50 protein-coding genes (2 of these 50 cut by a window edge) are annotated in these 57,671 nt (G+C 69.5%); 20 read left to right on the forward strand and 30 right to left on the reverse strand.

Annotated features, from left to right (window positions below; genetic code table 11):
- Positions 1–35, reverse strand: partial view of a non-hydrolyzing UDP-N-acetylglucosamine 2-epimerase gene (gene wecB / locus COA17_RS09475; protein WP_096611957.1) — the start only. The gene continues 1,123 nt to the left of window position 1, outside the view; the window shows 35 of its 1,158 coding nt (coding positions 1–35); it begins with the start codon at positions 33–35; its stop codon lies beyond the left edge, outside the window.
- A 224-nt stretch (positions 36–259) separates the two neighbouring features.
- Between wecB and COA17_RS09480 the strand changes: the two genes are divergently transcribed.
- Together COA17_RS09480 and COA17_RS09485 are read left to right on the forward strand one after the other, a co-directional pair.
- Positions 260–2,185, forward strand: coding sequence for a polysaccharide biosynthesis protein (locus COA17_RS09480; RefSeq protein ID WP_096611959.1), 1,926 nt, complete (start codon positions 260–262; stop codon positions 2,183–2,185).
- Positions 2,182–3,357, forward strand: a complete 1,176-nt coding sequence (locus tag COA17_RS09485; RefSeq protein WP_096611961.1) for a DegT/DnrJ/EryC1/StrS family aminotransferase — start codon at positions 2,182–2,184, stop codon at positions 3,355–3,357. The genes COA17_RS09480 and COA17_RS09485 overlap by 4 nt, the downstream gene beginning before the upstream one ends.
- Before the next feature lie 19 nt (positions 3,358–3,376).
- Here COA17_RS09485 and COA17_RS09490 read toward each other — a convergent pair whose 3' ends face one another.
- Both COA17_RS09490 and COA17_RS09495 read right to left on the reverse strand, forming a co-directional pair.
- Positions 3,377–4,012, reverse strand: coding sequence for an acetyltransferase (locus tag COA17_RS09490; RefSeq protein WP_096611963.1), 636 nt, complete (start codon positions 4,010–4,012; stop codon positions 3,377–3,379).
- A 10-nt stretch (positions 4,013–4,022) separates the two neighbouring features.
- On the reverse strand, positions 4,023–4,619 hold the full coding sequence (locus tag COA17_RS09495; protein WP_096611965.1) for a sugar transferase: 597 nt from the start codon (positions 4,617–4,619) through the stop codon (positions 4,023–4,025).
- A 280-nt stretch (positions 4,620–4,899) separates the two neighbouring features.
- Here COA17_RS09495 and COA17_RS09500 point away from each other — a divergent pair, with 280 nt between their 5' ends.
- Positions 4,900–8,154: a TonB-dependent receptor domain-containing protein gene (locus COA17_RS09500; RefSeq protein ID WP_096611967.1), complete on the forward strand. Its 3,255-nt coding sequence runs from the start codon at positions 4,900–4,902 to the stop codon at positions 8,152–8,154.
- Positions 8,155–8,259: 105 nt separating this feature from the next.
- Positions 8,260–9,243: a 2OG-Fe(II) oxygenase gene (locus tag COA17_RS09505; RefSeq protein ID WP_245857607.1), complete on the forward strand. Its 984-nt coding sequence runs from the start codon at positions 8,260–8,262 to the stop codon at positions 9,241–9,243.
- Positions 9,244–9,387: 144 nt separating this feature from the next.
- On the opposite strand, the gene COA17_RS09510 is transcribed toward COA17_RS09505, so the two are convergent.
- The 12 genes from COA17_RS09510 to COA17_RS09560 form a co-directional block, all read right to left on the reverse strand.
- Entirely contained in the window at positions 9,388–11,010 is a 1,623-nt protein-coding gene (locus COA17_RS09510; protein ID WP_096611969.1) for a hypothetical protein, read from the reverse strand.
- Between the two features lie 209 nt (positions 11,011–11,219).
- Positions 11,220–12,692: a glycosyltransferase family 39 protein gene (locus tag COA17_RS09515; RefSeq protein ID WP_096611971.1), complete on the reverse strand. Its 1,473-nt coding sequence runs from the start codon at positions 12,690–12,692 to the stop codon at positions 11,220–11,222.
- Positions 12,693–12,695: 3 nt separating this feature from the next.
- Positions 12,696–14,255: a GMC oxidoreductase gene (locus tag COA17_RS09520; protein ID WP_096611973.1), complete on the reverse strand. Its 1,560-nt coding sequence runs from the start codon at positions 14,253–14,255 to the stop codon at positions 12,696–12,698.
- Positions 14,252–15,424 carry an NAD-dependent epimerase/dehydratase family protein gene (locus COA17_RS09525; RefSeq protein WP_096611975.1) on the reverse strand — a complete coding sequence of 391 codons (1,173 nt, stop codon included), beginning with the start codon at positions 15,422–15,424 and terminating at the stop codon, positions 14,252–14,254. The genes COA17_RS09520 and COA17_RS09525 overlap by 4 nt, the downstream gene beginning before the upstream one ends.
- 4 nt (positions 15,425–15,428) lie before the next feature.
- Entirely contained in the window at positions 15,429–16,682 is a 1,254-nt protein-coding gene (locus tag COA17_RS09530; protein WP_096611977.1) for a glycosyltransferase family 2 protein, read from the reverse strand.
- A 56-nt stretch (positions 16,683–16,738) separates the two neighbouring features.
- Positions 16,739–17,416 (reverse strand): ligase-associated DNA damage response endonuclease PdeM, encoded by a 678-nt coding sequence (gene pdeM, locus COA17_RS09535; RefSeq protein ID WP_096612252.1) that lies wholly within the window; start codon positions 17,414–17,416, stop codon positions 16,739–16,741.
- Between the two features lie 46 nt (positions 17,417–17,462).
- Positions 17,463–20,786: a trifunctional glycoside hydrolase family 18/polysaccharide deacetylase/glycosyltransferase family 2 protein gene (locus tag COA17_RS09540; RefSeq protein WP_096611979.1), complete on the reverse strand. Its 3,324-nt coding sequence runs from the start codon at positions 20,784–20,786 to the stop codon at positions 17,463–17,465.
- 168 nt (positions 20,787–20,954) lie between these two features.
- On the reverse strand, positions 20,955–21,155 hold the full coding sequence (locus tag COA17_RS18775) for a hypothetical protein (protein ID WP_070321820.1): 201 nt from the start codon (positions 21,153–21,155) through the stop codon (positions 20,955–20,957).
- The gene (gene mprF / locus COA17_RS09545; RefSeq protein ID WP_096611981.1) at positions 21,152–23,830 is read right to left on the reverse strand and encodes a bifunctional lysylphosphatidylglycerol flippase/synthetase MprF; all 2,679 of its coding nucleotides are present in this window, start codon (positions 23,828–23,830) and stop codon (positions 21,152–21,154) included. The genes COA17_RS18775 and mprF overlap by 4 nt, the downstream gene beginning before the upstream one ends.
- The gene (locus COA17_RS09550; protein WP_096611983.1) at positions 23,823–24,269 is read right to left on the reverse strand and encodes a DUF2147 domain-containing protein; all 447 of its coding nucleotides are present in this window, start codon (positions 24,267–24,269) and stop codon (positions 23,823–23,825) included. The genes mprF and COA17_RS09550 overlap by 8 nt, the downstream gene beginning before the upstream one ends.
- Positions 24,270–24,355: 86 nt before the next feature.
- A complete protein-coding gene (locus COA17_RS09555; protein ID WP_096611985.1) occupies positions 24,356–25,102 on the reverse strand; it encodes an AcvB/VirJ family lysyl-phosphatidylglycerol hydrolase in 747 nt (248 codons plus the stop codon).
- 2 nt (positions 25,103–25,104) lie between these two features.
- Complete coding sequence (locus tag COA17_RS09560) at positions 25,105–25,473, reverse strand: hypothetical protein (RefSeq protein ID WP_066484620.1); 369 nt, start codon at positions 25,471–25,473, stop codon at positions 25,105–25,107.
- 122 nt (positions 25,474–25,595) lie between these two features.
- Between COA17_RS09560 and COA17_RS09565 the strand changes: the two genes are divergently transcribed.
- From COA17_RS09565 to COA17_RS09580, 4 genes are read left to right on the forward strand one after another with little or no spacing between them, the layout of a single operon-like run.
- Complete coding sequence (locus tag COA17_RS09565) at positions 25,596–26,156, forward strand: DUF1003 domain-containing protein (RefSeq protein ID WP_066484617.1); 561 nt, start codon at positions 25,596–25,598, stop codon at positions 26,154–26,156.
- Positions 26,153–26,566, forward strand: a complete 414-nt coding sequence (locus COA17_RS09570; protein ID WP_096611987.1) for a PDZ domain-containing protein — start codon at positions 26,153–26,155, stop codon at positions 26,564–26,566. Before COA17_RS09565 ends, COA17_RS09570 begins: the two co-directional genes overlap by 4 nt.
- Entirely contained in the window at positions 26,520–27,206 is a 687-nt protein-coding gene (locus COA17_RS09575) for a winged helix-turn-helix domain-containing protein (protein ID WP_066484612.1), read from the forward strand. The genes COA17_RS09570 and COA17_RS09575 overlap by 47 nt, the downstream gene beginning before the upstream one ends.
- An 8-nt stretch (positions 27,207–27,214) precedes the next feature.
- Positions 27,215–28,558 (forward strand): sensor histidine kinase, encoded by a 1,344-nt coding sequence (locus COA17_RS09580; RefSeq protein ID WP_096611989.1) that lies wholly within the window; start codon positions 27,215–27,217, stop codon positions 28,556–28,558.
- 90 nt (positions 28,559–28,648) lie between these two features.
- On the opposite strand, the gene COA17_RS09585 is transcribed toward COA17_RS09580, so the two are convergent.
- The 3 genes from COA17_RS09585 to COA17_RS09595 all read right to left on the reverse strand — a co-directional run bounded on the left by COA17_RS09585 (position 28,649) and on the right by COA17_RS09595 (position 33,543).
- Positions 28,649–30,058 carry a M20/M25/M40 family metallo-hydrolase gene (locus tag COA17_RS09585; protein ID WP_096611991.1) on the reverse strand — a complete coding sequence of 470 codons (1,410 nt, stop codon included), beginning with the start codon at positions 30,056–30,058 and terminating at the stop codon, positions 28,649–28,651.
- 59 nt (positions 30,059–30,117) lie between these two features.
- Positions 30,118–30,999, reverse strand: coding sequence for an aspartyl protease family protein (locus tag COA17_RS09590; protein WP_176484852.1), 882 nt, complete (start codon positions 30,997–30,999; stop codon positions 30,118–30,120).
- Between the two features lie 132 nt (positions 31,000–31,131).
- Positions 31,132–33,543, reverse strand: coding sequence for a ligase-associated DNA damage response DEXH box helicase (locus tag COA17_RS09595; RefSeq protein WP_096611995.1), 2,412 nt, complete (start codon positions 33,541–33,543; stop codon positions 31,132–31,134).
- Positions 33,544–33,754: 211 nt separating this feature from the next.
- Between COA17_RS09595 and COA17_RS09600 the strand changes: the two genes are divergently transcribed.
- Together COA17_RS09600 and COA17_RS09605 are read left to right on the forward strand one after the other, a co-directional pair.
- Positions 33,755–34,753 (forward strand): ligase-associated DNA damage response exonuclease, encoded by a 999-nt coding sequence (locus COA17_RS09600; RefSeq protein WP_096611997.1) that lies wholly within the window; start codon positions 33,755–33,757, stop codon positions 34,751–34,753.
- Between the two features lie 143 nt (positions 34,754–34,896).
- On the forward strand, positions 34,897–36,537 hold the full coding sequence (locus COA17_RS09605; RefSeq protein WP_096611999.1) for a S10 family peptidase: 1,641 nt from the start codon (positions 34,897–34,899) through the stop codon (positions 36,535–36,537).
- Positions 36,538–36,655: 118 nt separating this feature from the next.
- Here COA17_RS09605 and rpoN read toward each other — a convergent pair whose 3' ends face one another.
- The 5 genes from rpoN to COA17_RS09630 all read right to left on the reverse strand — a co-directional run bounded on the left by rpoN (position 36,656) and on the right by COA17_RS09630 (position 40,869).
- Positions 36,656–38,134 carry an RNA polymerase factor sigma-54 gene (gene rpoN / locus COA17_RS09610; RefSeq protein WP_096612001.1) on the reverse strand — a complete coding sequence of 493 codons (1,479 nt, stop codon included), beginning with the start codon at positions 38,132–38,134 and terminating at the stop codon, positions 36,656–36,658.
- Positions 38,135–38,176: 42 nt separating this feature from the next.
- Positions 38,177–38,947: an LPS export ABC transporter ATP-binding protein gene (gene lptB, locus COA17_RS09615; protein ID WP_096612256.1), complete on the reverse strand. Its 771-nt coding sequence runs from the start codon at positions 38,945–38,947 to the stop codon at positions 38,177–38,179.
- Positions 38,948–39,077: 130 nt separating this feature from the next.
- A complete protein-coding gene (locus COA17_RS09620) occupies positions 39,078–39,611 on the reverse strand; it encodes an LptA/OstA family protein (protein WP_066489201.1) in 534 nt (177 codons plus the stop codon).
- 6 nt (positions 39,612–39,617) lie between these two features.
- A complete protein-coding gene (lptC, locus tag COA17_RS09625; protein ID WP_066489198.1) occupies positions 39,618–40,256 on the reverse strand; it encodes an LPS export ABC transporter periplasmic protein LptC in 639 nt (212 codons plus the stop codon).
- On the reverse strand, positions 40,249–40,869 hold the full coding sequence (locus tag COA17_RS09630; RefSeq protein WP_096612003.1) for a ribonuclease D: 621 nt from the start codon (positions 40,867–40,869) through the stop codon (positions 40,249–40,251). The genes lptC and COA17_RS09630 overlap by 8 nt, the downstream gene beginning before the upstream one ends.
- A 301-nt stretch (positions 40,870–41,170) precedes the next feature.
- Here COA17_RS09630 and COA17_RS20065 point away from each other — a divergent pair, with 301 nt between their 5' ends.
- Positions 41,171–42,007: a cold-shock protein gene (locus tag COA17_RS20065; RefSeq protein ID WP_096612005.1), complete on the forward strand. Its 837-nt coding sequence runs from the start codon at positions 41,171–41,173 to the stop codon at positions 42,005–42,007.
- A gap of 576 nt (positions 42,008–42,583) precedes the next feature.
- The gene (locus COA17_RS09645) at positions 42,584–43,408 is read left to right on the forward strand and encodes a glutaminyl-peptide cyclotransferase (RefSeq protein WP_245857609.1); all 825 of its coding nucleotides are present in this window, start codon (positions 42,584–42,586) and stop codon (positions 43,406–43,408) included.
- A gap of 124 nt (positions 43,409–43,532) precedes the next feature.
- On the opposite strand, the gene COA17_RS09650 is transcribed toward COA17_RS09645, so the two are convergent.
- The 4 genes from COA17_RS09650 to COA17_RS09665 form a co-directional block, all read right to left on the reverse strand.
- Positions 43,533–44,864: an ammonium transporter gene (locus COA17_RS09650; protein ID WP_096612009.1), complete on the reverse strand. Its 1,332-nt coding sequence runs from the start codon at positions 44,862–44,864 to the stop codon at positions 43,533–43,535.
- 11 nt (positions 44,865–44,875) lie between these two features.
- A complete protein-coding gene (locus COA17_RS09655) occupies positions 44,876–45,214 on the reverse strand; it encodes a P-II family nitrogen regulator (protein ID WP_066485802.1) in 339 nt (112 codons plus the stop codon).
- A 142-nt stretch (positions 45,215–45,356) separates the two neighbouring features.
- Positions 45,357–45,557, reverse strand: coding sequence for a putative signal transducing protein (locus COA17_RS09660; protein ID WP_066485800.1), 201 nt, complete (start codon positions 45,555–45,557; stop codon positions 45,357–45,359).
- A 13-nt stretch (positions 45,558–45,570) separates the two neighbouring features.
- Positions 45,571–46,122, reverse strand: coding sequence for a pyridoxamine 5'-phosphate oxidase family protein (locus COA17_RS09665; RefSeq protein ID WP_096612011.1), 552 nt, complete (start codon positions 46,120–46,122; stop codon positions 45,571–45,573).
- 46 nt (positions 46,123–46,168) lie between these two features.
- On the opposite strand from COA17_RS09665, the gene COA17_RS09670 reads away from it, so the two are divergent.
- Both COA17_RS09670 and COA17_RS09675 read left to right on the forward strand, forming a co-directional pair.
- Entirely contained in the window at positions 46,169–46,420 is a 252-nt protein-coding gene (locus tag COA17_RS09670; protein ID WP_066485797.1) for a type II toxin-antitoxin system CcdA family antitoxin, read from the forward strand.
- Positions 46,417–46,716 (forward strand): CcdB family protein, encoded by a 300-nt coding sequence (locus tag COA17_RS09675; protein WP_066485796.1) that lies wholly within the window; start codon positions 46,417–46,419, stop codon positions 46,714–46,716. Before COA17_RS09670 ends, COA17_RS09675 begins: the two co-directional genes overlap by 4 nt.
- A gap of 4 nt (positions 46,717–46,720) precedes the next feature.
- Here COA17_RS09675 and tldD read toward each other — a convergent pair whose 3' ends face one another.
- Positions 46,721–48,142 carry a metalloprotease TldD gene (tldD, locus tag COA17_RS09680; protein WP_070321761.1) on the reverse strand — a complete coding sequence of 474 codons (1,422 nt, stop codon included), beginning with the start codon at positions 48,140–48,142 and terminating at the stop codon, positions 46,721–46,723.
- A 32-nt stretch (positions 48,143–48,174) separates the two neighbouring features.
- Positions 48,175–48,411, reverse strand: coding sequence for a zinc-finger domain-containing protein (locus COA17_RS09685; RefSeq protein ID WP_066491923.1), 237 nt, complete (start codon positions 48,409–48,411; stop codon positions 48,175–48,177).
- An 89-nt stretch (positions 48,412–48,500) separates the two neighbouring features.
- Here COA17_RS09685 and COA17_RS09690 point away from each other — a divergent pair, with 89 nt between their 5' ends.
- The 6 genes from COA17_RS09690 to COA17_RS09710 all read left to right on the forward strand — a co-directional run bounded on the left by COA17_RS09690 (position 48,501) and on the right by COA17_RS09710 (position 57,160).
- Positions 48,501–49,427 (forward strand): ABC transporter ATP-binding protein, encoded by a 927-nt coding sequence (locus tag COA17_RS09690; RefSeq protein WP_066491922.1) that lies wholly within the window; start codon positions 48,501–48,503, stop codon positions 49,425–49,427.
- Between the two features lie 245 nt (positions 49,428–49,672).
- On the forward strand, positions 49,673–51,250 hold the full coding sequence (gene nadB, locus COA17_RS09695) for an L-aspartate oxidase (RefSeq protein ID WP_096612013.1): 1,578 nt from the start codon (positions 49,673–49,675) through the stop codon (positions 51,248–51,250).
- 169 nt (positions 51,251–51,419) lie between these two features.
- The gene (locus COA17_RS09700) at positions 51,420–52,541 is read left to right on the forward strand and encodes a serine hydrolase (RefSeq protein WP_245857612.1); all 1,122 of its coding nucleotides are present in this window, start codon (positions 51,420–51,422) and stop codon (positions 52,539–52,541) included.
- 43 nt (positions 52,542–52,584) lie between these two features.
- A complete protein-coding gene (gene polA / locus COA17_RS09705; RefSeq protein ID WP_096612017.1) occupies positions 52,585–55,356 on the forward strand; it encodes a DNA polymerase I in 2,772 nt (923 codons plus the stop codon).
- Entirely contained in the window at positions 55,353–55,640 is a 288-nt protein-coding gene (locus COA17_RS18780) for a hypothetical protein (protein ID WP_141397068.1), read from the forward strand. The genes polA and COA17_RS18780 overlap by 4 nt, the downstream gene beginning before the upstream one ends.
- The gene (locus COA17_RS09710; RefSeq protein WP_096612019.1) at positions 55,637–57,160 is read left to right on the forward strand and encodes a lipopolysaccharide biosynthesis protein; all 1,524 of its coding nucleotides are present in this window, start codon (positions 55,637–55,639) and stop codon (positions 57,158–57,160) included. Before COA17_RS18780 ends, COA17_RS09710 begins: the two co-directional genes overlap by 4 nt.
- Positions 57,161–57,206: 46 nt before the next feature.
- Here COA17_RS09710 and purH read toward each other — a convergent pair whose 3' ends face one another.
- Positions 57,207–57,671, reverse strand: the end of a protein-coding gene (purH, locus tag COA17_RS09715; protein ID WP_066484823.1) for a bifunctional phosphoribosylaminoimidazolecarboxamide formyltransferase/IMP cyclohydrolase. Its footprint extends 1,113 nt past the window's final position; only the last 465 of its 1,578 coding nucleotides appear in the window; its start codon lies off the right edge, out of view; the stop codon is at positions 57,207–57,209.

The following is a 57,671-nucleotide window of genomic DNA, read 5'->3' on the forward strand; positions in this document are numbered from 1 at the left end:
CGTGTCCCGAAGACCAGCATTGCCTTGATCGTCATTGAAATTGTCGCCTGAATCCGGGAAACGGCGGCGCCCTGCCACAAATCGTTTCCGGGGGCTACCCCCGCGCCGCGATGGCGACCGAACCGCGATCCGGCGGAACGTCCGGGACAGGTCGCTTGTATCAGGTACCTGCGGGGGCTATTCGCGTCCCCTGCATCGTTTCGCCCGGTGAACCAGAAACGACGCGAGTAGCGTAGCGTATTCAGGGAAGCACGTCGACATGCACGATATGGTCGTCGGACAATTGCTCGCGTTGCCGCGCGTTTTCAAGCGGCTCATCTCGATCTTGGTCGATATGGCGTTGTGCACGCTCGCGGTATGGCTCGCTTATTACCTGCGTCTGGGCGTGTTCATCCCGCTGGACGGTCGGCCGACGATCGCCGTGGCCGCGTCGATCGCACTAGCAGTGCCGATGTTCGTGGTGTCGGGGCTGTACCGGGCCGTGCTGCGCTATGCCGGACAGGAGGTGGTGTGGGCGACGATGCGCGCCTGTGCGGGCTATGGCGCAATCTACGCCGCGATCTTCGCAGGTTATGGTATAGACGACGTGCCGCGCACCGTCGGCATCATCCAGCCGCTGATCCTGTTCGCGCTGGTGTTCCTGTCGCGCTCCGGCGCGGGCTATTTCCTTGGCGGTGCGTATCGCAAGCTCAGCCGCCCGGCGCCGCGCGACCGCACGATGATCTATGGCGCCGGCATGTCTGGCCAGCAGCTTGCAGCGGCGATCGCCGATGCGGGAACGATGAAGGTGGTCGGCTTTCTCGACGACGACCGCTCGCTTCACGGGCGCAGCATCGGCGGCGTGTGCGTCTATGATCCCAAGACGCTGCGCGGGTTGCTGCTGCGGCATGAAGTCCATCACGTGTTGCTGGCGATCCCCTCGGCCTCGCGCCAGCGCCGGAACGAGATCATCGAGCAGCTGCGCGATGCCCAGGTCGAGGTCCGCACCCTTCCGGGTGTCCTCGACCTTGCGCATGGCGAGGTGCGCATCGACGACCTGCGCCCGCTGTCGATCGAGGATTTGTTGAGCCGCCCACCCGTCCCGCCCGAGGTTGAGCGGCTGTCGGCGCGCATCTCCGACCGGGTGGTGATGGTGACGGGCGCGGGCGGCTCGATCGGCAGTGAGCTGACGCGGCAGGTGCTCGCGCTCGGGCCGCGCCGGCTTCTTCTCGTCGAATCGAGCGAATACGCGCTGTACTCGATCCATCGCGAGCTCGAGTCGCTGGGTGTCGAGGGATGCGAGCTGGTGCCGCTGCTCGCCTCGGTCGTCGACCGCGAGCGGATGGCGCGGATCTTCGAAACCTGGTCGCCGCATCAGGTTTATCATGCTGCCGCGTACAAGCATGTGCCGCTGGTCGAGCACAACGTCCTGGAGGGCATTCGCAACAACGCGTTGGGCACGCTGGTGATCGCCGAACTGGCGATGGAGCAGGGCGTCGAGAATTTCGTGCTGGTCAGCACGGATAAGGCGGTGCGACCCTCGAACACGATGGGCGCGTCGAAGCGGCTGGCCGAATTGATCTTGCAAGGGCTGGCGACGCGCGAATCGCGGACCTGTTTTTCGATGGTGCGGTTCGGCAACGTGCTGGGATCGAGCGGCTCGGTCGTGCCGCTGTTCCGCGAACAGATCCGCCACGGCGGCCCGGTGACGATCACGCACATGGAAATGACCCGGTACTTCATGACCATCCCCGAGGCGGCGCAGCTGGTGATGCAGGCCGGCGCGATGGCGCGGGGCGGCGAAGTGTTCGTGCTGGACATGGGTCAGCCGGTTCGCATCCTCGATCTGGCACGCAACATGATCGAGCTGTCGGGGCTCACCGTCCGCGATGAGGACGGCAACGGCGAGATAGAGATTCGTGCGGTCGGCCTGCGTCCCGGCGAGAAGCTCTACGAGGAACTGCTTATCGGCAACAATCCCGAGCCGACCGACCATCCGCGAATCATGATGGCGCAGGAGAAATCGCTGCCTTGGCCCGAGCTGCGCAAGCGGCTGGACCTGATGGCCTGGCATATCCAGCGGCAGGACACGGTCGCCAGCCGGCATCTGCTCCAGTCGCTCGTCGAGGAATTCGCGCCGACCGACGGGCTGGTCGACTGGACCCACCTGGCCGCCGACCTGCGCCTTGACGAGAAAGTAGCATGAGCATCGCACGTAGCACATGGCCGGCCTTCACCGCCGAGGAGGCCGACGCGGTCGCATCGGTCGTGCGGTCCAACCGCGTCAATTACTGGACGGGAGAGATCGGGCGCGACTTTGAGCGTGAATTCGGGGCGTGGGCCGGGGCGGCCCATGCCGTCGCGCTGGCGAACGGCACGCTGGCGCTGGACCTTGCGCTGAAGGCGCTGGGCGTCGGCCCGGGCAACGAAGTGATTGTCACCCCGCGCACCTTCATCGCCTCGATCTCATGCGTGGTGAATGCGGGCGCGATCCCGGTCTTCGCCGATGTCGACCGCGACAGCGGGAATATCAGCGCGGCAACGATCGCGCCGTGCATCACCGACCGCACCCGCGCGATCATTCCCGTCCACTTGGCCGGCTGGCCATGCGACATGGATGCGATCATGTCGCTCGCCGCCCGGCACGGGCTGTCGGTGATCGAGGATTGCGCACAGGCGCATGGTGCACGCATCGGAACCCGCAGCGTTGGCACCATCGCACATGTAGGCGCTTGGTCGTTCTGTCAGGACAAGATCATGACGACCGGTGGCGAAGGCGGGATGGTGACCACCGATGACCCGGCGCTATGGTCCGCGATGTGGTCGTTCAAGGATCACGGCAAAAGCTGGGAGGCGGTGTACGAGCGCCAGCATCCGCCCGGTTTCCGCTGGGTCCATGAAAGCTTTGGTACGAACTGGCGGATGCTGGAGATGCAGGCGGCGATCGGGCGTATCCAGCTTGGACGCATGGCGGACTGGACCGCGCGGCGGACCGCGATCGCGGTCCGCCTCGCCGGGGCACTGGCGCCGTTTGCGGGTGCGGTGCGGGTGCCGCTGCCCGACGCCGGCGTAACCCATGCCTTCTATCGCCTGTACGCTTATGTTCGGCCCGGCGGGCTGGCCGATGGTTGGTCGCGCGACCGGATCGTCGCCGAACTTTCCGCCGCCGGGGTGCAGGTGCTGCACGGTACCTGCTCTGAGGTGTACCAAGAGAAGGCATTCGACGGCACGCCGTACCGGCCGGCCGAACGTCTGCCGGTAGCGCGCGAACTGGGTGAGACGAGCCTGATGTTCCTCACTCATCCCACGATGACCGAAGGCGAGGTGGATCACGCCGTTGCGATGATCGACCGGGTGATGACCCTCGCGGCGCGCTGACGCCGCCGGGAAACGACGCTTACCCCCGCGGCGCCATTGGCCGGGCGGGGTTTCCGATCACCGTTTCCCCGGGTGCCACGTCCTTCGTCACGACCGCGCCCATGCCGACCACGGCGCCGCGGCCGATGCGCAACGGTTTGTCCGGTGTTCCCTGCTTCAGGATCGCGCCTGTGCCGATATACGCGTGGTCGTCGATATGCACATTGCCGTTGCACATCACACCGGGCGCGAAGGTCACGAAATCGCCGATCACGCAATCGTGCGCGACATAGGAGTAGATGTTGGCGTGAAAGTGCCGCCCGATGCGGATCGTCGAGGTCAGGTGCGTGAAACCGCACAGTATCGCACCCTCGCCGATATCCACATCGTCGTACACCAGCGCGTTCGCCGCGCACACGTTCGTGAAGCCGAAACCTGCCTCGATACAGCGCGCCGCCAGCTTCTCTCGGACGGCAGAGTTGGCGATCGTGATCGAGACCAGCTTCTCGTCATGCGGCAAGGCAGTGAAGCTGGCGAAGTCGAGGATGCTCTCGCCGTCCGCGGTCCCGTCGTCGACGAACACGATGTCGACGCCCTGCGCTGCATATTGGGCACGCACAATGGGCATGACCTCGCGCCCGAATCCGCTCGAGCCGTAGATGCCGATGCAACGCATGTCTGTCTCCCTATTGATCGGGGGCGCCGGAAAAGGGCGGCATGGTCGCTTCGCCATCGGCGGAGATGCCATCGCGGACCAGCACCTTGCGCACCGTTAGCCACAGAATACGCAGGTCGAGGGCGAAACTGCGATTGTCGACGTACCATACGTCCAGCGCGAATTTCTGCGACCAGCTGATTGCGTTGCGCCCGTTGACCTGCGCCCAGCCGGTCACGCCCGGGCGGACCGCATGGCGTCGCGCCTGCTCGGCGGAGTAGAGTGGCAGATACTGCATCAGCAGCGGGCGTGGGCCGACCAAGCTCATGTCCCCACGCACAACGTTCCACAGTTCGGGCAATTCGTCGAGGCTGGTTGCGCGCAGCTTGGCACCAAACGCCGTCAACCGCGCCGCGTCGGGAAGCGGTTGTCCGTCGCGATCGATGGCGTCGCGCATCGTGCGGAACTTCACCATGCGGAACGGCCGACCGCCGCGCCCGGGGCGCACCTGGCTGAAGAACACCGGGCTGCCCAGCTTGCGTCGGATCAGCACCGCCACCACGAGCAGGACGGGGCTCAGCACGACAAGCGCGACGCTCGCGACAACCACATCAAATGCACGCTTCACAAGGACGTTCTCGCTGGGGCTGGTTCCGGCCGATGCGGTGCACGAAGGGAACGATCGGCGCAAGCCGGAGGGATGCCGCGATGGAAGCGGTTGGACGGTAGATCGGGGATCGCGACCATAATCAACGCCGCACCGCACCTAATCCATCGTAGCAACACGTATCACGTGTGACCAGTTTGTCACGTTCTTGTAAAAATCTACGGCAGCGTCGTTGACGGACTTGTCACGGCATCGTCATCGGTTTCTCATGCGACCCATAAAGAAACAGAGGGTCAGCATCATGAAATTGCACCAGTATCTGGCCGCCACCGCGCTGGCGGGGGCGATCGTCGCGGCGTGTCCGGGCGTCGCGATGGCGCAGGCGACCGCACCGGTCGCGCAGGACGACGTCACCGCGCCCGCCGGCCAGCAGCAGGACGTGCAGGACGAGGCGCCGGGCGGCGAGATCGTCGTCACCGGATCGCGCATCCGTCGCCCCAACGACGATTCGCCGATCCCGATCACCTCGCTGGGATCGCAGGAAATCTTCGAGACCGGCCGTGTGTCGGTCGGCGACACGCTGAACCAGCTGCCGCAGTTCCGCGCCTCGCTCGGCTCGCAGAATTCGACTTCCGGGCTGGGTGTGCGCGGCCTGAACCTGCCCGATCTTCGCGGCCTTGGCCGGGCCCGCACGCTGACGCTGGTCAACGGCCGCCGTCACGTCACCGCGGACATCATCAACAACGGCAATGCCGTCGACCTCAACACCATGCCGACCGACCTGATCGAGCGGATCGACGTCGTCACCGGCGGCGTGTCCTCGGTCTACGGTTCCGACGCCATCGCGGGCGTCGTCAACTTCGTGCTGAAGGACAGCTACGAGGGGCTGGAGCTCCACGGCCAGAACGGCGTCAGCAAATATGGCGATGCCGGCAACCAATATGTCTCGATCGTCGCGGGCAAGAATTTCGCCGACGGACGTGGCAACATCGCGATCAACGCCGAATTCGCGCATCAGGAGGATTATTACGCCTCCGGCCGGCCGAACCTGCGCCAGAACAACGGCTTCGTCGTCGTCGACACCGACACGACCAGCTCGTCCGACGACACGCCCGACCGGCGGTTCTTCCGCGACATCCGTTCGACCACCCTCTCGCCCGGCGGGCAGCTGGGCTTCCGCTATTCGTCGGCGGCGGCGCCGTGCGGGCGCGATCCGGTCGGTTCGGCCAATTCGGCCTTCACCTGCGCCTATCTGTTCCAGCCCGACGGGTCGCTGGCGGCGCAGACCGGCCAGCGCGTCGGCATCGGCCCCAACGGCAGCTTCCTCGGCGGCAACGGCCAGACCGGGCGCGAGGGCAATCTGCTGGTCCTGTCGCCGGACGTGAAGCGCTACGTCGTCAACGCGCTGGGCCATTTCGAGGTGTCGCGCGGGTTCGTCCCGTTCTTCGAGGCCAAGTACGTGCGCACCGAGGCGTTCGGATCGCAGAGCGGGCCGTTCTTCTCGCAGGGGCAGACGCTGGGCGATTTCACCGCGATCGACGGGCTGACCGACCGGTCCTATTCGAACGGCGGGCTGGGCTTCGTCAATCGTGAGGGTATCCGTCTCGACAATCCGTATCTGGGGGATGCGGCGCGCGCGACGATCGCCGCGCAGCTGGCCGCGTCGATCAACTCGGGCGTCAATCCCAACACCGGCGCGGCGTTCACCGGTGCTAATGCCGCCGCCAATCAGGCTGCGGCGCTGGCGCAAGTCGCGGCGGGCACCTATCGCTTCTCGCTGCGGCGCAACTGGCTCGACCTGGGCACCCGGGACGAGCAGCTGACGCGCGAGACGTATCGCGCGGTCGTGGGCGTGCGCGGCGATTTCAACGACGACTGGCATTACGAAGTGTCGGCCAACTACGGCCAGCACAAGGAAAACAGCGTCATCACCGGCAACGTGAACACCCAGCGGTACCTGCTGGCGCTGGACACGACCCGCAACGCGGCCGGGCAGATCGTCTGCCGGTCGCAGGTGAACCCGGCCTATGCCGGCGAAGACGTCGGCGGCAATCCGGCGCAGCTGGCGGCGGACGTCGCGGCGTGCGTGCCGCTCAATCCGTTCGGCCAGGGTTCCGCCAGCGATGCGGCGCGCGCCTATCTGGTCACGCCGACCACCGCCGACGGCAAGGCGACGCAGTTCGTCGGCAGCGCGTTCGTGTCGGGCGATCTGAGCCAGCTCTTCTCGCTGCCCGGCGGGCCGGTCGGCTTCGCGGTCGGCGCCGAATATCGTCGCGAGACGCTGAGCTACAATCTCGATCCGCTGACGCAGGCGGGCTACGCCTTCTACAACGCCATTCCCAGCTTCCGCGCGCCCGCGTTCGAAGTGAAGGAAGCCTATGGCGAGGTGTCCGTCCCGCTCATCAAGGACGTGTTCCTCATCAAGGAACTGACGCTGACCGGCGCGGCGCGCGTCGCCGATTACAAGGGATCGACCGGCACCGTCTGGGCGTGGAACGGCAACGCCACCTGGCGCCCGGTCAGCGACCTGATGCTGCGCGGCGGCTATTCGCGGTCGGTGCGTGCGCCGTACCTGGGCGAACAGTTCGCGCCACTGGGGCAGAATTACACCCCGGCGCCCAACGATCCGTGCTCGACGCGCAACATCAACACCGGATCGGCGACCCGCGCCGCCAATTGCGCCGCGGCCGGCCGCCCGGACGGCTATGACTATGTCTACACCGCCTCGCTGGAGATCCAGAGCGGCGGCAATGCCAACCTGCGCGCCGAGGAATCCAATGCGCTGACGCTGGGCGGGGTGTTCCAGCCCAGCTTCATCCCCGGGCTGGCGGTGTCGGTCGATTATTACGACATCACCGTCAACAACGTCATCACCTCGCCCGCGGTGCAGCAGGCGCTCAACGCCTGTTACGATTCGCCCACGCTCGACAACCAGTTCTGCGCGCTGTTCCAGCGGGCGGGCGCGGACGGCGGACCGAACGGCGAGATCCCGTTCCAGATCCTTGAGGGGACGTACCAGGACCTGCCGCAGAATTATGCGCGGCTGAAGGCGCGGGGCCTCGATACGCAGGTCGGCTACAACCACGATTTCGGCGTGGTGCGCGCCAATCTGAAGGGCGTGTGGAGCCACGTGTTCCAGCGCGACGATTACACCGACCCGGCGCGCCCCGATTACCGCAACGTGCTGCTCAACGAACTGAGCTATCCGCAGGACCAGTTCAACATCAACACCGACCTGAAGTTTGGGCGTTTCACGATCGGGCACACGCTGCGCTGGATCGGCGGCATGTACCTGAATACGTTCGAGGATTATAACGGTGTCAACGGCGAGCCGCCGCAGAACCCCGATTATGCGGAAATCGCCAAATATCCGGCGGTGACGTACAATGACGTGCGTTTCGACCTGGAGATGACCGACCGGTTCAACTTCTACGGCGGGGTCACCAACATCGGCGACGTCGATCCGCCCTATGGGCTGACGGGCGTGGGCGAAGGCTCGGGCATCTACGACAACCGTGGCCGGTTCTTCTACGCCGGGCTCCGCGCGCGCTTCTGAATCCGCGCGCCGGATACCGACATTGGGGGGGCCGGAGCGGGAACGCGCCGGCCCCTTTCGTCGTGAGGCACGGGCCCGTGCCGCCCCCGTTCCGGGAGACCGCCGTTGACCCCGTCCCGATCCGCCGCCGAACGGGCGCGCAGCCTGGCCGAGACTGGCGATGCGACTGCCGCCGCCGCGGTCCTCGAACATGCCGGTGCGGCAGGGGATGCCGATGCGCTGATGCAGCTGGCGGTGTGGCGGCTCGTCGGCACGCCGCTGCCGCGTGACCTGACCGTGGCGCGCGCCCTGCTCGCCCGCGCCGCCGCGATCGGGCATGTCGACGCCGCGTTGATGCAGGTGGCGCTGACCGCGAATGGCAGTGGCGCCGCCGCGCCCGACTGGCGCGGGGCGCTGGCGCTGCTGCGCGTCGCGGCGGCTGGCGATCCGGTCGCGGCGGCGCAGCTGGCGCTGGTCGATGCGATGACGATCGACGCGGCGGGGCGGCCGGTGCGTGCGCCGGTCGGCGAGCTGCTATGCGATGCGCCGCGGGTGGTGCGGTTCCGCGGCTTCCTGTCGGCGGCCGAATGCGCGCATGTTGCGGGCGTGGCGGCGCCGATGCTGGCGCCCGCGCGGGTGATCGACCCGGCGAGCGGGCGCTGGGTCACGCATCCGGTACGCACCGCCGACGATGCCGCGATCGGCCCCGCGAACGAGGACATGGTGGTCCGCGCGATCAACGCGCGGATCGCGGCGGCCAGCGGCACAGATATCGCCGCGGGCGAGCCGCTGACGGTGCTGCGCTACCGCCCGGGGCAGCAATATCGTCCGCATCTCGATACGATGGCGGGTGCCGCGAACCAGCGCGTGATGACGATGCTGCTCTATCTCAACGCCGGATATCGCGGCGGCGACACGCACTTTCCCGCACCCGGCCTCTCCGTCGTACCGGTGCCCGGCGACGCGCTGCTGTTCCGCAACACGCTGCCCGATGATCGCCCCGACCCGCTCAGCCGCCACGCCGGGCAACCGGTGCTGGCCGGCACTAAATGGCTCGCCACCCGCTGGATCCGCGCCGCCCCGCTCGATCCGTGGGCATTGTCGGGGTGACGACGCGGTGGACATGCCGAGATATCGACATCGCACCAATACGGTCCCTGCATCATGTTCCGCGACGGCGGGGACGCGCCCAGGATCAAGCGGTACACCGGACCGGTCGACTGGATAGCCCCCCGGGTCCGCTGCGCGGACGGCTTACCGCGTCGAGGAGGCGCCGACGCACGGTCCCGGAATCGCGACGACGCGCCAGCGGCCGACGGGTGTCGCGACCGGTCCCCACGCGGCGAGCCTGCGCTGGATCCGCGGTCCCACCTCATGTACCAGCCAAACGGCGTGGGTGGCGCCCCAGCGGGCGGCAATCGCGCGGCGATCGCAGTCCGGGAGGCGATAGTCGAAGAAGCGACGGACGTCGGCCTGGCGCGCGGCGTCGGTCGGGCTGAGCGGCATCGGTCTCGGAAACGCAGCTACCGTCGTCCCGAACGCCGGCATCACCAGCGCTGCGCTGTCCCACCCGATCACCCGTGCGCCTGGCGGCAGCGCGGCATGGACCCGGGGTCCCTCGTCTAGGATAGGGCGCAGCGGCTGGGGCGGTCCCGCCAGCGCCCACGGCTGGATCACCTGCTGGACACCCAGCATTAGATGCGCGGCGATCAGCAGCCCGGCGATCCAGCGCGCGACCCGCCACGATGTCGGCGACAGCGCATCGAGCGGCGCCGCCGGCGGGCGCTGATCGATCAGATCCAGTATCAGCCACGTCAGCATCATCTGCAGCGCCAGCGCGATATAATCGAGGAAGCGGTGCGCGACCGACAGGTCGGCGGCCGCGCCGGCGAGATAGCCGGCGAAGATCGCCAGGAACGCCAGCGCCGGCACGCGCGTGCGCGCCGCACGCAGTTGCCCCGGCAGGACCAGCAATGCCGCCATCGCGGGCCACAGCATCGCGATGACGAACAGCGGATTGTAAAAGAAGGGGAAATCGTTGAACGTCGCCTGTCCGCGGACCGTCCCCGGCCCGGCCAGATCCAGTGGGTTGAACCACGGCCAAAGCGTGCTGACGGCGATCCCTGTCGTCAGCAACGCAAGCACCATGCCGCGCCGCGCGATTGCTATCCCCGGATCGAACACCGCCAGAGCCGTCGCGCCGGCCAGCAGGAACAGGGCGTTGAGAGGATGCGTGACGATCGCGATCGCTACCAGTGCCACCAGCGCCAGCGCCAGCGCCCCGGCGGCGACGCCGCGCTGTCGGGCACGCAGCAGCCTCACCACAGCGGCCCATCCCAGAAAGGTTAGCGCGAACACCAACTCCGCCGGATAGTAATTGCCGTGCAGTTGCGAGCGTAGCGGATGAAAACCCGTCCAGATCAGCGGCGGCACGCCCCAGGCGCAGGTCACGGTGGCCAGCAGAACGGCGGGTGCCCAACGGTGCGCGTAATAGGCGCGGGCGAAGGCGTGAATGCCCGCCAGAAACAGCGCCGACACCAACAGCGCCCCCAGCATCATCGCGGTGTCGACGCCCCAACCGGTCCAGCGCGCGACATAGGCGAGCAGGAACGTCCATGGCGTGAACTGCCGCGAGGAAGCCCCTTCGGCATAGATCGGGTCGAGCGGATGCAGGCCGTGGCGGATCACCTCCGCCACGATCGCGCGATGTTCCCAATAGTCGGTAATGTACAGGAGCGTCGGGGGCCGCACGACGACATAGGCCAGGACGCACAGCAGCGCATAGACGCCTGCCCCCGCCCACCAAGCGCGGCGCGGAGTCAGCCAGTCGGGCGCACGCCAGTCGGCGGCGCTGTGATCGGTGGTAGGACCCTGCATTGTCGTTCCCCCTTGCCTTCCCCGCCGCCCGACCGGCCCGTCGCTCGAGGCAGTGGCGGGGTACGAAGCGGATTTCTGATCGCCCGGCAATGTCCCGTCATCGGTGAACGTCGTATATGACGAGATGCCGATCCGCAGCCGGTCCCGCCGGCGGGGGATCGGGCATGTGCGCAGGCGGGCGATCGGCGACGACGATATCACCGGCTATTCTATCGATACTGTCCGCGGCAGTACGGCATGCGCAGGGGCCTCACCGTTGCGCGGCGTGCCGGTGGATCAGGCATGTCGAAGCGACGCGCGAACCAGTCAGGCAGTGTGTCCGCGCCTCCCGGTCCCGGTTGCGCGAACAGCCACAATGCGGGGTGCGCGCAGGTGAAGGCACGCGCCTGCGCGACGCGCACACGCGGATCGATCGCAGCCCAGCGCAGCACCTGGTTCCGGTTGGTGGGATCGGGCGAGGGAATGTCCGGCGTGTCGAGATAGACAAGGCGGCGCGCGATCTCGGGGCGCGCATTCTCCGCCATTTCCAGGAAGCGCAGTCCGCTGCCGGTGACGATGGGGGCGTTGCCCGGTACGCGCGCGACCGCATCGAGCGCGTCGAGCCGGTCGCGCTTGGCGATCTCCCCGCCCCAACGCCCCGCGTCATTGCCCGGGACGAGCAGCGCCAACGCCACGAGGCCTATCGCCCTGCCGTTTTCGTCGAGTCGCGCGACCAGCCAGGCGGCGAGCAATCCAGCCCCCAGCGCGGCAGATACGACATAGCGGTCGGTGAAGCTGTGGCTGACCAGCAATGCGAAGGCGAACACGACCAGCGGCACCGCCAACAGGCCCAACGCGGGAACGGGCACCGGCAGCGCCCGCGCGCGGCGCAGCGCGACGATGATCAGCAAGCCCAACAGCAACAGGGCAGGCCAGCCGAGCGTCAGTGCGTAGCTCGACAGCAACGCATCCAGCGTCGGGCGCGCGTAATAGCCGGGTGCCCCCGTATCGGCGCCGCTGTAGTGATGTGCCGCGACCAGGATCGGCAACCAGGCGGCGATCGAAGCCGCCGCGACGGCGCTCGCGGCCAGCACGCCCCGCGATGGCGGTCGGCGTTCCGCCAGCTCGATCGCGACCAGCACCGCGACCAGCAGCAACGCGTAGAAATGCAGCGCCACCATCACCACCAGCAACAGCGCCAGAAGCGCGCAGCGCCTGGGTGACGGCTGCGCGCCGGCGGGCCGTTCGCGTATCGCCAGCGCCAGCGCGAAGACGGCGATCAGCAGTGCATAGGGGCGCGCCTGTACCGCATAGGCGAACAGGCCCGAAGACAGCACTATCCCGGCCGCCAGCGCTGCAGGCACCCGTCCATATCGTCGCCATGCGATCGAACCGAGCGCGATCGCGGCGGCATAGCCCGCCACGATCGACGGAAGGCGCCAGCCAATCGGCGTGTCGACCCCCAGTGCATGCAGCCACCCCAGCAGCATGTCGTAAAGGGGCGGGGAAAACTCGGCGCCGTGCACCAATGCATGCCAGATCGCCGCCGGATCGGTCAGCCGCGCGGTGCGTACCGCCAGCACCTCGTCCATCCACAGCGGGGCGCTTGCGGCAAGCGTGATGGAGGCGACGGCATAATGTACGCTGACCAGCAGGAAAAGCAGGACGGCGAGGACATCGGCGCGGCCGAAGCGCGGAATCATGGGCTAGCCTGCCCGCCGGAGCTCTGGTGTCGAGCAGAGGCGGCGGGCCAGTGCTCCGGCGATGCGATCGGCATTGGCCATGATCGTCAGGGTCGGGTGGCGCGCTGAAAGGAAGGGCAGTGCCGCGCCGTCCGCTACGAAGACGCCCGGCACGTTGGTGAGCGCCCCCATGTTATCGGTCGCTGCGGGGCCGATACCGCCCATCGGCAGCGTTGCCGCGGGATGCGCATCGGCTCCGGGGGGAAGCAGTTGCAGCGACCCCGGCACCCCGAATGCGCCGCGGCGCCGGGCGTGGCGTGTCAGTTGCGCGAAGCTGGCGCGCAGCAGGCCTGTCGCCGTATCGGTCTGGTGGCCGCGGATCGTCATCCGGCCGGCGGCGCCATCCTCCTCGATCGTCAGCACATTGTCGCTGAAGCGCCCGGGCAGGTAGCCGGTTGCCAGCAGCAGCGCAGGCGCCAGCGCGCGGGCGGCGCGCAGCGCGGTCGCGCGGGTGAAGGGCAGGCGATCCGCGATCGCGGCGAGCGGCAGCGTATCCGCGCCATAGAAGACGCCTGCCGCCTCGACGCCCGCGTCGGTCGCCAGCGTGTAGAACAATTGTCCCAGACCGAACGAACGATCGGGCAGCGCACGGCCGATCAGGTGCGGCATCAGGAAGGCGATCCCGCCGACCGGATTGCTTTCCAGCCGCAAAGGCCGCCCCGCCAGCCCCATCCGGCGCACGGCCAGGCTGGTCGTCATCAGCGTACCCGCCGCCAGCACCACGATCGGCGCGGCGAACCGCAGCGATTGCGCGCCGGCGCGTGCCTCCACGACGTTCATTCCCGCATCGCTCGCCAGTCGTTCGACGCGCATGCCGCTGCGATAGGTGAAATGGCGGAAGCGACGCAGCGCGGGCAGTTCGGTTGCGGCATGATAGATGCTGCCGCGCGCGCACCCGTGCAGGCACAGGCCGCAGGCGGTGCAGGCGCCGCGCCCTTCGCGCTCCTCGCCGACCAGCACCGCATTGGGGGCAGCGCGAAGATCGAATCCGCCGTCTCTGCGCGCCATGTGGCGTGCTGCGAACCGTGCGGCGGGCGGCGTCAGTGCGGCGGGGTCAGGCCGATCGCCGCCGCTGACACCGATGCGACGTGCGACGCGGTCGTAATGGGGGCCGAGGTCAGCAGGGAAGGCGGCGAGGTCCTCGGCACCGTAGCGGGCGGCGAGCGCACCCCAGATCCGCGACAGCCCGCCCGCGGCGAGCGCGCCGATCGCAACATAGTCCCGCGTCGACAGACCCGCGGCGGTATCGAACCCGGCCAGCGTCGCGCGGGCGAGCGGGGTGGCGAACTTGGGCGACATCGCGCTGTCGGCCAGCGCGCCGTCACGGCCGATTTCCGCCTGCCAGCGGTGCGGGTCGGCGCGCCATTGCGCCAGCGTCGCGTGCGTGGGGCTGGCGGGCAATTCCGTGTCCGCCGCGTCGAGCATCAGGACGCGCACGCCGGCTTCCACCAGTGGCCACGCGGCGCTGACCCCGGCGGGACCGCTGCCGACGATGATGACGTCGGCGTCCGACACGCTGGTCATGCGCGCCCCAGGACGAGGCGTAGCGGCAGACACAGTGCGTCATACGCCCCATGCGCGGCCAGTCTGGCGAGCCGGGCGATGCGCGAGCCGGCGGCGAGCGCCGCCTCGCCGGGCGCGCTCGCCTCCGCGATGCGCGCAGCGACACGCAGCCGGCGGCCGAGCGGTGTGTCGCTGCCCAGCGGCTCGCACCAGCGCAGCGGCAGTCGTGGGCGCGCGATCGCCCCCTCCGGCCAGGCGCGCGCGTAACGGCGCAGCAGCGCCGGCGTGGGTGCGATCCCGGCGTGACGCAGGAAGGCGCGTCCCTCTGCCAACAACGCGCGGCGGCCCGCCGGCTCGCGCGCCAGCCGTTCCCCCATCGGACGGACGGCAACGCCCAGCGCGGCAAGATCGGCGGCGCTGTCGATCGGTTCGGTCCCCGCCAGCCCCAATACGCGCTCGCGATCGACGGTGGGGATCAGCGGCAGGCGCGCGGTCATGTCGCAGGCGAACAGTGCCAGCGACAGCGGAACCGGGATGATCGGCAGTCGCCGCCCGCGATACTGGCGTGCCAGCAAGCGCAGCACGTCGCCGAAGGCCACCTGCTGCGGCCCCGCGAGCGCGCGCACGCCCCCCGCCTGCCCGTCTGCTGCGGCAAGGATGCCGTCGACCACCTCGTCGAGGTGGATCGGCTGGACCGTGCGGTGCGGCTCGATCATCGGTAGCAGCGGCAGAGTCGCCAGCTTCGCGAGCAGGCCGTACATCGCGGTCAGCGTGCCGCCATAGACCAGCCCGACGCGCAGGCTGGTGGCATCGCCGATCCGCTGTTCGGTCGCCCATTTGAGGCGGCCGTAGCGGTTGAGCGCGTGCTCGCGCGCGCTTTGCGAGGAGATGAAGACGCGGGTGGCGATGCCGGCCGTGCGGGCACCATCGAACAGCCGCGCGGTGGCGGCGATGCTGTCCTGCCCGCTGGCCTGCCAGTCGTGTGCGAGGTGGACGAGCGCGGCCTGCTGCCCGGGGATGTGCGCCGGAAAGCGATCGCCGAGCGCCCAGGTGACATGGTGCGTGCCGACCGGGCCGGGGCGACGACCAAGCAGCGTTACCGTCCTGCCCTCGCGCAGCGCGCGTGCGACCAGCGCGGCGCCGATATAGCCGGTGCCGCCGGTGACGATCAGGTGCGCGGCGCGCGTCATCGCCTCACTCTACCGGAAAGGCGGCGCGCAGCCGCGCCTGCTGCGCACGCACGCTGCCGGGGCGAAGGTCGAGCACGCCCAGAAGGAAGCCCGACAGCCCCAGCTGCACCGCGACGACGATCGCGCTCATCGACAGCAGCATGATGCGCAAAAGCTTACCGTCGGCGATCGCGCCGAAATGCGCATCGGCCCACACGCCCGTGGCATAGGCGATCCCGCCGACACCGGCCGCCAGCAGCACCGCGGCGGCCTGGAGGATGCGTTCCATGCTGACCGCGTCGAGCAGATGTTGCGCGCGGCGGTGCGCCGGCAACAACTGGTGCATCGCGGCAAAGCGGCGTGCGATCACGCCGTGCACGATCGCCTGCACCCCGACCACGATCGCCATGCAGCCGACCAGGAAGGCGCGGATGTCGAGCGAGACGCCGTCCCACAGCGACAATTGCCCCGGCAGCAGCGCGGCGACCAGCGCCATCCCGGCGATCATCAGCACCGCGCCCGGATAGCCGAACGACCAGCGCGGCGAATGCAGCATCAGGAAGCGCAGGTGCCGCCAGCCGTCGCGCCAGGTGCGCAGGTGCGGCGGGCGGCTGCGCCCGTCCTTGGCCAGCACCGTCGGCACCTCGCGGATGTCGAGATGCGCGAGCGAGGCGGACACGACCATCTCGCTGGCGAATTCCATGCCTGTCGTGCGCAGGTCGAGGTCGATGATCGACTGGCGATCGAACCCGCGCAGCCCGCAGTGAAAATCGCCGACCGGGATGCGGAAGAACAGCCGCCCGATCGCCGACAGCACGGGATTGCCGAGATAGCGATGCAGCAACGGCATCGCGCCGGGCAGGATGCCGCCCTTGAACCGGTTGCCCATCACCAGCTGTCCGCCATCGCGCAATGCCGCGACAAAGGCGGAAAGGTCGCTGAAGTCGTAGCTGTCGTCGGCATCGCCCATGATGACGTAGCGCCCGCGCGCGGCGTGGATGCCGCAGCCCAATGCCCCGCCATAGCCCGCGATCGGCGCATGAACGACGCGCGCGCCCGCCGCCTGCGCGATCGCGATCGACCCGTCGGTACTGCCGTTGTCGGACACCAGCACCTCGCCCGCGATGCCGGCACGTTCGAAATAGCCAACCGCCTTGCGGACGCAGGTCGCAATCGTCTCGGCTTCGTTGAGGCACGGGATCAGGATCGTGAACTCGATCGAGGGCGCGGCGCCGTCCACCGTGTCCGGCCGTCCGCCCTCTTGTGCCAGTCCCTGCATCGCCTACCCCCCTGTCGGTTGGAAGCTGGGCTAGACCCGTGATGGTTAAGTCATCGCTAAGCCGCCAGCGGGAAGCGCAGCAGGCGGTTGTCGATCGGGATCAGCGCCTCCGCGATGCCGCCGGTGGCGCGCAGGATTTCGGGGTGGGTGACGTCCAGCCCCCCGGTCAGCGCGCCGAAGGCGGGGAAAATCAGCTTGTGCGCCGTCGCCACGAAGCAGCGCCGCGACACCAGCTTGCCGCGCACGCGCACACGCAGCTTGGGGTGGAAATGCCCCGACAGTTCGGGGCGCGGGTCGGCCGGGTCGGCTTCGTGGCGCAGCAGCACGCCGTCCACCCACGCCTCGTCCGTCACCGCCCCGCCGCAGCGGTCGGCGATCGCGCGGTCATGGTTGCCGGCGATCCATGTCCAGCGCGTCCGCGCGGTCATCGCGGTCAGCAGCGCGCGCGCGGCGGCGGGCAGCCGGTCGCACCCGGCGCTGTCGTGAAAACTGTCGCCCAGGCACCACACCTCCGCCGCATCGGTCGCGCGGACCAGCGCGTCGAGCGCGGTCAGCGTCGCGATCGAATCATACGGGGGCAGCATCTGCCCGCGCGCCCCGAACCAGCTGGCCTTTTCCAGATGGAGGTCGGCGACCAGCAACGCGCGCCGCGCCGGCCAGAACAGCGCGCCGTCGGGCAAGGCGTGCCAGGCATGCCCCGCAAAGGAGAGGTCGGCGAACGGAACGGGAACCATTCCGTTCGCCATGCCGCAACCCGGCCCGGCGATCAATGGCGCACGGTCAATGGCTTGCGGCCGGGCCTGCGGGGGTGGGGCCGCCGTCGACGCGGCCCGACCGCTCCAGCTTGCCCCAGCCGACGATCCGCCCGCGCACCGCCGCGGAAATCGCACGGATGACCACCCCGTACATGATCTGGCGATAGACCAGCCGCTGCGCGACCAGCAGATGGGCGGGGTAGCGCAGCTTCTTGCCGTCCAGCCGGTACGCCAGCCACCCGCACAGCACGTCGATCGTGGTGAACGCCGCCCAGTAGAGGCCCATCGTGCCGACGTCGCCGGCGGTCTGCGCCCAGCCATGCTGCGCGACGCGCATCGACGTGCCGACGATCGACAGGATCAGCGCCAGGTCGATCAGCGGGGAGATCGCCGCGAACAGGATCTGGAACAGCCACGCCTGCGGCATCCCGACCAGCGCCAGCCCCGACGGCTTGCGCCGCCACAGCACCGCGCGATGCTTCCACAGGCATTGCAGCGTCCCGAACGCCCAGCGGAACCGCTGCCGGGCGAGCGCGCGGAAGCTTTCCGGCGCCTCGGTCCAGGCGACCGCCGCCGGATCGTAGGTGACACGCCAGCCCGCGCGCTGGATCGCGATCGTCATGTCCTGATCCTCGGCCAGCGTATCCTCGGGATAGCCGCCGACCTCGTCCAGCGCCGCGCGCCGCCATGCGCCGACCGCGCCGGGCACCACCGTCATCGCATCGAAGCCGGCCAGCGCGCGGCGTTCCAGGTTCTGCGCGGTGATATATTCGATCGCCTGCCAGCGGGTGACCAGGTTCACGCGGTTGCCGACGCGGGCATCGCCCGCCACCGCGCCGATCCGCGGGTCGGCGAACCATCGTGCCAGCCGGCGGATCGTGGCGGGTTCGAACTGCGTATCGGCGTCCAGCGCGATGACGACGTCGCCGCGCGCCTGCTGCAGCGCGCGGTTGAGCGCCGCCGCCTTGCCGCCGTTGGCCAGCGTCAGCAATTCGACACGCGGATCGCCGTCGAACGCGGCGGCGACGAGCTCGCTGGTGGCATCGCTCGATCCGTCGTCGGCGACGATCACCTGCAACGCCGGATAGTCGCTGGCCAATACCCGCGTGACCGAGGCGACGATCACCCGCTCCTCGTTGAAGGCGGGGATGATCACCGACACGCTGGGCGTATAGGCCGGCGGCTCGGCGCGCTTGCGGCGCGCCTGGATCCACGCCAGCCCCGCCATCATCACCGCGCGCGCGATGCCCAGCGAGATCGCCAGGTAGAACAGCCACGATACCGTCGCGGTGATCGCCGCCAGCGCGACGAACACCGCGACGTCGGTGCGCACCGCCCACAGATCGTGGTCGGGGACCGGCGGCATCGCCTGCGCCGGGGTGACGCCGATCAGCCCGGAGGCGGGGACGAACCTGTAGCCCTCCGCGCGCAGCGTCGCGATGATCCGCGGCAGCGCCGCCACCGTTTCCGACCGGTCGCCGCCGCCGTCGTGCAGCAGGATGATGTTGGCGGAATTCTCGGCGGTGCCGGCATGGACCTGGTCGATCACCTGCTGGTAGATCGAATCGGCGCCGGGGCGCTGCCAGTCGTTGGGATCGACGTGCAGCCCGACGACGGTATAGCCCGCCTGCTGCGCGGCCAGCGCCGGCCCCAGTTCGTCGGCGGTGGTCGGTTCCGCGTCACCGAAATAGGGCGCGCGGAACAACCGCATCTCGCGCTCGGTATAGGCCTGCACCAACCGCTGCGTCGCGTTCAGCTCCAGCATCGTCTCGTTGGGGCCCAGCGTCGCCATATTGGGATGGGTGTAGCTGTGGTTCCCGATCTCACCGCCGCCCGCGATGATGCGGTTGAGCAGCGCGGGGTGCTGCAGCGCGTTGCCGCCGATGACGAAGAAGGTGCCCGGCACGTGCGCGCGCTCCAGCACGTCCAGGATGCGCGGCGTCCAGGTTGCGTCCGGCCCGTCGTCGAACGTCAGCGCCAGCAGTTTGGGATTGGCGCCGCCCGTGCGCTGGACGACATAGGGGGTGGGCAAGGTGACGTAGCGTTCGTCGCGCACGATCCCGTCGGCATCGGCGGTCAGCACGCGCTGCCCGTCGGTGGGCGTGGCGGTGATGCGCAGGATCTCGCCGGTGCCCGACACGTCGGTATTGAGCAGCGAGGCGATGTGGCGCAGGTCCGGCGTGCCGCCGGTGCGGAACGCGGTCAGGTCCGCCCAGAAGCCGGGATCCTCGCTGCCCAGCCGCCACAGCGCGACATCGTCGATCCCCAGTTTCTTGAGCGCGCGCAGCTGGTTCCAGCTGGTCGCCGCGTCCATCATCCATATCGCGTGATGCTGGCCGTCCTCCTCATAGGCGAAGGTGGGGTTGCCGCTGCCCGGATCGAAGGTGATCGGCGCCTGGCTGTCGTGCGCGGCCAGCCACGCTTCCTCGATCGACAGCGCGTCGGTATCGTCGCCGTGCCAGTCATAGGCGTAGCTGCCCAGCGCCACGACCAGTTTGTCGCGCGGGATCACGCGCAGCGCGGCCTCCACCTGCGTCACGAACCAGTCCTGCGCGGCGATCGGGCCGGGGGTGCCGCCCTCCCAATGCTGGTCATAGGCCATGAAGATCACGCGGTCGGCGACCTGCCCGAACGCGGCCAGCGGCCATGCCTCATCCTCGGCGGGGACGGTGACCGCCAGTTCGGTGCCCGCGGGCAGCGCGGTCTTCAGCGTGCGCAGGAACGCCAGATAATCGCGCATCGCGCCTTCGGGCAGCGATTCGAAATCCATCACCACGCCGCCCTGGCGGCGCTGCTTGACCATCAGCGCCAGCTTGCGCGCGAAATCGTTGCGCTGCGTAGGATCGCGCAGCAGCGCCGCGGCGCTTGCGCCGTCCCATTCGGACGCCCCGAAATTCTGCACCATCGGCAGCACCTTGGGCGGGCGCGGCATGGCGGCGATCATCCGGTCGAACGGGGCGTCCTCCTCGACCGAGACCTGGTGGCGCGGGCCGCTGACGCTGATCAGCGCAGGCACGACCCAGTCGAGCGAGCCGACGTGCCGGCGCAGCGAGGCGATGCTGGTGTCGTCGCCGGGGACGTAGAAACCGATGCTGAGCGGGGTGTGCGGATCCTTCGCCGCGCGCAGCGGCAGCCAGCGCGCCAGACCGTGCGGCTTCACCGCGCCGCGCGCGGCGGCGGCGCGCGGTTGCGGCAACGGCAGCGCGATGTCGCGGCGCGGCGACATCGACAGCAGCGTGGTCGCGAACAGCACCGCCGCCAGCACGACGATGGCCAGCAGCGCGGCCAGGACACGCTTCGACCTGCGGCTGCGCCGGCCGGTCGGATCGAAGAAGATCGGTGCGGCCATGGCGTCAGCCCTGCGGCCGGTCGGTGCCGGCGGCGCGGCGGGAAGCGATGCGGTTCATGATACCCCGGTTCGTCTGCTGCCGGCCATGTGCCGACGGTCGCCGGCCTAACCCTAGCGCGATGGAATGCCGCTGGGCACCGCCTTAATTCTTCGTCATGATCCGGCCCGTCACGATCCGCCCAGCCAGCCGGACCGGTACCAGCGCCGCAGTGTCGGCAGCCGCGTCAGGTCGCAGCCGCAGCGGCGGCAGCGGGCGTGCTGGACGCCGTTTTCATCGGTGACCACCCGCGCGCCGGCCAGATGGTGGCCGGCGGCACATTCCGGCGGCACCGCGGCGGCCGGACCGGGGGCAGGGTGCGGACCGCTCATGCCGCGACCCCGGCGGTCGTCGCCGCCGCCGCATTGTTCGCCGCCGGGGGCGGGGTAGGCGGGCGATCCGCGCCGCCGTCGCCGCGCGCGGGCCGCGCGGGAAGCACCAGATGCGGCGACGATGCCTCCACCATCGGCCGGCCGACCAGCCGCGACAGGTCGCGCAGCGCCTTCAGCATCCCCAGCCCGTGCGGCCCGGCGATATAGCGCGGCTCCCATTCGGGGGCGTATTTCTCCTTGTAGGCGCGCAGGCCGCGGAACCCGTAGAAGCGTTCGCCGTGGCGGAACACCAGCGCCGCCGCCTTCGCCCAGGCGGGCGCCAGCCGCCGCCCCTCGATCCCCGACAGCGGCGCGATGCCGAGCGTGAAGCGGCGATAGCCGCGCGCCTGCGCCCATTGCAGCAGGTGGACGAACAGGAAATCCATCGTCCCGGGCGGGGCGGCATCCACCTGGCGCATCAGGTCGACCGACGCCTCGCTGCGGTCGGCGGTCAGCCAGAGGTTTGCGAAGGCGACGATCCGCCCGTCGATCAGCACCAGCGCGATGTCGAAATGGCGCAGGTAGTCGCGGTCGAACCGCCCCAGGCTGAAGCCCTTTTCCTCATGCCGCTTGGCGCGCACCCATTCGTCGGAGACGCGCGCCAGTTCGTCCATGATGACCGGCACCGCCGCGGCGGGGACGATGCGGAATTCGGCGCCCTTGCGCGCGACCGCACGCTCCGCCTTGCGGACCGAGCGCAGCCGCGGCGTGTCGAGCGTGAAGGCGGACAGGTCGACCACCGCCTCCTCGCCATATTTGATGATCTCCAGCCCCATGCCGATCGCCAGGTCCAGCATCGGCGCGGTGATCTGGTACAGCAGCAGCCGCCCCTGCGCGCGGTCGGCCATGTCGCGCATCTGCCACAGCAGCGCGGGCCAGGCGGCGGGCGCGCCGACGGGATCGCCCATTACGATCCAGCTCGACCCGCGCACCTGGTACATCAGCAGCGCGGTTTCGTCGTCGGACAGCAGGAAGCGCTTGTCGCCGGTCAGCGCCAGCATCGCGTCGGTGCGCGTCGCGGTGGCCAGGATGCGCGCGATCGCATCGGCATCGGCGGGCGGGTGCGCGGCGACCCGCGCCGGCCCCATCAGCCGCCAGATCGTCGCCCCCGCCAGCATCACCGCCACCGCCAGCGTCGCGCGCAGGAAGCGCGGCGCATCGCCCTTCAGCGCGACCTGCCACCACAGGTCGTCGGCATAGGGCACGCGGCGATAGGCGAAGAACCCCGCCCAGGTCGCCAGCGCGACGATCGTGGCGATCGACGCGATCCACCCGGCGGTCAGCGGCGCCTGCGTCAGCGCGCTGCGCCGGTAGAAAGCCGGGCGCGTCCATTGCAGCAGCCCCGCCAGCGCCAGGCAGACGATCGCTTCCTCGACGTCGATCCCTTTCGCCAGCGAAAAGGCGGCGGCGGCCAGCAGCAGCGCGCGCGTCGCTACGAACGCGCCGTCCAGCCGCCGGTACAGCGCCGGGGCCATCAGCAGCAGCCCGGTGCCCGCCAGGCTCGCGGCGATATGGCTCGCCTCGATGAACGGCAGCGGCAGGATATGCCCCAGAACGCCCATGCGCGCATGGAGCGAGGGCAGCGACCCCGACAGCAGCAGCATCCCGCCGCCCAGGAACGTCGCCGCCGCCATCGCCAGCGGCGCGATCCCGCTGGCGACCGCGCGCCCCTCCGCCAGCAGCCGCGCGGGCAGTGCGCGGTGGCGCCGCCCCTCGTGCCACGCCAGCAACGCCACCCCCAAAGCCAGCGGTGCGAGGTAATAGATGACGCGATAGGCGATCAGCGCGGCGAACAGGTCGGCCCGGTCGCCGGGGATCACCGCCAGCACCACCGCCTCGAAGACGCCGATCCCGCCGGGGACGTGCGTCACCACCGCCGCGACGATGCCGAGCGCATAGGCCAGGACGAAGGCGGGCAGCAGCGCCGGCTGCGCGCCGGGGATCAGCACGTACAGCGCGGCGGCGGCGGCGGCGGTGTCCAGCGCGGCGATCGCGATCTGCGCCAGCGCCTGCCGCGCGCCGGGCAGCGGCACCGAGAGCCGCCACAGCCGCAGCGGCGCACGCCGTACCGCGCAGGCTGCGACCAGCGCCGCCGCCAGCGCCAATATGCCGACGCCCGCGGCATGCGCCGCATCGGCGCCGATCGTCGCCCCGGCAATGGTCAGTGCGCCGTCGCGCAGCGCCAGCGCCAGCCCGGCGACGGTGACGATCCCGGCCCAGAAGGTCGCGCTGGCGATCCCGACGACGCGCGCGACGTCCGGCCCGTCCAGCCCGGCGGCGCTGTAGATGCGATAGCGCGCCGACCCGCCGGTCAGCAGCGACAGCCCCAGATTGTGGCTGAGCGTGTAACTGGTGAACGACGCCAGCGCCGCGGTGCGCCACGGCAGCGGCCGCCCGATGATGCGCAGCGCCATGACGTCGTACAGCGTCAGCGCCAGGTAACTGAGCGCGGTGAACCCCAGCGCCATCGCTACCTGCGTGCCGGACAGGTCGTGCAGCGCGGCGCGCACCTGCGCGAAGTGGATCTCGCGCGTCAGCCGCGCGAGCGCCGCGAACCCCAGCGCCACCAGCGCCAGCACCGCCGCGACCGCGATGGTCGTGCGATGCCGCGCCAGCCGGATCAGCCGCTCAGGCATGGGGTGGCTGCCCGATGCGGCGCCACGTCTGCGACTTGCACAGCAACCCGCCCAGCACGCACCCCTTGATCACCATGTGATCGGGTTCGGACTGTTCGATCCGCGATGCGAACCGCCGCCCCATGTCGGGGACGAACACCGTGCCCGCCCAGGCACCCGATCCCAGCGGGCGATAATCCTCCAGCAACTGGACGCCGATCAGCGGATCGACCCCGCTGTCGCGCGCATCGTCGCGCGCCTCCGCGCTGGCCCAGACGATCCATCCGCACAGATGGGCGCCGCACGCGCCGGTACGCACCGCGACGGTGCCGCGCGGGTTCATCCAGAACCCCTCCGGCCCGGCTCCTTCGGCGAAGAAGCCGGCCTGCGCCGCCCCCGCCGGCAGCAGTGCGGCGGCCAGCGCGATTCCCGTCGCCATGCCGCGCCATCCCATCGTCATCGTTCGCCTCCCCTGTTGGTTCTTGGCCGGTCGCCACCCTGCGCCCCCGCGCATGACGCCCGCTTCATCGTTCGCTGACATTTTCGTCATCCGGCGCGCCCGGCGGTTTCGGCGATCGCGCGCCACAGCACCCGCGTCAGCGCCGCCGTGTCGTGGTTGAGGTAATGATCGCCCGGCAGCGCGACGGCGCGCACGTTGCGCTGGTGCCATGACGGGCACAGGCTGGTTTCCTCGCGAACGCCGTGGATGCACAGCACCGGCACCCAGCCGATGCGCCGCGCGCTGGGCAGGGCGGGGCCGTCGGGCGCGCCGTCCAGCAGTCCGCCGGGCGATGCCTTGAACAGCAGCGTATCGCCCGGCACCACCAGCGCGACCAGCGGCACCCGCGCGCGCAGCGACGCGGGCAGCCGCGCCGCGCTCGCCTGCAGCATGTCGGCGCCGAACGACTGGCCGATCAGTACCACCCGTCGCGCGCCCGGCAGCGCCAGCGCGCGGCGTGCGGCGGCGGTGACGAAGGCGGCGGCCTCGGCCCGGGTGCGGCGGTGGCGGAAATAGACCAGCGAATTGACCTCCAGCACCGGTACGCCGCGCGCGGCGATCGCGGGGGCGACCGTCGCGGTCATCCCCATGTTGAACCCGGCATCGCCCGACAGGTAGATCGCCACCGTGCCCGCTAGTGCGGGCGGCGGCGCGGCGGTGGCGGGCGCCAGCCGGTACAGCGGCCCGCCGAACCACCCGACATAGCCCAGGAAACCGGTGACGATCACCGCCAGCGCGGCCAGCACGCCCATCGCGGCGGCCAGCGGGTTCGAACGGCGGGTGGGATCGGCCATGGTCAGGAACTCAGCGCATAGGTGATGACGAAACACGCCGCGGTCAGCAGCAGCATGGCGGCGATGAACGCGGCGTCGGCAGTCCGTTCCAGCCGGTGCAGCCGGCGGTTGGGCAGCGTGCGCAGCGCCATGTACGACGCCAGCGTCGCGACCAGGAACAGCAGCGAATCGATCGCCAGCAGGTCGTCGGCGATCCCCGCCGGTGCGCCCACCCCCGTCGCCAGATGCAACAGGCCGATCCCGGTCAGGCACACGCCGACCATCGCCGACGCGATCGGGCAGATCATCCGGCAGATCCGCTCGTCCAGCGCCCGTGCGCGGCCGGCGCTGCTGTTCGGGGTCGGGGGGTCGGGGCGGTTGCGCACTGGCATCGCGGTGCTGATGGCGCAGCGCGGCTGGCGCGCGCCTGTCGGGAACATGAGCGATTGGTCATGTTGCGCCCACATGCCGATCACCGGGCGTGCGCTACGCCATCGATCGAAAGGAACCGTCGATGGCCAGCAATCCCCTCCATCTCCTCGCCGCGCGGCTGATCGGCAAGGCGCCCGCCGCGCTCGATGCCGAAGAGCGCAACGTGCTGGCCAAGATGCAGGAACGCCGCCCGATCGCGCGCGACGCCGCCGACGTCGCTGACGAACGCGCGACGCTGGGCGACCGGCTGGCGGACCGGGTGGCGGCGGTCGGCGGATCGTGGGGCTTCATTATCGCCTTCACGCTGGTGCTGGTCGGCTGGATGGTGCTCAACAGCGACGTGCTGGCGCGCTGGGGTCACCCGTTCGATCCCTATCCGTACATCTTCCTCAACCTGATGCTGTCGACGCTGGCCGCGGTGCAGGCGCCGGTGATCATGATGAGCCAGAACCGCCAGGCCGCGAAGGACCGGCTGGCCGCCAGCCTGGATTACGAGGTGAATTTGCGCACCGAGCTGGAAATGCTGCGGATGCATGAGGTGATCGACCAGTCGATCATGGCGCGGCTCGACGAACTGCTGTCGCTGGCGCGCGCGCAGGGCGGCGGCGTACCGGATCGGGCACGGGCGGAGGGGGCGGGATGACGACGCTGCGGATGCTGGGACGTGCGGCACTGGCGTTCCTGGTGCTGGCGACGCTGGGGGCGCTGATGTCGATCCATGCGATGCGCGCGCCGCGGGCCGCGGGGCCGGACGCGACCGGCGCCACCTTCGTCGCGGCGCCGGCGGGGCTGCCCGCGGGGCTGGTCGTCACCAGTCTGCGCGCCGGCGGCCGGGCCGAGGCGGCGGGGCTGCGCGTCGGTGACGTGGTGGAGCGCGTCGACGGCCATGCGCCCGATTCGCTTGCGGAGGTCGATCGCGCGGTGGCATCAGGGGTCGATGTCGACCTGGTGGTGCTGCGCGATGCGGCCGAGGTGCGCATGACGATGCCGAAGGAGGGCGGGCCGCTTGTCAGCGAAGATACTGCTGGTGGAGGACGATACCGCCACATCTGATTACGTCGCCAAGGGGCTGGTGGAGGAAGGGTTCACCGTCGATCGCGCCGACAACGGCCGCGATGGCCTGTTCCACGCCACCGACGGCAGCTACGACTGCATCGTCCTCGACCGGATGCTGCCAGGGATCGACGGCATGGCGGTGCTGGCCGCGCTGCGGGGCGCGGGGATCGACACGCCGGTGATCGTGCTGTCCGCGCTCGGCTCGCCCGAGGACCGCGTGAAGGGGCTGACCGGCGGCGGCGACGATTATCTGGTCAAGCCGTTCGCCTTCGCGGAGCTTCTGGCGCGCATCCGCCTGCTGATCCGCCGCGGCAAGGCGGCGCCCGCGGTGCAGACGGTGCTGGTGTGCGACGATCTGGAGATGGACCTGCTGGCGCGCCGCGTTAAGCGCGCCGGGCGCGTCGTGGAACTCCAGCCGCGCGAATTCCGGCTGCTCGAATTCCTGCTGCGCCATGTCGATCAGGTGGTGACCCGCACGATGTTGCTGGAGGGGGTGTGGGACTATCACTTCGACCCCGGTACCAACGTGATCGACGTGCACCTTAGCCGGTTGCGCAAGAAGGTGGACGAAGGCTTCGCGCGCCCGCTGCTGCATACCGTGCGCGGCGCGGGCTACCGTCTGGGCGCGACGCCCTGACGCGCGCGATGCTGTGGCGGTCCACCACCTTCCGGTTCGCCGCTCTGGTGTTCCTGTTGCAGATCGCGGCCGCCGCGACGCTGCTCGCCGCGATCCGCATCGTCGTGCTGCGGCAGGTCAGCGCCGGCGCGGCGGAGGCGGGGGAGGTGCTGCGCCAGGATCTGCTGGCGGTGCGCGCGGCGGGGGGCGATGCCGAACTGGCGCGCGCGATCGCGCTGCGCACCACCCGCGTGGTGACGCCGGGCAGCGTGATGCTGCTCGCCGATGCGCGCGGGCGGCGGATCGCGGGCAATCTGGCCGCCTTTCCCCCGAATGTCGCGGTCGATCGCGGTGCGGCGCAGGTGGAGCTTTACCGCATCACGCATGACGCGCCGGAGGCGATGCTGCTGCGCGCCACCGCGCTGCCCGGCGGGCTCCGCTTGCTGACCGGCAGCGTGGTGGAGGGCGAGCGCCGCGCGGTGCGGCTGCTGGAGGCGGCGACGCTGTTTGCACTGTCGCTGGCGATCGCCTTCGCCGCGCTGGCGGCGTGGCTGGCGGCGCGGATGATCGTGCTGCGGCTGGATGCGACGGTCGCGACGCTGGATGCGGTGCGCGACGGCGACCTGTCGCGGCGCGTGCCCGCCGACCGCTCCGGCGATGCCTTCGCCGCGCTGGCGCAGTCGGTCAATGCGATGCTGGGCCGCGTCGACGGGCTGGTCGCCGAACTGACGATCGCGACCGACGGGCTGGCGCACGACCTGAAATCGCCGCTCACCCGGTTGCGCTCGGCGCTGGAACGCGCTGCCGCCGCGGTCACCGAACCGGCCGCGCAGGATGCGGTCGACCGCGCGCTGGCGGAGGGCGAACGGCTGCTGGCGATGGTCGAAACCGCGCTGCGCATCACCCGCGCGGAGGCGGGGATCGGCAAGGAGAGCTTCACCCCCGTCGACCTGGCTGTCGAGCTGGAGGAGATCGCCGAGATCTACGGCCCCGTTGCCGAAGATGCGGGGCGCGCGATCCGCGTCGCCATCGCCGCCCCCGCCACGCTGCCGCTGCACCGCGAGCTTTTGGGGCAGGCGCTGGGCAATCTGGTCGACAATGCGCTGAAATACGGCGCCGGCACGATCACGCTCGCGCTGGATGCCGGCGAGGATCGCGTCACCGTATCGGTCGTCGACGAAGGCAGCGGGATCGCGCCGGCCGACCGCGACGCCGCGCTGCGCCGTTTCGGCCGGCTCGATACGGCGCGCGGCGGCACCGGCGCGGGGCTGGGCCTGTCGCTGGTCGCGGCGGTGGCGCGGCTGCACGGCGGCACGGTGCGGCTGGGCGACGCCGCCCCCGGGCTGGTGGTGGCGATCGACCTGCCGCGCTAGCGGCGCCAGGTCTGTCTTCGGTACCGCTCGTGTTGAGACGGGGCTTCGGCAGGCGAAAGGTTGCGGTCGGAAACCGCTCCAGATGCCGCCTTACCCCGCATAGGCCTTCACCAGATCGAACAGGTAATCGCGCGCGGCGTAGAGCGAGCTGACGCGGATCCGTTCGTTGAGGCCGTGGATGCCGTTGAAATCGGGGTCGAGGAACGTGCCCGGTGCGCCGTAGACGGGGATGCCCACCGCCTCCAGGAACACGCCGTCGGTCGCGCCGGTCGACATGCTGGGCAGCATCGGCACGCCGGGGAAATGCTTGCTTGCCACCGCCTGCATCGGCCCCAGCACCTTCGGGTCGAGCGTCGGGGGCACCGCGGTGGGGCGGATCGGCTGGTTGGCGGTCACCGTCACCTTGTCCCCCGCCAGCCGCTTCAACTCGGCCAGCGTCTGGTCGACGGTTTCGCCGGGGAAGATGCGGCAATTGACGTTGGCGGTGGCGCGCTGCGGCAGCGCGTTCTCGGCATGGCCGGCGTTCACCAACGTGGCGACACAGGTGGTGCGCAGCGTCGAGTGCAGCACCTTGTCGCGGCTGACGATCGCGTCGGCGGCCGTGTCGGTCGGATCGGCGAGCAGCCGGGTGATCGCCGCGCCCAGTTCTCCGCCGCGTACCTTCGCGGTCTGCGTGAAGAAAGCGCGTGTCGTATCGGTGAAGCGGATCGGGAATTCGTGCCCCTGTACCGCCTTGATCGCGTCGGCCAGTTCGTAGATCGCATTCTCGGGGGTCGGCGCCGAGCTGTGCCCGCCCGGATTGGTCGCGACGAGGGTGAAGTTCTGTGCCGCCTTCTCGCCTACCTGCACGCTCAGCAGCTGGCGCTTGCCCGCGGCGTCGAGCAGCCCGCCGCCGCCCTCGTTGAGCGCGAATTCGGCGTCGATCAGCTCGCGCTTGTTCTTCGCCAGCCATTCGGCGCCGTTGAACGCCCAGGTCGTCTCCTCGCCGCAGGTCAGCGCCAGCTTCAGCGTGCGCTTCGGCGTCCACCCAGTCTGTTTGAAGCGGACGAAGGCGTCGGCCCAGATCGCCGACATCGCCTTGTCGTCGACGGTGCCGCGGCCGTAGTAATAGCCGTTCTCCTCCACCAGCGTGAACGGGTCGCGCGTCCAGTCGGCGCGCTTGGCCTCGACCACGTCGAGATGGCCGAGCAGCAGGATCGGCTTGGCCGCACGGTCGCTGCCCGGCAGGATCGCGACGATCCCGCCGTCGTCGGGATGATCGGGCGTGGAAAACAGCGTGATGTCGGCATCGCGATAGCCCGCCGCCTTCAGCCGCGCCGCCACCTGCGACGCGGCCTTGGTGCAGCTGCCGACCTTGGCGACGGTGTTGGTCTCGACCATCTCCTTGTACAGGTCGAAGAACGCCTTTTCGTCGGGGCGGTTCTGCGCCGCGGCGGCGGTGGCTATCCCGGTGCCCGCCAGCATCGCTGCCAGCCCTGCGATCAATCCTGCCGTGCGCATCGCATCCCCGCTCTTCTTCGTGTCGCGCCAAGGTTGCAGCGAAACGGGCCGCGTGCAAATCAAAAGGCGGCGGCGGTCGCCTGTCGCGGCATCGCCAGCCGTAGCTCGCGCCGGGCGAAGTCGATCTCCACCCGGCGGAACAGTCGCAGCGCGTCCATCCCCAGCAGGATCGCGGGCTTGTCGGCCAGGCCGAAGGCGCGGAACGGCGCCGCCTCGGCAAAGGCAACCGGCAGGGTCTGGATCGTCGCGCTGCCCAGCGTCATTTCGCGCACGATCGCATAATCGCCGGTCATCGGCTGCCCCAGCACGCCGGTGAACGTCTCCGACGCGATCGGATCGCGCTTGCCCAGCAGGCGGCGCAGCGCGGCATTGCCGATGCTGATCGAGGTGCCGGTGTCCAGGATCACGCGCACCTTGCGCCCCGCGACGCTGGCCTGGGTCACCACCAACTGGCCGAACAGGTTGCGCGCCTGGATGACGATTTCGTCCGCGGCGGCGCGGCGGGTGCGGCGCTCGGCAGAGGAAGGGGTGACGGTCATCCGCTCCGCGGCGAAATCGATCGCCAGCCGCCGGCCCTGCAACGTGTCGATCCCCAGCATCCCCGGCGCGCCGAGCAGCGCGTGGTCGATCGCCGGCGCCTCGATCCGCTCGCCGCCCAATGTGCCGGCGGTGACCGTATCAACGCTAAGTCGCGGCACGATCACCGTATCGGCCTCGCCGGTGCTCGACATCGCGATCAACCGCACCCGCGGCCCCGCCGCCAGCCCCAGCCGCCGCGCCAGCTGGCGCGAGATGACGGTGCGCTGCGCGCCGGTGTCGATCACGAACGGGAACGGCCCTTCGCCCGCGACGCGCACCGGCACGGTCATGCGCGTGTCGGCGGTCAGGAACGACAGGTCCTCGCCGGTGGCGGAATCGATCGCGGCGGGCGGCGTGGCCATGGCCGGTGCAGCGGGTGGGGCGACGGCTGGCGGCTGTGCCACGGCCTCCGTACCCGCCGCGATCAACGCCAGGGCGATCCACCTCTCCATGCGCGGCAGGGTACGCCCGATCCGGCCATTAGCCTAATGAAATCAATCGACCGCCATCGCCTCGGCGGCCAGCGCCTCCGCCTCGATCAGCAGCGCGTCGTCGGCGCTGCCGGTCGCCACCTTCTCGCGCCCGATCAGCGTCAGGACGGGCACCGCCAGCGGCGTGACGCGCGGCAGGTCGACATGCACCATCGTGTCGGCGGCGCGGTCCATCAGGTCCGCCAGCCGCCCGACGTCGGTCATCCGCGCGCGCGCATCGGCCCAGGCCGCCTCCAGCAGGACGTGCCCCGGCTCGTACTTGCGCAGCACGTCGTAGATGAGGTCGGTGGAAAAGGTCACCTGACGCCCGGTCTTGCGCTTGCCGGGGTGCTGGCGCTCGACCAGTCCGCCGATCACCGCCACCTCGCGGAACGCGCGCTTCAACAGGTGCGAGCGTTCCACCCAGTCGACGAACTCATGTTCCAGGATGTCGGCGGAAAACAGCGCCGCGGGATGGGCGACCGGCTCCAGCGAATAAGTGGCGATGGCGTAATCGTTGGCGACGAAGCCCAGCGGCTTCAGCCCCTGTGTCTCCATTCGCTTCGTCACCAGCATCCCCAGCGACTGGTGCGCATTCCACCCCTCAAAACTGTACGCGACCATATAATGCCGCCCCTCGCGCGGGAAGGTCTCGACCAGCAGCTGGTCGGGGCGCGGCAGGGTGGAGCGGCGCTGCTGGATCTCCAGCCATTCGCGCACGTCGTCGGGAAAGCGGTGCCACTCGCCCGGCTCGGCCAGGAAATGGCGCACGCGCGCGGCCAGGTTCGTCGACAGCGGCATCCGCGCGCCGCCATAGGTGGGGATGCGCGCCGGCCGGGTGGTGGCGCGCACCACCAGATCCTCGGTATCGATCTTCTCCACCTCCAGGCTCAGCCCGGCGAAGAAGAAGGTGTCGCCATGGCTCAGCGTCGCGGCGAAGCCTTCCTCCACCTTGCCCAGCGCGCGCCCGTTGCGGAAGCGGACGGTCACCATCGTCGCCTCCACGATGATCCCGGCGTTCAGGCGGTGCTGCGCGACGAATTGCGGATGGCTGACCCGCCAGCGCCCGTCGGCATCCTGCGTCAGCCGGCGGAACCGGTCATAGGCGCGCAGCGAATAGCCGCCGTCGCGGATGAACCCCAGCACGCGCTCGAACAGATCGTCGGTCAGCGCCGAATAGGGCAGTGCGCCCCGCACCTCCGCCAGCAAGTCGGCCTGATCGAAAGGCGCGGCGCAGGCGCAGGCCATGACATGCTGCGCCAGCACGTCGAGCGCCCCCATGCGGAACACGTCGGCGTCCAGCTCGCCCGCCTCCACCGCGTCCAGCGCGGCGCGCGCCTCCAGATATTCGAAGCGGTTGCCGGGGACCAGGATCGCTTCCGACGGTTCGTCCAGCCGGTGGTTCGACCGCCCGATTCGTTGCAGCAGCCGCGACGATCCCTTGGGCGCGCCCATCTGGATCACGCAATCGACGTCGCCCCAGTCGACCCCCAGGTCCAGGCTGGCAGTGGCAACCAGCGCGCGCAGCCGCCCGGCGGCCATCGCGCCCTCCACCTTGCGCCGCGCCTCCTTTTCCAGGCTGCCGTGGTGGATGCCGATCGGCAGCTGCATCGCATTGGCCTTCCACAGATCCTGGAAGATCAGCTCGGCCAGGCTGCGGGTGTTGCAGAACACGATCGTGGTGCGGTGCGTCTCGATCTCCGCCATCACCTGTTCGGCGGCATAGCGGCCCGAATGGCCCGCCCAGGGGACGCGATCCTCGGGCAGCAGGATCGCGATGTTCGGATCGACCCCGGTATCGCCCGCGACCAGCGCCACCGTGTCGATATCCCCGTCGGGCGCCAGCCATGCGCGATAGCCGTCCGGGTCCGCCACCGTCGCCGACAGCGCGACGCGGCGGCACTCCGGCGCGATCGCCTGCAACCGCGCCATGCACAGCGACAACAGGTCGCCGCGTTTGGTGGTGGCGAAGGCGTGCACCTCGTCCACCACGATCGTCTTCAGGCGCGCGAACATCAGGAAACTGTCGGGATAGCTCAGCAGCAGCGACAACGATTCGGGGGTGGTCAGCAGGATCTGCGGCGGCTTCGCGCGCTGCCGCGCCTTGCGGTCGGACGGGGTATCGCCGGTGCGCGTCTCGACGCGGATGTCGACGCCCATCTCCTCGATCGGCGTCATCAGGTTGCGCTGGATATCGACCGCCAGCGCCTTCAGCGGGGAGACGTACAGCGTGTGCAGCCCGTCGTGCGGATGCGCGATCAGTTCGGCCAGCGTCGGCAGGAACCCGGCCAGCGTCTTGCCCGCGCCGGTCGCGGCGATCAGCAGCGCGTGCCGCCCCGCGCGCGCCTGTTCCAGCATCGCCAGCTGATGCCCGCGCGGGCACCAGCCGCGCGCGGCGAACCAGTCGGGGAGGGCGGGGGGGAGCGTGGCGGTCAAGGCGCTGATCTAGGAAGCGCATCCGCGTGCCGCCAGAGCAGATGGTTCACGCGGAGGCGCGGAGAGGGTGCGACATGGACCAGCGGCGCAGCCGACCAGCGCGCGCTCGCTGTCTTCCGATGGGCCTGTTCCGCGCGGTGCATCTCCGCGTCTCCGCGTGAACCCTTTCACGGCAGCGGATACGATCCGGCCGCTCGCGGGTTGAAAGGCGATGGCGACCCTGGGCGATTGGCTGGAACCGCATCCGACCGGAATCTACGTCCGCCCCGCCGACGCCTGGGTCGATCCCTCCACCCCGCAGCCGCGCGCGTTGGTCACGCACGGCCATGCCGATCACGCGCGCGGCGGGCATGGCGCGGTATGGGCGACGCCGGAGACGCTGGCGATTATGGCGGCGCGCTACGGCCCGCAGGCGGGCGTGCCGGTCGGCTATGGCGAGACGATCCGGCTGGGTGAGGTGGAGGTGGGCTACGTCCCCGCCGGCCATGTGCTGGGATCGGCGCAGATCGTGCTGACCCATCGCGGCGAACGGGTGGTGGTGTCGGGCGACTACAAGCGCCGCCCCGACCCCACCTGCGCCGCGTTCGAGCCGGTGGCGTGCGACGTTTTCATCACCGAAGCGACGTTCGGCCTGCCGGTGTTCCGCCACCCGGACACGGGGGACGAGATCGACAAGCTGGTCGCGCGGCTCCACGCCAATCCGACACGCTGCGTGCTGGTCGGCGCCTATGCGCTGGGCAAGGCGCAGCGCGTGATCGCGGAGCTGCGCGCGCGCGGCCATGACGCGCCGATCTATATTCACGGCGCGCTCCAGCGCCTGTGCGATCTCTACGCGGACCTGGGCGTATCGCTGGGCGAGCTGATCCCGGTGGCGGGCGTGCCCAAGGCGGCGATGGCGGGGTATGTGGTGATGTGCCCGCCCTCCGCCCTCAACGACCGCTGGTCGCGGCGGCTGCCCGATCCGATCACCGCGATGGCATCGGGCTGGATGCGGGTGCGCCAGCGCGCGCGGCAGAAGAATGTCGAGTTGCCGCTGATTCTGTCCGACCATGCCGACTGGGACGAGCTGACCGCGACGCTGGAGGAGATCGCGCCGAAGGAGGTGTGGGTCACCCACGGGCGCGAGGAGGCGCTGGTCCATTGGTGCATGACGCGCCAGATCCGCGCCCGCGCGCTGGCGCTGGCGGGGTTCGAGGACGAGGACGACTGAGCCGGTCGGCGACGTCCGCCGCCGCATCGACGGTCGCGTCCACGGCCCGACTGTTGCCTGATCGTGGCGGATGACACACAACTTGCGCATGGCCCACGCCGCCGATTAGATCAGCGACCCTGACCGATCGAAGGATGTCTTTCATGCGTTTGCGCCTTGCCGCCGGGTTGTTGTTGGCCACTTCCACGATCGCGGCGGCGCAGGATCGCTCCGCGCCCGCCGGCAAGCCTTCCCGCGCCGCGGAGAAGACCGCCGCGGAGGCGCAGAAGGACGCGGTGGAGGCGGGCACCGCGGTCGCCCCGGTGGAGGAGCGCGAGGAACGGTCGAAGGGCGCGGTGACGGTCGCGGGACGGCGGCTGCCCTATACCGCGACCGCCGGGACGCTGACGCTGCGCGATACGGAGGGAAAGCCGACTGCGTCGATGTTCTACACCGCCTATACGCTCGACGGCACGCAGCCGGGCACCAAACGCCCGATCACCTTCTTCTACAACGGCGGGCCGGGCAGCCCGACGTTCTGGCTGCACATGGGGTCGTTCGCCCCGGTTCGGCTCAAGACCGGCAACCCCGAATTCATCCGCCCCGCGCCCTATGACTTCGGGCCGAATCCCTACACGCTGCTCGACAAGACCGACATGGTGTTCCTGGACGCGATCGGCGCGGGCTATTCGCGCCCGCTGGGGGATATGAAGCCCGCGGCCTTCTATGGCGTGGACGAGGATGCCGACGCCTTCGCCAAGGCGATCCTTCGCTACGCCACCAAGTTCGGGCGGTGGAACAGCCCCAAGTTCCTGTTCGGCGAAAGCTACGGCACGCTGCGTTCCGGCGCGCTGGCCTATCAGTTGCAGGACCGCGGCATGGCGCTGAACGGCGTGGTGCTGCTCAGCTCGATCATGAACTACGGCTATCGTCAGCCGGGGCTGGACCAGGTCTATCTCAACTATCTGCCCAGCTATGCCGCCACTGCCTGGTATCACAACCGCCTCGTCAACCGCCCGGCGGACGTCGCGACGGTGGTGCAGCAGGCGCGCGAGTTCGCGACCGGGCCGTACATGTCGGCGCTGGCCAAGGGGCAGAACATCTCCGATGCGGAACGCGACCAGGTGGCGGAGGGGATAAGCCGGCTGATCGGCTTGTCGCCCGATTTCATCAAACGCGCGAACCTGCGCATCGATTTGCCGCGCTTCCAGAAGGAATTGCTGCGCGGCACGCGCCAGACGGTCGGCCGGTTCGATTCGCGCTACACCGGCACCGACAGCGATGCCGCCGGCGAGCGGCCGGAAACCGACGTGTCGTCGGACGCGATCTCGGGCGCGTTCATCGCCACGTTCAACGATTATACGACCCACACCTTAGGGTATAAGACCGACATGCCCTACCGCCTGTCGGCGCGCGACGCCGCGGGGTGGACGTGGAACTGGAAGCATGACGCCCCCAATCGCATGGGGCAGCAGAACAACCCCAATACCGCGATCGACCTGGCCGCCGCGATGCGCGCCAACCCGTACCTGCAGGTGCTGTCGATGAACGGCTGGTACGACATGGCCACCCCGTTCTTCGGGACCGAGAACGACCTTGGCCACATGATGCTGGAACCGGGGCAGCGCGCGAACCTGCGCTTCGTCTATTATCCCGCCGGTCACATGACATATCTGAACCCGGAGGCGCTGGTGGCGATGAAGCGCGACCTGTCCGACTGGTACGACCGCGCGGTCGCGGTCGCGCGCTCGGGCACGCCGCCGGTCGCGCCGTCGATCGCGGCGGCGGGGCCGACGCCGAATTGATTACCCGTCGCCCCGTATCGAGTCGCCCCAGCGAAGGCTGGGGCCTCCCCGTGATGACCGACATCCTTTGCCGCGTAAGATCCCAGCCTTTGCTGGGATGACGGTCGTTCGGGAAGCGCTACGCCCCCTGCAACGCCTTCGCCCGGCGCCGCTGCACAGAGCTGCCGATCCCCATCGCCTCGCGATATTTCGCCACCGTGCGCCGCGCGATGCCGAAGCCCTTGGCGTTCAGCATCTCCACCAGCGTATCGTCGGACAGGATCGTGTCGCCCTCGCTCGCGATCAGCGCGCGGATCGCGCTCTTGACCGCTTCGGCCGACACCGCATCGCCGCCGTCCGCCGCCTGGATCGCGGAGGTGAAGAAATATTTCAGCTCGAACAACCCGCGCGCGCAGCTGAGATATTTGTTGCTGGTGACGCGGCTGACGGTCGATTCGTGCATCTCGATCGCCTCGGCCACCTGCCGCAGCGTCAGCGGCTTGAGATGCGCGACGCCTTTCAGGAAGAACGCCTCCTGCTGCTTCACGATCTCGGTCGCGACGCGGATGATCGTGCGCTGCCGCTGGTCCAGCGCCTTGACCAGCCAGTTGGCGCTGGCCAGCTTCTCGGCCAGCCATGCCTTGCTGCCCTTGTCCTGCGGCCCCGCCGACAATTCGCCGTAATAGCGCCGGTTGACTAGCACGCGCGGCAGCGTCGCGCTGTTCATCTCGATCGCCCAGCCGTCGCGCGTGCGCACCACCGTCAGGTCGGGGATCACCGGCATCGGCGCGTCCCCGCCGAAGCGGCAGCCCGGCTTGGGATCATAGCCGCGCAATTCGCGGATCATGTCGGCCAGATCCTCGTCATCGACCCCGCACAGCCGCTTGAGCCGCGGCAGGTCGCCGCGTGCCAGCCAGTCGAGATGGTCGATCAGCCGCGCCATGCACGGGTCGTAGCGGTCGGCCTCGCGCGCCTGGATCGCCAGGCATTCGGCCAGGTCGCGCGCGCCCACCCCGGTCGGCTCGAAGCGCTGGATGCCGGCCAGCACCGTCTCGACATGGCGCAGCGGCACGCCCAGCCGCTGCGAGATATCGATCAGGTCGGCGCGCAGATAGCCGGCCTCGTCGATCTGATCGATCAGCGCGCGCGCGATCAGCAGGTCGGCGCCCGCGAACGCCGCCCCGGCCTGCGCCAGCAGCACGTCGGCCAAGCTTTCGCTGGTGTCGGCGAAGCTGTCGAAATCCACCGCCTCGCCCGATGCCGATCCGCTGCCGGTCGCCCCGGCGGACGGGCCGGCGTGGTCGCCCGGCCCGTCGTCGAACCGTTCGGCGGCGATATCGACGTCCAGCGATTCGCCCGCGCCCTCGCCGGCCATCACCAGTTCGTCCGCGCCCGCCGGCTCGTCGCGCGCGGGGGCGGGCGCATCCGCCGGAGCGGTGGCGGGGGCGTCGCCGGCCGCGGGGGCGGTCTCCAGCAGCGGGTTCTTCTCGATCTCCTCGGCGATCACCCCCTCGATCTCGAGGTTGGACAGCGTCAGCAGTTTGATCGCCTGCTGCAGCTGCGGCGTCATCACCAGCGATTGCGACTGGCGCAGGTCGAGGCGCGGCGCGAGGCTCATGCGGGGCGGGGGCTGTGGGAGGCGAGCGGCCGGGCCATGCGGCTAGAGCGTGAAGCCCTCGCCCAGGTACAAGCGGCGCACGTTCTCGTCGCGGACCAGCTCGTCCGGGCTGCCGGTGAACAGTACCTTGCCGTCGTAGATGATGTAGCCGCGGTCGACGATGTCCAGCGTCTCGCGCACATTGTGGTCGGTGATGAGCACGCCGATCCCGCGCTCCTTCAGCTGGCACACCAGGTCGCGGATGTCCGCGATCGAGATCGGGTCGATTCCCGCGAACGGTTCGTCCAGCAGCATGATCGACGGATCGGCGGCCAGCGCGCGCGCGATCTCGGCGCGGCGACGCTCGCCGCCCGACAGCGCCATTGCCGGCGCATCGCGCAGCCGCGTCAGCCCGAATTCGCCCAGCAGCTTCTCCAGCTTCTCGGCGCGCGCCGCCGCATCCGGCTCGGCCAGTTCGAGCACGGTCAGGATGTTCTTCTCGATCGTCAGCCCGCGGAAGATCGACGTTTCCTGTGGCAGATAGCCAAGGCCGAGGATCGCGCGGCGGTACATCGGCAGGCCGGTGATATCGTGCCCGTCCAGCATGATGCGGCCCGAATCGGGCTTCACCAGCCCCATCACCGAATAGAAACAGGTCGTCTTGCCCGCGCCATTGGGGCCGAGCAGTCCTATCACCTCGCCGCGCCCGACCGATACCGACACGTCGGTCAGCACGACGCGCTTGTCATAGCTCTTGGCGATCGACACCACCTGCAGCCCGTCCGCGACGGGCGCCTCGTGGATCGCCTCGACCTGATCGAGCGGGGTGGTCATCACATCCATCGGCGTACGGCCTCACGTCACAACGGGCGGCGGCGTGCGGGCACGGCGCCTTGGCAGGATTCATGCATGATGGCGCGCGCGCGGCATAGCCCCGACGTGCCGTACCGCGCCGTCTTGCCGGTCAGTTGTTGCGTTTGGGCACCGCGAACGTGCCGGTGACCCGCCCGTTGGGGGCCGGCTGGACGCCGTTCGCGCCGCTGCCCCCGCCCGCGACCGACGATCCGTCGATCACCGCGCGCCCCGAATCGAGGTTGATGGTCAGCCGCCCGCCGTTGACCGTGCTGCCGCCCTGCGTCAGCCGCACTGCGCCCAGCATGGTGATAATGCGGCGGTTGAGGTCATAGACCGCGAACTGGCTGCGCGCGGTCTGGTCCGGGCGGATCACCGTCACCCCGCCGCTGGCGTCCATGCGCGAGATCTGCGGATTCCCGCCCTCGATCTGCCCGGTGTAGGTCAGCACGATACGCTGTGCGCGCAGCGTCATTTCCGCCTGCTGGACCTGAACGTTGCCCGCGAAGACCGCGCGGTTGGCGCGATCCTGCAACTCGATATGGTCCGCCGCGACGTTGACCGGCGCGTTGGTGTCGTGGCGCGTCTGCGCCGTGGCCGGCGCCGCAGCAGCGAGCGCGAGGATCAGGAAGGCGGCGTGGCGCATGGCGGGCTATTTCGTCGCTCGCGGGTCGATCCGCAAGCGCGCATTGCCGTCCAGCCGCACGGTACGCGATTCGAGGTCCGCGCGCATCGAATTGGCGCTGAACGTGCCCTGGCGCACGGTGCCGGTCACCGCGCCGGTCGATTGCAGTTGGCGAGTCTTCAGGTCGACGACCGCATCCTGCGTGTCGAGCGCGTAATTGTTCGGCCCGCGCACCGCGATCGGCCCGTCCACCTTCACCTGTTCGGTGTCCATGTCGTAGCGGCCCGACGGCGCCTTCACCGTCGCGGGGCCGTCCGACAGGCGGATCGCGGCGGCCAGGTCCTGGATGCGCACGATCGGTTCGGCGGAGCTTTTCTGCACCGCGGAGCCGGCGTCCAGCTCGAACGGCTGCCCCTTGCCATCGGTGCCGCGATAGCGCGCGGCCTCGATCTTCATCCGTTCCTTGGCCACCTCGACCTTGTTCTTGTCGAGCACGAACGACGATTCGCCCCCCATCGTCAGCGGGGCGAGCACCAGGAACGCGGCCAGCACGCCGATCGACACCGGCAGCAGCCAGTTGGCGGTGGCGATCACATGGTCGTGCCGCCCGCCGGGCAGCGCCCAGCGTTGCCGCGCCGACCGCGATCGCGCCGCCACGTCAGACATGCGCGAAGATGTCCGTCTCCGGCCAGCCGGCCAGATCCAGTTCCGCGCGCGCCGGCAGGAAATCGAAACAGGCCTGCGCCAGCGCGGTCCGCCCCTCGCGCGACAGCCGCCGGTCCAGTTCCTCGCGCAGGCGATGGAGGTAGCGGACGTCCGACGCGGCATAGTCGCGCTGCGCCTCCGACAGGTCCGGGCCGCCCCAGTCGGACGATTGCTGCTGCTTGGAAATGTCCTGCCCCAGCAACTCGCGCACCAGCTCCTTCAGCCCGTGGCGATCGGTGTAGGTGCGCACCAGCCGCGACGCGATCTTGGTGCAATAGACCGGCGCGGCGACGACGCCCAGGTAGTGGCGGATCGCGGCGATATCGAATCGGCCGAAATGGTACAGCTTCAACCGCCCCGGATCGGCCAGGACCGCGCGCAGCACCGGCGCGGCATAATCGCTGCCGGGGCCGAAGCGCACCAGATGCTCGTCGCCAAGCCCGTCGGACAGCTGGACCAAGCACAGCCGGTCGCGCGGGGTGATCAGCCCCATCGTCTCGGTATCCACCGCGATCGCGGCGCCGGGGGCGAACACGTCGCCCGGCAGGTCTTCTTCGTGAAAAAATACGGCCATGATCGCGCTCTAGCGGGGCCGGGCGCGCGGCTCAACGTTTCACGTCACCGGCGGCGCGATTGCGGCATGAGCGGGGCGGGGCCGGTGCGACGTGCGATGAATTGTGCCCAAGTTGCGATCGTTGCGACCAAAATCGACGTCCGGACACGAAAAGATGCGCAAAACGATTCGCCGGGCGTGATCGGATCGGCTATGGATAGGATGAGGCGCGATTGTCATCTGCGCCCGGGGAGCCGCGTTCGCCGTCCTGCGCGTGGCCTCGATGCAATCGTTCGGGCGGACCGGGAAGACGAACAGGGTTATGGGTTACGACAAGGGCGGCCGCGGCAATCGCGGCGGGCGTGGGCGCGACAAGCGCGATGGTTTCGGCGGCGGCAGTGACGATTTCGGCGGCGGCGGTGGCTTCGGCGGCGGCGGTTTCGGTTATGAGGACCGCGGCGGCTTCGGCGGCGGCGGTGGTGGTCGCAGCTTCGGCGGCGGCGGCGGTGGTTTCGGTGGCGGCGGCTTCGGCGGTGGCGGTGGCGGCGGCGGTGGTCGCGGCTTCGGTGGTGGCGGCAGCGGCGGCGGTTTCGGCGGCGGTGGCCGCGGGATGCCCCCGCAGGTCGTCGGCGAAGGCACCGGCGTGGTCAAGTTCTTCAACGGCCAGAAGGGCTTCGGCTTCATTGTCCGCGACGACGGTGGTGAGGACGTGTTCGTCCACATCTCCGCCGTGGAGCAGGCCGGCCTGACCGGCCTGGCCGAGGGGCAGCCGCTCGGCTTCACCTTGGTCGATCGCGGCGGCCGCATCTCGGCCACTGATCTCAAGATCGACGGCGAGCCGATGGCGGTGCAGGAACGCGCGCCCCGCGACGGCGGCTTCGGCGGCGGCGATCGTGGTCCGCGCGCCGGCGGTGCCGGTGGTGCCCCACAGCGTCAGCTGACCGGTGAGAAGGCGACCGGCACGGTCAAGTTCTTCAATGCGATGAAGGGCTTCGGCTTTATCCAGCGCGACGACGGGCAGCCTGATGCGTTCGTCCACATCTCCGCCGTCGAGCGTGCGGGGATGCCGACCCTGAACGAGGGCGACCGCCTCAGCTTCGAGATCGAAGTCGATCGTCGCGGCAAATATGCGGCGGTGAACCTCGAAACGGGCAGCTGATCGCTTCCTGACCGACGTTGATCGAACGACGGCCCGTCCGGCACCCGCCGGGCGGGCCGTTGTCGTTCTTGCCTGCGGCGTTTGTCTCCATGCGCACCGTCATCTGCCGACGATGCCATGACCGGCGCGATGACCCTCCCGTCATGCCGGATGGGTTCCGGCGTCCATACTGCCGCGTTCGCGCGCGCCGGCCGGGTCGCGGGACCGCACAGCTCGCACCTCGGCGACCGCGATTCATCCCTACGCCGACGATCCGTCCGTCGACCGGCAGCGGCGGCTACGGGACTCGACGCTGATTCCCGCGCCACGCGGCGGCGGGGCATCGATCTCGCGCAGAGCCGCGGAGACGCACGGAATGGCGTGCTGCCACCGGCGTGTCGTTGTCACCATCATGTCGTCGAGGACGGGTGCCTGGCGCCGGGCATCTTGCCGGTCGCTCCCGTCACTGCCCGCGGCGGGGCGCTGGATCAACGTTGCGGCGGCGCTCGCATCGGCGGTCCCGACCGCCACCAGCGCTTCGCGCCTCCGCGTGAACCACCTTCTTCCGCCCCCTCCCACGCCCCCAGGCTAAAGCCGATGACGCGCCCCGCGATCCGCGGTAAGCCGGTCGCGATGACGCGCTGGTTCCTCCTCCCGCTCGTGGCGCTGGTCGCGCCTGCCTCCGCCGTACCGCAGGCGGCGACCCCCGTCGCCGCCGCCGCGCCGCGCCCGGCGCTGATCGTCCCCACGGTCGTCGCGCGCTATCCGCACGATTCCGCCGCCTTCACCGAGGGGCTGATCTGGAACGGCGGGCAGCTGGTCGAAAGCGTCGGGTTGGAGGGGCAGTCGGACGTGCGCCGCGTTGACCTGGCCACCGGCAAGGTCACTGCGCGGGCGACGATCCCCGCGGCGCAGTTCGGCGAAGGGCTGGCGGCGTGGAAGGGACAGTTGGTCAGCCTGACCTGGCATGACGGCATCGCCCACCGCTGGTCCGCGACCAGCCTCAAGCGGCTGGGCACGCTGCGCTATTCGGGCGAGGGCTGGGGACTGGCGAGCGACGCGACCGGCTTGGTCCGGTCGGACGGCAGCGCGACGCTGACCTTCCACGATCCCGCGACGCTGGCGGTTCGCCGCACGCTGACGGTGTCTTTCGCGGGGCGGCCGCTGACCCAGCTCAACGAGCTGGAGGTGGTCGACGGTGCGATCCTTGCCAATGTCTGGCATCAACCGTTCATCGTCCGCATCGACCCCGCATCGGGGCGTGTCACCGGGGTCATCGACCTGCGAGCAATCGTCGCGGAGGTCGGCGCGACCGATCCAGAGGCGGTTGCCAACGGCATCGCCTGGGACGCGGCGAAGCGCCGGCTGTTCGTCACCGGCAAACGCTGGCCCACCGTGTTCGAGATCCGCCTGCCGCGCTAGCGCGCGTCGCGACCGCATACCGCCACCGCGAAAAATGACCCGGTACGTTGCCGTACCGGGTCGAGGTGTGTCCGCAGGAGGAACCTGGTGAGCGGCGGCGGGCCGTCCCGCCGCCGCAATTTCGTCAACTGTTGTAGGCGCGCTCGCCATGCTCGCCGAGGTCGAGGCCTTCGCGCTCGACCTCCGCACTGACGCGCAGCCCGGTCAGCGCCTTGGCGGCATAGGTGGCGATCACGGTGCCGATCGTCGCCCACACGATGGTGGTGACCACCGCGATGACCTGCGTGGTCAGCTGCGATCCGATCGCGAAGTCCGGCTTGCCCGGCCCGCCAAGCGACGGGGCGTAGACGATCGCGGTGCCGATCGCGCCGATCATGCCGCCGATGCCATGGACGCCGAACGCGTCGAGCGCGTCGTCATAGCCCAGCTTCGGCTTGAGCATCGACACGGCGTAGAAGCAGATCACCGAAGCGACCGCGCCCAGCACGATCGCGCCGAACGGGCCGGAATTGCCCGCCGCCGGGGTGACCGCGACCAGCCCCGCGACGATCCCCGAGCAGAAGCCCAGCGCCGAACCCTTGTGGCCGTTCAGCCGCTCCGCCAGCATCCAGAACAGGCCGCCCGCCGCGGTCGCGACGAAGGTGTTGATCATCGCCAGCGCGGCCGAGCCGTTGGCCTCCAGCGCCGAACCGGCGTTGAACCCGAACCAGCCGACCCACAGCAGGCCGGTGCCCACGCCGGTCATCGTCAGCGAGTGCGGCACGATCCGCTCGGTCGGGTAACCGATGCGCTTGCCCAGGATCAGCGACGCGACCAGCGCCGACACGCCGGCGTTGATGTGCACGACGGTGCCGCCCGCGAAGTCCAGCGCACCCATCTTGAAGAACAGCCCGCCCGATGCCCACACCATGTGCGCGATCGGGAAATAGACGATCGTCAGCCAGATGGCGCCGAACACCATCACCGCGGAAAACTTCATCCGCTCGACGACCGACCCCAGCACCAGCGCGACGGTGATCGCGGCGAAGGTCATCTGGAAGCAGACGAAGACATATTCGGGGATCGCGACCCCGGCGGTGAAGGTGGCGGCGACCGAATCCGGGGTGATCCCCTTCAGGAACGCCTTGCCGAAGCCGGAGATGAAGTCGTTGCCACCGTCGCCGAAGGCCATGGTATAGCCGTAAATCACCCAGATCAGCATCGCGAGGCACGCGACCGCACCGATCTGCGTCATCGTCGACAGCATGTTCTTCGCGCGGGTGAGGCCGCCGTAGAACAGCGCCAGCCCCGGCACGATCATCATCAGCACCAGCACGGTGGAGGTCATCATCCACGCCGTGTCGCCCTTGTTGACCGTCGGCGCGGCGGCGGCGGCCTGCGCGAACGCCGGGCTGGCGGCCAGCGCGCCGAGCGCCAGCATCGCGCCCCCGCCGATCGTCTTCTTCGATAGCGTCATTGTCACCCCCCTCAGAGTGCGGTGTCGTCGGTTTCGCCGGTGCGGATGCGCACCGCCTGCCCGACGTCCAGGACGAAGATCTTGCCGTCGCCGATCGCGCCGGTGTTGGCCGATGCCTGCACCGCTTCCACGACGCGATCGGCGATGTCGGACGCGCAGACGACCTCGATCTTGATCTTGGGCACCATGTTGGTGCTGTATTCGGCACCGCGGTAGATTTCGGTCTGGCCCTTCTGCCGGCCGAACCCCTTGACCTCGGATACCGTCATCCCGGCCACGCCGATCGTGGTGAGCGCCTCGCGCACCTCGTCCAGCTTGAACGGTTTGATGATGGCTATGACCAGCTTCATCGCGCCCCCTTCCGAATAACCCGGAACAGCGCATCGCAAACCGCGTGCCAACCGCCGCCACGGCGTGCGGCGGGCTGCCGCGCGGGCCGACGGGTCTTAACGGAACGTAAAAATTGTGCAGCGCGGCGGAGCTGCCCGTTTTTTAGGCAGGTCCGGCCACCGCCTGCGCCGCGGCCAGATCGTCCTCGTCCACCATCACCCGCACCGGGATCAGCAGCCAGCTGCCATCGGCGATCGACGCGCCGCCGTCGAACGCCAGCGCGGGGATACCGTCCGCCTCCAGCCGCGACACCAGGATGTTCGCCAGATTGCGGTCGTACCGCCCCAGCTCCACCAGTGCCATCAGGCGGGCGCCGTCATGCGGGCGGCTGCGTCGGGTTGCGCACCGGCAGGCCGTCGATGCTCGTCGTCCGCACGGCATATTTGGCGAAGCGCGTCGCATCGCCGTTGGCGGTGTGATATTTGCTCAGCGTCGGGCGCTCGCGCTCGAACGCCATGTACGGCACGCCCCAGCCGCACGAGGTTTGCACCTGCTCCACCGCGATCACGAAGATCTGCCGCGTGCCGGGCAGCAAGGTGAAGTGCCGCGCCAGTTCCGCCCAATCGTCGTCCTGCGGCAGCACCGGGCGTCCGCGGCCGTAGATGCGGAAGATCAGCGCGGGATTGTCGAAGGCGCAGAACATGATCGTGATCCGACCGTCGGCGATCAGATGCGCATTGGTCTCGTTCCCCGAACCCGCGACGTCGAGATAGGCGACGGTGCGATCGTCCAATACCCGGAAACTGTCCATCCCCTTGGGGCTGAGGTTGATCCGCGCATCCGCCGCGGCGGTGGCCACGAAAAACACCGGCTGCTTCGCAACGAACGCGCGGTGATCGTCGGTCAAAGCGGGGAAGAACTCGGCCATCGTGCGCTCCGTTGACGCGCATGGAGGATGCGCATAGCGTGAGTGTATGAGACATGAAAACCTCCAGACGGGCAAGCCGAAACGCCAATCGGTCAACCTGTCGCTCGACACCGGCATCGTGGCCGCGGCGCGCGAGACGGGGCTGAACCTGTCGCAGATCAGCGAGGACGCGATCCGCCGTGCGACCAAGGCCGAGCAGGAGCGTCGCTGGCAGGAACAGAACCGACCGGCGATCGACGCGTGGAGCCGCTGGTACGAACAGAACGGTCACCCGCTGGAAAAGCACAAGGCGAGGTGAGGGCGCAGTTCGACGTCTATCGGCTGTCCGACGCGACGCTCGTGGTGGATGTCCAGTCGCCGCTCGCCTCGGTGCATGCGACGCGCTTCGTCATTCCGCTGCTGCCCCTGGACGACGCCACGCCGCCGATCCCGCGGCTCAACCCACAGGTCAGCATGGAGGGGCAGCCATGGGTTCTGGCCACGCATTTCGCGACCACGGTTGACAACCGTATCCTTACGTCCCTCGCAGGGTCGCTGGCGGATCAGGAAGGGGCGATCAAGGGCGCGCTCGACTTCCTGGTCAACGGGTTCTGACCGCCTAGGCCGCCGCGGTCCCGCCCACCGTCAGCCCACCGACCAAGAGCGTCGGCTGCCCGACGCCGGCGGGCACGCTCTGCCCGCCCTTGCCGCACACGCCGATCCCCTCGTCCAGCGCCATGTCGTTGCCGATGCCCTGCACGCGCGTCAGCACGCTCGGCCCGTCGCCGATCAGCGTCGCGCCCTTGATCGGCGCGCCCAGCTTCCCGTCCTCGATCAGATAGGCCTCGGTGCAGGAGAAGACGAACTTCCCCGACACGATGTCGACCTGCCCGCCGCCGAACGACTTGGCGAAGATGCCCTTATTCACGCGCGACAGCAGTTCGGCCGGATCGTCCTGCCCGCCCTTCATGAAGGTGTTGGTCATCCGCGGCATCGGCGCGTGCGCATAGCTTTCGCGGCGGCCGTTGCCGGTCGGCTCGACCCCCATCAGCCGCGCGTTGAGCCGGTCCTGCATATAGCCCTTGAGGAAGCCGTCCTCGATCAGGATTGTCTCGCGCGTCGGCGTGCCCTCGTCATCGATGGTCAGGCTGCCGCGGCGGTCGGCGATCGCGCCGTCGTCGACCACGGTCACGCCGCGCGCCGCCACCTGCTCGCCGATCCGGCCGGAGAAGGCCGACGTGCCCTTGCGGTTGAAATCACCCTCCAGCCCGTGGCCGATCGCCTCGTGCAGCAGCACGCCGGGCCAGCCCGGCCCGAGCAGCACCGTCATCTCGCCCGCTGGTGCCGCGACCGATTCCAGGTTCACCAGCGCCTGCGCCAGCGCCTCGTCGATCGCGCGATTCCACGTCGCCGGATCGAACAGCTGGTCGTACAGATAGCGCCCGCCGATCCCGAAGGTCCCCGTCTCGCGCCGCCCGTTCGTCTCCGCGACGATCGACACGTTCAGCCGCACCAGCGGGCGTACGTCGGTGGCGACGAACCCGTCGGGGCGCACCACCTCCACAACGCTCCACGTCCCCGACAGCGAGACCGACACCTGCGCCACGCGCGGATCGCGCGCGCGGGCGGCGGCGTCGATCGTCTGGCACAAGTTCACCTTGTCGGCGAAGGGGATCAGGTCGAGCGGATCGGCGTCGGTGTACAGGCGATGGTTGGTGCGCGCGGGCGGCGCGGCGCGGGCGGCAATCGACGGGTCGATCAGCGCCATCGTCTCGCCCGCGCGGCGGATCGCCGCCTCCGACAGTTCGTTGGCGTGCGCGAAGGCGGTCATCTCGCCCGATACCGCGCGCAGGCCGAAACCGGCATTGGTGTCGTAGGTCGCGGTCTTCAGCCGCCCGTCGTCGAATCCGAACGCCTCCGCGCGGCGATATTGCAGGAACAGCTCGCCATCGTCGGCCTTCGCCAGGACGTCGGCGGTGACGCGCAGCGCGGTGTCGGGATCGAGCGTGTCGCGGTACAGGAAGGAGCGGGGGTCGGTCATCGCGCCAAGATAGGCGCGCACGCTGCCTGATACTACTGCGGGCTCGCGCCTTCGGAAATGTCGGGCAGGCGGCTGTGGTCGGCCCCGTCGGCGGGGCCGCCGATCAGCACGAAGCGCCGGTCGCAATAGCCGCAATCGACATAGCCATGCTCGTCGATCTGCAGCCACACGCGCGGATGGCCCAGCGCCGCGCCGCCGGGAATGTCGCTCGCCCCGTCGCAGGCGATGCGGGTCTGGGAAACGCGGACGATTTCGGGCGGCGGCAACATGGCCGATCCGTTAGCAAGCCGCGCGCGATGCGACAATTCCTTTCGCCGCAAGGATTGGAATCGCTCGCCCGCGCGCGTAATCCCCGCGCATGACCGACGCCGCTATCGCCATCCGCGACCTGTGCAAGACCTATCAGGGCGGCAAGCGCGCGCTCGACGGGGTCAGTTTCGACGTGCCGCGCGGCAGCATCTTCGGATTGCTCGGCCCCAATGGCGCGGGCAAGTCGACGCTCATCAACATCCTGGCCGGGTTGGTCAACAAGACCAGCGGCAGCGCCGAGATCTGGGGCTTCGACATCGACGCGCATCCCCGCAATGCGAAGGCGTCGATCGGCATCGTCAACCAAGAGATATTGTTCGACCCGTTCTTCACCCCGGTGGAGACGCTGGAGATCCAGGCCGGCCTGTACGGCGTGCCGAAGAAGGATCGCCGCTCGATGGAGCTGCTGCGCGCGGTCCATCTGGAGGACAAGGCGAAGGCCTATGCCCGCACGCTGTCGGGCGGCATGAAGCGGCGGCTGATGGTGGCCAAGGCGATGGTCCATTCGCCGCCCGTGCTGGTGCTGGACGAGCCCACCGCGGGCGTCGACATCGAGCTGCGTCAGCAATTGTGGAGCTATGTGCGCAGCCTCAACGACGCGGGCGTGACGGTGGTGCTGACCACCCACTATCTGGAGGAGGCGGAGGAGCTGTGCGATCGCATCGCGATCATCAACCACGGCCGCGTCATCGCCAACGAACCGACCGCCGAGCTGCTTGGCAAGGCGCAGGAGAAGATCGTCGCGGTCACCGTCGACCGCGACGTCGCCGCGCTGCCGCGCTCGACCTGTTTCGAGAAGATCGTGCTGAAGGGCACGCGCACGCTGGAGATCACCTATTCCAAGGACCGGGTGAACGCCGGCGAGGTGCTGGGCGCGGTGCAGGCCGAAGGTTTCGGGATCGTCGACGTCTCCACCAAGGAAGCCGATCTGGAGGACGTGTTCCTCAGTCTCACCCGCGCCGCCAACGCGGGGTAGGGGGGCGGTCCCCGGCCTGCCGTGACCCCGGGGCCGCGCGCGGTGACGACGGTTGCGATCCCAACCCTGGGTTCCGGCGCACGCCGGAACCCAGGGCCGCGCTACCGCCAACGATATCAGCAACACCGCTACACCCCCTGTCCCACACCCCCCGATCTATGCCACATGATCGTCATGCCCCGCCTGATCCCCGCTGCGACACCCCGCTTCCGTCTCAACATTCGCAACATTCGCGGCGGCGCACGATGAGCGCCGGCGATGTCCTGATCGTCGGATCGGGGGCTGCCGGGCTGACCGCCGCGCTCAACCTGGCGGACCGGTTCAGGGTCACCGTGCTGGCCAAGGGCGCGCTCAACGAAGGGTCGACCGCTTGGGCGCAGGGCGGGATCGCCGCGGTGCTGGAACCGGGCGACACGTTCGACAACCATGTCGAGGATACGATGGTCGCGGGCGCCGGCCTCAACGACCGCGACGTGGTGGAGATGGTGGTGGAGCGCGCGCCCGCCGCGATCCACCGGCTGCAGGAACTGGGCGTCCCCTTCGCCGAGGAAGGCGGCGCGCTGCACCTGACGCGCGAGGGCGGCCATTCGCACCGTCGCATCGTCCATGTCGCCGACGCCACCGGCTGGGCGGTGCAGGAGGCGTTGCAACGCGCGGCGGAGGCGCATCCGAACATCACGCTGGTGCCCGATCAGGTCGCGATCGACCTGGCGACCAGCCGGCACGAGCAACGCTATTCGGGTGCGGGCAACGTGTGGGGCGTCTATGCGATCGACCGGCAGAGCGGGCGGGTCGCGCTGCACACCGCGCGCGCGACGGTGCTGGCGACCGGCGGCGCGGGGCGCACCTATCTGTTCTCCACCGCGCCGCGCGGCGCGACCGGGGACGGGATCGCGATGGCCTGGAGGGCGGGAGCCCGGGTGGCCAACATGGAATTCATGCAGTTCCACCCGACCTGCCTCTATCACCTGGAGGTCAAGAACTTCCTGATCACCGAGGCGGTGCGCGGCGAGGGCGGGCGGCTGATCAACCCGGTCACCGGCAGGCGCTTCATGCCTTACTACGACGAGCGGCTGGAACTGGCGCCGCGCGACGTGGTGGCGCGCGCGATCGACGCGGAGATCAAGCGCTACGGCCTCGATTACGTCCATCTCGACATCAGCCACATGCCCGCCGACTTCATCCGCGGGCATTTCCCGAACATCTACGACAAATTGCTGGGGCTGGGCATCGACATGACGGTCGCGCCGATCCCGGTGGTGCCGGCGCAGCATTATACCTGCGGCGGGATCATGGTGGATCAGGACGGGCGCACCGACCTGCCGGGGCTGTACGCGGCCGGGGAATGCACCGAAAGCGGGCTGCACGGCGCCAATCGCCTCGCCAGCAATTCGCTGCTGGAATGTTTCGTGTTCGGCGAGGCGGCGGCGCGCCACATCGCCGCCAATTGGGACGCGCTGCCCGCCGTCCCGTCGATCCGCCCATGGGACGAAAGCCGCGTGACCGATTCCGACGAGGAAGTAGTCATCAAGCAGAACTGGACCGAAATCCGCCGCTTCATGTGGAATTACGTCGGCATCGTGCGGACGACCAAGCGGCTGGAGCGGGCGAAGCACCGCATCGACCTGCTCCGGTCGGAGATCGAGGATTATTACGGCCATTTCCGCGTGACGCCGGACCTGATCGAGCTGCGCAATCTGCTCCAGACCGCCGACCTCATCGTCCGCTCGGCGCTGCACCGCAAGGAAAGCCGCGGGCTGCACTATACGCTCGACTATCCGCAGCTGGTCGATCCGCCGGTCGATACGGTGCTGGTGCCGTGATGCGCGCGGCGCGATCGGCATCGGAATCAACGGCTTGATCGTCGGCGGCCGACCGGTCGCGACTCGTCGCACGTCCGGGGGCGGTCGTCGCACCGGCACGTCCGCCGGGATTGCCACGCCCGTCCCCCCCGCCGAAGGCTCCGGTTCGGCAGGGGTGGGCGTACACGACATGGACAGCAGGACTTTGGGACGCCGCGCGATCATGATCGGCTGGTCGCTGCTGATCGCCGGATGCGGCGCCGGGGCGGGATCCGCGCTGATCCCCGCCGCCCCGCCCGCGCCGCTGGTGTCGATCCCGCTACCCCCGCCGCCGGTGCAGACCCGCCCGTCGCTGCCGCCGCGCGCGTTGCAGGGGCGCGTCAGCGAGCTGATCCGCGCCTTCCCCGGAAAGGCGGGGGCGGCGATCCGCTCGGTCGACGAAGGCTGGGTGGTGGGGCAGGGCGGCGACCTGTCGCTGCCGCAGCAGAGTGTCAGCAAATTGTGGGTCGCGATGACGGTGCTGGCGCAGCGCGACGCCGGGCGGCTGAAGCTGGACGAGCAGGTGCTGGTCACGCGCGACGACCTGACCCTGTTCCACCAGCCGATCGCCGCGCTGGTGAAGGGTGAGGGGTATCGCACCACGTTGTCCGGGCTGCTGACGCGCGCCCTGACGCAGAGCGACAATACCGCCAACGACCGGCTGCTGACCTATGTCGGCGGCCCGGCGGCGGTGCGGCGTTTCCTGGCGTCGAAGGAACTGACCGGCATCCGCTTCGGACCCGGTGAACGCCTGCTGCAAAGCGGCACCGCCGGGCTGACGTGGAAACAGTCGATGGCGCTGGGCCGCGGGTTCGAGGCGGCGCGCGCCCGGCTGGCGCCGGCGGTGCGGCAGGCGGCGATGCAGCGCTATATCGACAATCCGCCCGACGGGGCGTCGCCCAACGGCATCACCGCCGCGCTGGCGCGGCTGGCGCGCGGCGAGTTGCTGACCGAAACCTCGACGCGCATCCTGCTCGACACGATGGCCGCCTCGCGCACCGGACATGCCCGGCTGCGCGCGGCGACGCCCGCCGGGTGGCAGCTGGCGCACAAGACCGGGACGGGGCAGGAACTGGGCCGTCGCAACGCCGGGTTCAACGACGTCGGGCTGCTGACCGCGCCCGATGGCCGGCGCTATGCCATCGCGGTGATGATCGGCGACACGACCGCGCCGATGCGCGACCGGCAGAAACTGATCCAGGACGTGTGCGCCGCGCTGACCGGCGCGCAGCCGCGGCGCGGGGCGGCGGAGGTGGACGAAAGCGTCGAATAGCTTGGCGGTTTCGCCCGCGCGCGAATCGCTTTAGGGCAGGGCCATGCCGCACCTCTACCTCGTCGACGGATCGGGCTACATCTTCCGTGCCTATCACCGTCTGCCCCCCCTCACCAACAAGCATGGCGAGCCGGTCGGCGCGGTCTATGGCTATACCGCGATGCTGTGGAAACTGGCCGACCAGCTCCACAAGGCGGATGGCCCGACGCACATGGCGGTGGTGCTCGACAAGTCCAGCAAGACGTTCCGCAACGATTTGTACGACCAGTACAAGGCGCATCGCCCGCCCCCGCCGGAGGATCTGGTCCCGCAATTCCCGATGATCCGCGATGCCACCCGCGCCTTCTCGCTGCCGTGCATCGAGACCGAGGGGCTCGAGGCGGACGACATCATCGCCTGCTACACCCAGGCCGCGCTGGCGGAAGGGTGGCAGGTGACGATCGTCAGCTCCGACAAGGATCTGATGCAGCTGATGACCGATCCCTCGGTCGACATGCTCGACACGATGAACAACCGCACGCTCGGCCCCGATTACGTGGTCGAGAAGTTCGGCGTTGGCCCGGAGAAGCTGGGCGACGTGCTGGCGCTGATGGGGGACAGCGTCGACAACGTCCCCGGTGTCCCGGGTGTCGGCCCCAAGACCGCCGCGAAGCTGATCGCCGAGCATGGCGATCTGGAAGCGGTGCTCGCCGCCGCGCCGGACATGAAGAAGGGCAAGCTGCGCGACAATCTGATCGACCATGCCGACAATGCCCGGCTGTCGAAGGTGCTGGTGACGCTGAAATGCGACGCGCCGCTGCCGCAGCCACTCGACGAACTGGCGCTGCAGGGGATTCCCGATGCGCCGCTGCGCGCCTTCCTGGAGCATCACGGGTTCCGCACCCTGCTGTCGCGGTTGGGCCAGGTCGCCGACGCGCCGGTCGCCGAGCCGGCCGGCGTGCCGCCTGAGCAGGACCCGCCGTGCAACCACGACGGCTACGAAACCGTGGTGGACGAAGGCGCGCTGGACCGCTGGATCGCGGTCGCGCGGCACCAGGGCTGGGTGGCGATCGATACCGAGACGACCGGCAAGGATCCGATGGCCGCCGAGCTGGTCGGCATCTCGCTCGCGCTCCACCCCAATCTGGCCTGTTACGTGCCGCTGGCGCATGGCGGCACCGACATGTTCGCCGAAAAGCCGGTGCAGCTCGACGCCGCGGTCGCGCTGGCGAAGCTGAAGCCGCTGCTGGAGGACGCCAGCGTCCTCAAGATCGGGCACAACCTCAAATACGATATGATCGTGCTGGCGCGCGCCTATGCCGCGAGCGGGGGCGTCGTGCTGGCGCCTTATGACGACACGATCGTGATGAGCTTCGCGCTCGACGCCGGGCTGCACGGCCATGGCATGGACGAACTCGCCGCGACGCATCTGTCGCACAGCTGCATCGCGTACAAGGATGTCGTCGGCACCGGCAAGAAGGCACTGGGTTTCCACGAAGTCGACCTGAAGGCCGCGACCCGCTACGCCGCGGAGGATGCCGACGTCACGCTGCGGCTGTGGCGGCGGTTCGGGCCGCGCCTGCCGGTGGAAAGCGCGACGCGCGTCTACCAGATGGTCGACCGCCCGCTGGTCGCGGTGGTCGCGCGGATGGAGCAGCGCGGGGTGAAGGTCGACCGCGAGCGGCTGGCACAGCTGTCCGGCGACTTTTCCGCGCAGATCGCGACGCTGGAGACGGTCGTCCACGACCTTGCCGGCGGGCCGTTCACGATCGGCAGCCCCAAGCAACTGGGCGACGTCCTGTTCGAGCGGATGGGGCTGAAGGGCGGACGCAAGGGCAAGAGCGGGGTCTATTCCACCGACGTGACCGAGCTGGAGCGGCTGTCGGTCGACAAGGACTCTCCGGGCGCCGCGATTGCGACCAAGGTGCTGGAATGGCGCCAGCTGACCAAGCTGAAGAACACCTATACCGATGCGTTGCAGGAACAGATCAACCCCGCCACCGGGCGCGTCCACACCAGCTATTCGCTGACCGGCGCGCAGACCGGGCGACTGTCGTCGACCGACCCCAATCTTCAGAACATCCCGATCCGTACCGAGGTGGGGCGGCAGATCCGCGATGCCTTCGTCGCCGAACCGGGCAACGTCATCCTGGCGGCCGACTATTCGCAGATCGAGCTGCGGCTGGCCGCGCACATGGCCGACGTGCCGCAGCTGAAGGAAGCGTTCGCGCGGGGCGACGACATCCACAGCCTGACGGCGCAGGAATTGTTCGGTGAGGTGACGCGCGACACCCGCGCCAGCGCCAAGACGATCAACTTCGCGATCCTCTACGGCATCAGCCGCTGGGGGCTGGCGGGGCGGCTGGATATCTCGGCGGACGAGGCGCAGTCGATGATCGACCGCTATTTCGATCGCTTCCCCGGCATCAACCGCTACATCGCCGAAACGCTGACCCAGGTGCGCGAGCGCGGCTACACCACCACGCTGTTCGGACGGAAGACGCATTTCCCGCGCATCCGGAGCAAGGTGCAGCACGAACGCCAGGGCGCCGAGCGCGCCGCGATCAACGCGCCGATCCAGGGCACTAGCGCCGATATCATCAAGCGCGCGATGCTGCGCATGGAACCCGCGCTCGCCGAGGCCGGGCTGACCGACGTGCGGATGCTGCTCCAGGTCCATGACGAACTGGTGTTCGAATTGCCCGAGCGCGACGTGGATGCGGCGCGCGCGGTGATCGCGCGGGTGATGGCGGGAGCCGCCGAACCGGCGGTGGTGCTGGACGTGCCGCTGGGCGTGGAGATCGGCGTCGGGAAGAGCTGGGGAGAGGCGCATTGACCGCGCAGCTTGGCAGCGGGCTGCAGCCCGCTGACTCAAGCAAGCGCGGCCGGCGGGCACTGCCCGTCCGGACCTGTCCTGACCGCCTGCCTTGCAGGCAGTCGAAGGGCGGCTTTGCCGCGCCGCGCCCCACCCACAAGGCCGTTCGCCTCGAGCAGCCGTGGAGCGAAGCCGAGACGGCGTGTCGAGAGGTGGCCCGGCGCCGCACCTTCTCGACGGACGGGTTCTCGACGGTGCTCGAACCCTGCTCGAAGCGAACGGTGGTGGGGCGCTGCTCGGCATGACCGCCACCGACCAGAGCGAGGATATCGCCGCGCTCGCCAAGGGCGGCCGCACCAACGTGGCCGGTTTCGTCCTGCGGCTGGGCGCTCGCATCCCGTTCCTGTTCATCGCGGGCCATATGTATGGCGCGGAACTGGTCGGGCGGTTCGCGATCGCGGTCGTCGTGGTCGAATTTGCGGCGCTGCTCGCCACGCTCGGGCTGAAGCGCGGGCTGGCGCAGGCGCTGTCCTCCACGCAGCGCCCGCACAATCACGTCGTCTTCGACGCGCTTGCGCTCGCCACGATTGCCAGCCTGCTCGCCAGCCTGGCGCTGTTCGCCTTTCCCGAGGCGATGTACCCCAATTCGGCGATCGGCGGGCTGGACCGGTTCTTCCCGCTCATCATCCTGGCCCCGGCGCTGTCCGACGTCAGCCTCGCCGCGCTCGCCTATCGCCACGATGTGAAGGCCAGCGTCACCGCGCGCGCGGTGATCGAGCCGTGGACGCTGTCGATCTTCGCGTTCGTCTTCTCGTTCTTCACGCATAAGGACGGGCTGGTGCTGGCGTACGTTGCCAGCATGGTTGCCGCGCTGACAGCCAGTATCGTGCCGCTGATCCGCAGCTATGGCGTGCCGCACGGCTGGTCGCCGCATGTCGGGCAATTGTGGCAGATGACGCGCGCGAACACCCCGCTGGCGGGCGCCGACGCGCTGGAATGGGGCAGCCGCAACGTCGACCGGCTGATCCTGGGCACGCTGTTCCCGCCCAGCGTGGTCGGCATCTATTACATGGCGCAACAGGTCGCCAGCCTGCCGCAGAAGCTGAAGACCAGCTTCGACCCGATCCTGGGCCCGGTCGTGACGCAGAGCCTGGCGCGCGGCGATCTGGCGGCGATCGCGCGGCAGGTGCGGCAGGTGGCGTTCTGGATCATCGCCGCGCAACTGGCGCTGGCGATCACCGCCTCGATCCCGCGCGAGGGGGTGATGGCGACGATCGGCCCGCAGTTCGTCAGCGGCGCGGCGGCGATGGTGTTCCTGCTGTTCGCGGAAGTCTTCGCCTCGACCGGCGCGGTATCCGAATCGGCGCTGGTCTATATGGCGCGGCACCGCAATCTGCTGGTGTCGATGTCGATGCTGGCGTTGCAGATCGCGCTGTCGTTCGCGCTGATCCTGGCGCTGCGTGCGGCGGGCTATGGCGTGACGGTGCAGGCCGCGGGTGCGCCGGTCGCGCTGATGCTGGTGCTGCTGCTCACCTCGTTCATCAAGGCATGGATGCTCGGCCGGCTGCTGGGCAGCAGCGTCTCGCCGATGCGCTGGCCGCTGGTCTGGGCGGCGTGCGCGGGGGCGCTGGTGGGCGGGGCGTTCGCGCTGCTGCCGCCGGGTTGGCGCTGGGCGCAGGTGTCGATCGGGGTGGCCGCGACGCTGGCCGCGTATCTGTTCGTGATCTGGCGCTACGCCTTCGGTCCGGAGGACCGCGCGCTGTTCAGCAAGATGCCGAGCGCGGAGGAAGCGACCTTGCCGAACGAGGGCGGGTTCATCCGCTGAACCGGTCTCCCCCGCGTCAGACCGTCGCGGGGGCGCGGGCGGCGGATCAATGGCGGAAGTGGCGCATGCCGGTGAAGATCATCGCCAGCCCCGCCTTGTCCGCCGCCGCGATCACGTCGGCGTCGCGGATCGACCCGCCCGGCTGGATCACCGCGGTCGCCCCGGCTTCCACCGCCGCCAGCAGACCGTCGGCGAAGGGGAAGAAGGCGTCGCTGGCCACCGCCGAGCCGATCGTGCGGGGCGCGTCCCACCCCGCCTTGTCGGCGGCATCCTTCGCCTTCCACGCCGCGATCCGCGCCGATTCCAGGCGGTTCATCTGTCCCGCGCCGACGCCCGCGGTCGCGCCGTCCCTGGCATAGACGATCGCGTTCGACTTGACGTGCTTGGCCACCGTCCAGGCGAACAGGCAGTCGGCCAGTTCCTGGTCGGTCGGCTGGCGCTGCGTCACCACCTTCAGGTCGGACCGCCCGATCCGCCCGGCATCGCGCGACTGGACCAGCCAGCCGCCGGC

It is taken from the genome of Sphingomonas ginsenosidimutans (assembly GCF_002374835.1).
GTDB lineage: Bacteria > Pseudomonadota > Alphaproteobacteria > Sphingomonadales > Sphingomonadaceae > Sphingomonas > Sphingomonas ginsenosidimutans.

Coding starts and splice junctions, on each gene's coding strand:
- COA17_RS09685 (WP_066491923.1), bottom strand. CDS start 48,411: ATGTTGCCGCCGCCCGAAATCGTCCGCGTTTCCCAGACCCGCATCGCC.
- COA17_RS09510 (WP_096611969.1), bottom strand. CDS start 11,010: ATGCAGGGTCCTACCACCGATCACAGCGCCGCCGACTGGCGTGCGCCC.
- COA17_RS09490 (WP_096611963.1), bottom strand. CDS start 4,012: ATGCGTTGCATCGGCATCTACGGCTCGAGCGGATTCGGGCGCGAGGTC.
- COA17_RS09630 (WP_096612003.1), bottom strand. CDS start 40,869: ATGGCCGTATTTTTTCACGAAGAAGACCTGCCGGGCGACGTGTTCGCC.
- COA17_RS09710 (WP_096612019.1), top strand. CDS start 55,637: ATGACCGCCACCGACCAGAGCGAGGATATCGCCGCGCTCGCCAAGGGC.
- rpoN (WP_096612001.1), bottom strand. CDS start 38,134: ATGAGCCTCGCGCCGCGCCTCGACCTGCGCCAGTCGCAATCGCTGGTG.
- COA17_RS09655 (WP_066485802.1), bottom strand. CDS start 45,214: ATGAAGCTGGTCATAGCCATCATCAAACCGTTCAAGCTGGACGAGGTG.
- COA17_RS09530 (WP_096611977.1), bottom strand. CDS start 16,682: ATGCAGGGACTGGCACAAGAGGGCGGACGGCCGGACACGGTGGACGGC.
- COA17_RS09480 (WP_096611959.1), top strand. CDS start 260: ATGCACGATATGGTCGTCGGACAATTGCTCGCGTTGCCGCGCGTTTTC.
- mprF (WP_096611981.1), bottom strand. CDS start 23,830: ATGCCTGAGCGGCTGATCCGGCTGGCGCGGCATCGCACGACCATCGCG.
- COA17_RS09550 (WP_096611983.1), bottom strand. CDS start 24,269: ATGACGATGGGATGGCGCGGCATGGCGACGGGAATCGCGCTGGCCGCC.
- COA17_RS09555 (WP_096611985.1), bottom strand. CDS start 25,102: ATGGCCGATCCCACCCGCCGTTCGAACCCGCTGGCCGCCGCGATGGGC.
- COA17_RS09600 (WP_096611997.1), top strand. CDS start 33,755: ATGGCGACCCTGGGCGATTGGCTGGAACCGCATCCGACCGGAATCTAC.
- COA17_RS09515 (WP_096611971.1), bottom strand. CDS start 12,692: ATGATTCCGCGCTTCGGCCGCGCCGATGTCCTCGCCGTCCTGCTTTTC.
- tldD (WP_070321761.1), bottom strand. CDS start 48,142: ATGACCGACCCCCGCTCCTTCCTGTACCGCGACACGCTCGATCCCGAC.
- nadB (WP_096612013.1), top strand. CDS start 49,673: ATGAGCGCCGGCGATGTCCTGATCGTCGGATCGGGGGCTGCCGGGCTG.
- COA17_RS18775 (WP_070321820.1), bottom strand. CDS start 21,155: ATGAGCGGTCCGCACCCTGCCCCCGGTCCGGCCGCCGCGGTGCCGCCG.
- COA17_RS09645 (WP_245857609.1), top strand. CDS start 42,584: ATGACGCGCCCCGCGATCCGCGGTAAGCCGGTCGCGATGACGCGCTGG.
- COA17_RS09590 (WP_176484852.1), bottom strand. CDS start 30,999: ATGGCCACGCCGCCCGCCGCGATCGATTCCGCCACCGGCGAGGACCTG.
- COA17_RS09700 (WP_245857612.1), top strand. CDS start 51,420: ATGGACAGCAGGACTTTGGGACGCCGCGCGATCATGATCGGCTGGTCG.
- COA17_RS09525 (WP_096611975.1), bottom strand. CDS start 15,424: ATGACGCGCGCCGCGCACCTGATCGTCACCGGCGGCACCGGCTATATC.
- COA17_RS09620 (WP_066489201.1), bottom strand. CDS start 39,611: ATGCGCCACGCCGCCTTCCTGATCCTCGCGCTCGCTGCTGCGGCGCCG.
- COA17_RS09670 (WP_066485797.1), top strand. CDS start 46,169: ATGAGACATGAAAACCTCCAGACGGGCAAGCCGAAACGCCAATCGGTC.
- COA17_RS09500 (WP_096611967.1), top strand. CDS start 4,900: ATGAAATTGCACCAGTATCTGGCCGCCACCGCGCTGGCGGGGGCGATC.
- COA17_RS09585 (WP_096611991.1), bottom strand. CDS start 30,058: ATGCGCACGGCAGGATTGATCGCAGGGCTGGCAGCGATGCTGGCGGGC.
- COA17_RS09565 (WP_066484617.1), top strand. CDS start 25,596: ATGGCCAGCAATCCCCTCCATCTCCTCGCCGCGCGGCTGATCGGCAAG.
- COA17_RS09665 (WP_096612011.1), bottom strand. CDS start 46,122: ATGGCCGAGTTCTTCCCCGCTTTGACCGACGATCACCGCGCGTTCGTT.
- lptC (WP_066489198.1), bottom strand. CDS start 40,256: ATGTCTGACGTGGCGGCGCGATCGCGGTCGGCGCGGCAACGCTGGGCG.
- COA17_RS09660 (WP_066485800.1), bottom strand. CDS start 45,557: ATGGCACTGGTGGAGCTGGGGCGGTACGACCGCAATCTGGCGAACATC.
- COA17_RS09570 (WP_096611987.1), top strand. CDS start 26,153: ATGACGACGCTGCGGATGCTGGGACGTGCGGCACTGGCGTTCCTGGTG.
- pdeM (WP_096612252.1), bottom strand. CDS start 17,416: ATGGTTCCCGTTCCGTTCGCCGACCTCTCCTTTGCGGGGCATGCCTGG.
- COA17_RS09520 (WP_096611973.1), bottom strand. CDS start 14,255: ATGACCAGCGTGTCGGACGCCGACGTCATCATCGTCGGCAGCGGTCCC.
- COA17_RS09650 (WP_096612009.1), bottom strand. CDS start 44,864: ATGACGCTATCGAAGAAGACGATCGGCGGGGGCGCGATGCTGGCGCTC.
- COA17_RS09690 (WP_066491922.1), top strand. CDS start 48,501: ATGACCGACGCCGCTATCGCCATCCGCGACCTGTGCAAGACCTATCAG.
- COA17_RS09580 (WP_096611989.1), top strand. CDS start 27,215: ATGCTGTGGCGGTCCACCACCTTCCGGTTCGCCGCTCTGGTGTTCCTG.
- COA17_RS09560 (WP_066484620.1), bottom strand. CDS start 25,473: ATGCCAGTGCGCAACCGCCCCGACCCCCCGACCCCGAACAGCAGCGCC.
- COA17_RS09485 (WP_096611961.1), top strand. CDS start 2,182: ATGAGCATCGCACGTAGCACATGGCCGGCCTTCACCGCCGAGGAGGCC.
- polA (WP_096612017.1), top strand. CDS start 52,585: ATGCCGCACCTCTACCTCGTCGACGGATCGGGCTACATCTTCCGTGCC.
- COA17_RS09540 (WP_096611979.1), bottom strand. CDS start 20,786: ATGGCCGCACCGATCTTCTTCGATCCGACCGGCCGGCGCAGCCGCAGG.
- lptB (WP_096612256.1), bottom strand. CDS start 38,947: ATGACCACCCCGCTCGATCAGGTCGAGGCGATCCACGAGGCGCCCGTC.
- COA17_RS20065 (WP_096612005.1), top strand. CDS start 41,171: ATGGGTTACGACAAGGGCGGCCGCGGCAATCGCGGCGGGCGTGGGCGC.
- COA17_RS09605 (WP_096611999.1), top strand. CDS start 34,897: ATGCGTTTGCGCCTTGCCGCCGGGTTGTTGTTGGCCACTTCCACGATC.